Source organism: uncultured Marivirga sp. (genome assembly GCF_963974845.1).
Lineage (GTDB): Bacteria > Bacteroidota > Bacteroidia > Cytophagales > Cyclobacteriaceae > Marivirga > Marivirga harenae.
This window is the reverse complement of the sequence record NZ_CAXBEQ010000005.1, coordinates 344,433-402,103: the sequence shown is the minus strand read 5'-3', so window position 1 is coordinate 402,103 and position 57,671 is coordinate 344,433. Positions and strand designations below refer to the sequence as shown.

Sequence of the window (57,671 nt, the reverse complement as noted above, 5' to 3'; positions counted from 1 at the left end):
AATCAAAAGCATTAGATGTGATATTAATAGTCCCTCCATTTCCGCCCATAGCGGCCGAGATCGCAGAATTACTTTCATCAAATAATTGGTAATCTACACCCGTCTGTGATCCAGCAATACTGAAATTTAATGTGTTTCCATCACAAACTTCCACAGCAGTAGGAGTAACAGTGAGTGAATTGTTTGGTAGTGGATTTACTATTAACGAAACTAATGCAGCCTCACTCTCACAGCCTTGTGCAGAGGTTTCCGTTACATAAACGTTGGTAGTGCCAGATGCAGAATTATCAAAGCCAATATCTGCGGTAGTTGGGTTTGTCCCTGTTGTTAAAACATTTGTTAAACCAGCGTCAGAATACCAAGTTATTGTACCACCAGTTCCAGAGGCTGAGGGTGACGCTATTGCTTCATTCAGGCAAACCGTTTGACTTTGATTCGTTATAGTTGGGTTGGAAGGCAGTGCTTCAACAGTTAAAGCAGCAACATTGGAAGTAGCCATAGGTAAACAACTACCTACAATATTTGCTCTATAAGTATAGCCATCTGCAGTAGTAGGAGCATTATTTATTTGTAAAGTGGGAGACGTAAAATTAGTATATATTCCACCATCAGTTGATAGATTAATATCGTCAAAACCACCACCATCATTTCTTTGCCATTGATAGCTCAAACTATTACCTGTAGCGGTAACAGAAAAATTAGCATTTTCCTCTTCACAAACCGTTTCAGCAATTGGTTGACCTGTAATTGTAGGAGATTCTATGCTTGATAAATTCCCAAAAGTTGCACCACCGGCAAAATTAATAGTCCCAGCTGGAACTGAGGCAGTTCCTTCAACCATATCACTATTGCTAGAAGTATTTATGGCTCTTACCTGTAAGTTTTGCAATGTAAACTGATCTAAAAAAGAGGTACCAGTAACATCGTACTGAATTTCAACATATGAAGGTGTAATAGTAATATTGTCTATATTTAACTCGTTAGTGGTGAATGAGTAAAAGCTCGAAGAGCCTGAAACTGATTTAAATTCAAAATTTGCTGGAATAGATAGTCTGAAATAAATATTGGTTCCAGGACTAAAATCTGAGTTTGAATTCTCTGCAACTGTAATGTCACCAAGACCATAATAACCTCCATCAACACAAATATTACTGAGGTCAGCTTGGGTAATCATTACCTGGCCGTTACTCTTCTGGCTCATTAAGAATAATGAGGTAAAGGCAAGTACAATTATTTTAGTATATCTGTAAATGTGTTTCGTAACTTTTTATTTAAGTGTAACTTACAATATAATGAAATGGGTACTAGTTGACAAATTTATACTGAATAATAGAATTTTGCTAAAATTTTATCTTCATTAATCCTATGGCTGTCGAATTATTCTCAAAAGTTTTTTGAGACAGGATAACCAAAATGTTGCCTGGCTCACTTTTAATTTTCTGGATATTGTAAAATCCAGTGCTAATAAATTCAAAGTCTTCATCTTCAATAGGTGTCCCTGACTGGGAAAATTTCAAGATATAAGAACTACTGTTTAAAGTCCCCTCGTCTACAGTAGCCATAATTATGTGCTCATTTTCGTCTTCCGTTAAACTCGTTACACGATTTCCATAATCAACAAGTGTAAAAATACTTTGACCTGAATTATTGTTTGAGCCATTATATTCTTTTGCAATTAAGAAGATAGAGTCAGTTTGCAGGTAATTCCCACCAACATAATATTTTCCATTCGAATGATATAAAATATCACCATACTCTTCATCTTGATCTGAGCCAACATATATTCTTTCGCTAGCATTTGATTCCAAATCCGTAAAAATTTCCCAACTGATATTTAGAGATGTATTATCAGTTTCAGTATTTGGGTTCTCACTCATATTTTGACCTATTATTTCATATACTGAAGCCGGTGAGTTTCCAGGTGAAATTTTAATATTTAAATTGCTGCTGTTGAAATTAGAACCTAACTTTTCTCGAACTTTTTCAAAAACGGAATCATTTTTATTGTTGAAATCGACAGAGTTGAAATCATAGATTTGTGTTATTTTCCTTCTGTTGTTGTTCCCGTCTTGATGAATATTTCCAATGGCAATTAATCTCTGATTTTCGATCAAGAAGTCATTGAGGTAAATAGAAGGATTTTCATTTATCGTCAGTATTTTAAAGTCTGCAGAAATCTCTTCACTTGAGTCGTTACCTTCTGTTCCCACTGGGACTCCATCTAAATTTGATTTTACTATGAGATTTCGCTCAATTTCTGGTTCTGAAGGATCTACTCTTCTATGCGCCAAAATCAGTACTGAATTATCTTCTTGATATAGTTTTACACTGACTGCTTCGTCATAGAAAGGGGTGCTAATTCTATGGAGATTTTGTTGCATTCCATCACTACCAACATTAATGATAATAATGTCTGAATTATCTAGTGATTTTGAATTCCCTACTACTATATAACCGCTGGCATCTGGTTTACATATGAAATCAACCGCTTCTACATTTTCCGACAAAGCATACAATTTGTCAAAACTTGGAGGCTCTTGCTCAGAAAATGGATCCAGATTACAAGCAGTAACTGATAGCAACATCAATAAAGCAATATAGATAAGGTAATTCTTTTTCATTGAAAATTAAAAAATGGTATGTTAAAGGTGAAATTTAGTTGATAGACCAGATTCTTTAAGGAGTGTTCTTTCAAAGCCATACTATTTAATATAGTATCTTTATCGGAATCACTAAGTGCCTCCTCGCTTGCATGGTATCTAAAATAATTACTAACCCCAAATTTTATCTCCATATAGTTTTCACGAACTTTAATCATTGAACCTATATTGGCATTTAATGAGATATTAAATTTTGATCTATCTTGAAGGATATTGATTGGTTCATTAATAATTTCGTCATCTACTGATTTCTCATAATTATTAATATAACTTACTATACGGTAGTTCAAATTATATCTGCCGGTTGTACCTAATTCAATAAAAGGTTTCCATTGATAGAAATCTTTCATATATCTTAACATAAGGTTTAAATTCATAGCATCATTACTACTTTGATAACTAATATTAGATATGTCATTATCACCATAATCATTAGTTTCACGGTAAAAAAATCGATGGTTTTGGTATTGTATTTCAGCACCAGCTATAATATCCTTAGTGATTGGATATAGAAATTGGGCTCCCACTTGTCTAAATGTAAATTGTGATTCATAGTTTGGAGTATGAGTACCCAGTGGATTAGTATTAGGGGCCTCGTAAACTATCATGGAATTTAAATTTAGTCCTGCAGTAATACCTATAAAGTATTTTATATCGGTATCAATTTTTTGATATAAAGAATACAATTCAGACGGGTCAACATTTTTTATGACTTGATAATCGGTTTTTAGGTTTAATAACCTTATCAAAGTAGTTCTAGCTTTCTCTTGTTGATTGATGTTAATGTAGGTTAATGTTAAGAGTTCTAATGCTTCAATTCTCTCTGTCTTTGTAAACCCTTCCTCTAAACAGTCACCTAATTTTCCTGGAACTGCGTATAGATTTCCATTAGAATAATCAGCTCTAGCTTCATTCAGGTTCCTTTGGCAACTTGATTGTGCCAGTAGGAGAGGGCTTGATATTGAAAGTAAAAATAAAGTGATAATAACTATTCTCATCTGGACTGATCAATAAATTTACTCTGTTCGAAAATTGGGCTGTAATCAAGATCATCACCAATATATCGATCCCATTCTTCTGGTGTAATATCTCTATTGATCTTGTTCTTCAATGTTTCTGCTAAAATTTCACTTTTGATTGGATATAATCTAAATACTTGATCTTTACAGCCAGCAAATATATGTGCTTGATCCATCAATGCGATGGCATTTACCCATGAACCTGGCTCATTTATAATCATTGGAAATTCATCCGGATCAATTAAATTCCAGATTCTGATGGTTCCCTTAGTACTTGCAGCGATAATTTGGTTTTCCTTCATATTAAACTGGATGTCAGTCATAATTTCCCCATCACTTCCTCTTAGGGTTATGGAATTTTGAACGTTATACTTGTCATCCAGGTAGAATAAATTTACCTGACCAGAGTTATCACCAGTTGCCAAGATATTATTAGAGAATGAAAGAGAATGAATATATTTATCATTAGCTTCTCTGATTATGGCTCTACTTTTTTTAGAATTCATATCCCAAAGTTCAATTTTACCGTCAGTGTTTCCCGTAGCCAATATGTTTTCGCTTATCAATTCAATATCATAGATTCTACTCTTGGTATTGAGGTAGGGCTCTAAACTATTGTTTGTAAATTTATAGATGAAGTTGTCGGAGGCAGATAAATAAAAATCAGTAGTTCCTTCAATGAAACTTACGTCATAAGCATAACTATTGGGCAAAGAATATTTTTGTATTTCCCTAATTCTGTCGGCAACATCAATTACGTAAAAGTCATGGCTGTCCGTTAGAGCAACTAGGATTTGATTTTCCTCATCTACGTAAATTTTCTTCACAAAAACTCCTTCTTCATCAAAAATCACAATACTTCTGTTTGCAGTTTTGTTTTCAACTTCCCAAGCGTTAATTCTCCCAGAAGCACTAGTAGTGTATAAGTACTTATTTTTTACAAATTGTAATGACCTGACGTCAGTCGATTTGCTTTTAAACGCATTATAATATTCTGGGTCATAATTTTTCACTGCATAGAACAATCCATTATATATATCATTATTATTTTCGTAGCCCTCGTTGTTTATATTGAATCTAAAACCAAGGAGTGCCAAAAGTCCTTTGAGCTCATCATCTTCCTGTTGCAACGATTTAACGCTTAAAGATGAGGCAATGGCCCTCATGCTGTATTGTCTGGAATTATTCTTTTCGTCTTCTAATTGAAGGTTAGTTAATTCTAATTGTTTTGATTTTTCTTGTGCGTCCTTTCTAGCTTTTTCTTCCTCAGTTGCCTTAATAGCCAATTCCTCTCTTGCTTTCTTTTCGACATCTCGTGCCTCTTGTACTAACAAGAAACTATACTCTGCCTTTTCCCTCTCAGCATTAGCTCTAATACTGGATTTATTAGCTTCAATTTTTTGTCTTTGTGCAATTAACTCACTCTCTTTTGCTCGATCTGACTCTCTTTGGGCTTCCTGCGATTTAGATTCTGCAATTTCCCGTTGCCTCTCAGCAATCCTACTTTGATTAAAGGCGTAGACCAAGAAAATTATGGATAGCACCGCAGCGGTACCCAAAATTGTCGCAATCACTTTGGAGCGCCTAAGTCTTCTTTTTTGAAGGAGCTCTTTTGTTTCTAATTCTTTTTTATACGACTCTTCACTTTTTTCAAGGAAAAGAATAACTGCCTCAAAATTGTTTTCGTATTGAAGTGCCCATTTTAAGGTGGGCTTTGTACTATTTCTCCACTCTATTGCCAATTGTAAATCAGGTGGTCTCCATAATCCACCACTTCCTTGCTGAAATTTGTTGGCAGCTTCTGAAAGCCTCAAATATATTTGTGCAGATTGCGACTCTTCTTGTACCCAGTTTTTAAGTCTATACCAGACACGCATTAATGCTTCGTGGCTAATATCGATTACTGAATCGCTATGCAACTCATATTCCTCTCTTGGCGTTAATAAGGCTCTGCCCTCAATGCGGAATTTATCAATTATTTTGATTAGAATATGTTCTTCCTCATCAACTATTTTGGAGATTTCCTTGAGTGGAGTTGGCCTTCTAATTCCATCGTTATCGCTTCTCTTCTCGGTTATAGTCTTGAATAGCTTTTCACATATTTCTTTCTCTTCTTCATTTAACTCATAGAATGCTTCATCAGCATGACGTGATAACGCCTCATTTACTCCACCAATTGCTTCATAATGAATGAAATCTATTTGATCATCGTCTTTTTTGCTGTCTATCCAATAATCCCACGTCCGCATCAAGGCATGTTGCAAAACCGGCAATTGATCAAATCGGTCACCCATGTCATTAAGCAACCTTTGAACCAATCGATTAGATATTTTAGCATTACCTACTGCAACGGGTCCTGTAATCACAAGCTTCTTTTGCTCCCTAGTCATTTGAGGGATCAAATAGTGACTGTCATTAATTTTATTTGTGAGTTCAGGGAATTGTTCACAATCACCCAAGAAGTCGGATCTCATGGAGAGAGCTATGTAAATAGGGACTTCACTTTGTCTAATAGCCTCTAATATTAAGTTTACATATGCTAGGGATTCATTGATGTGTTTCGTTTCTCCCAATTTTCTGAACCTAAAAATTTCTTCAAATTGATCTAAGTACAGTAATAAGTTTTTACCTTTTAAGTATTTATTTAACTTAAATAGATCACTTAATCCTTTGGTGCTTTTGTGTAGTACAGCTTCAAATAAATATTCATTAATTAATTGATGCGAAAAATCAGTGGGATCATCTTGGCTTTTACTTTCTATATGTTTCTTAAAACCTAAAGCGAGGTTTTTTATTGGATTCAATCCAGGTTTAGCGGTGATAATTTCCCATTCACTGCCTGCCTTTGAAATAAATCCTCCATGTAGAGTTGGGATTACGCCTGAAAACATCAAGGACGATTTACCTGTACCCGATGATCCAAGAATATTGACAAAGCGATTTTTTTCGAGAATAGACAGCACCTCATCACTTTGACCTTCACGACCAAAATAAAGATAGCTCTCCTCTATACCAAAAGGCCTAAGCCCCGGAAATGGATTAACTTTATTTTCCCTATTACTAATGTTGTTCTCTTGCACTTAAACCGCTAATTTTTTGACTACTTCAATTATTTGACTCGGTTCATCTTTTTTAATTAATTCGAAATCACTTAGTTTCCCGTCATTAAATACAGAATTTTCATTGAATATTATGTATTTCCCTAAAATTTCTTTGTCATTTCTAAAACCAGGTGCCTTTTTTATTTCAGCAGACATAGAATTCAACCATGGTAAATTGTTTCTAAAGAACAAAATAATGAAATAATCAGCTTTTCTTAATAATTCATAATGAAGATGTCTGTAATCAGTAACATTTTCTACATTATCAATCAATTTCAATTCATAATTCTGTGAAATGGATTTATCTTTATCAAGCAAATCTAGACTTTTTTTATCTAATTTACTGTCAGATATTATATAAATGATTTGTTTAACTGATTGTAGAACAGTTTCTTCTTTTTGAATTATTTTATTTATGTTTTCTTTGATAATCTCCTTAAACTCCTCTATCGTGGTTTCCACCGCTTCAATATTTGGATAAGGTTTTAATTGAATCTTCAATTCATTATACTTTGCTTTCTTCTCTGGTTGTTGGCTTTCGGTTGGGCTAAACCAAATTAGTCGTTTTTTCTCCGGAAGCTTATCGAAAGCTTTTTTTCTTTTTTCGATTGTAAGACCAACGAACTCATCAGGAAAATGGATTGACATATCACATTTCTTCATGAAGAATTCTTCAGGATCTTCCATATAGTTTGCCTCAATTGAAAAATCCTCATCAGGGAATATTTCAGCGTTAAATGCCTTTAATTCTCTTTTGATAACATTTCTTGCGTGATAATAGCTTTTATTCTTATCGGAAATAAATATTCTACTACTAACCTCTGAATTCTTGTTTTCTAATGTAGATAAGGTGTCTAATAAAACATCTGCAAATACCTGCCAATAGCTTTCGTTTTCTTGAAATTCATTCCAACCCTCATAGGTTTCGTAATTTTGTTCGTTAATTAAACTATTGTCAAAAAAACGATAGTAAGTAGGAGTTGATAAGGAAAGAGGAAGATCTTCAATCTTCACTGGAGCTTTAAAAACTTTTTTAATTTTCGAGTTAATTAGGGGGATATCAAAATTGAATGCTTGTTCTAACTCCGTAGAATCTTGATTTATATTAGAAGAAAACACCATAGCAGGTGATAGGATATAAAAAATCAGGTTTGAATTGTCAAAATCTTCCTTTGTGATTAACTCCAGTTCATTTTTATAAATGATGTTCACTTTTTCTTTTATTCTGTAAGATAAAGCCGAGGTTAAAAATTTTGCAAAATAGTCTACCCATCCCAAGTCTTGATTTTCACTTTTGATATTGTCGTTTTCTGTAAACTTAATAATGATATTGTGATGCTTTTTCGTCATATTTTAAATCCTATTACCAGAATATCATCAGTTTGAGCGTATCCATCTTTCCAGTCTTCAATTTCCTCATGTAAAATGGTTTTTTGTTCCAGTACATTTTTTTGATGAATAGATAATAAGAGTTTTTTGAAGTTACCTACTAAATATTTAAATCCTTTTTCACCACCAAACTGGTCTTGAAAACCATCAGAGAAAAGGTAGAATGTTCTTTTCTTCCCGTCAGTTAAATCCAGTGTATGAGTACTGAAAATTCGGTCATCACCGCGCTGTTGCCCCCCAATTGCATGTTTGTCTCCTTTAATCCTAATTAATTCCCCGTCTTCAACATACATCAATGGGTTTTTCGCACCAGCAAAATATAATTGCTTACTTACCGTATTGTATGTTACGATGGTCATATCCATGCCATCATTGACCTGGGTTTCATCTTGTCTTAAATCTGAAATGATGTCTTGATTCATTTCCGTTAGTATTTGACCAGGATCATATACTTTTTTTAACTTTGTGATGTTGTTCAGTAGGTTCATACCAACTACACTAACAATAGCCCCAGGTACCCCATGTCCTGTACAGTCAACTGCTGCTAAAATCCAGAGTTCTTCTCCTTTTTCATTCTCTGCTTTATTAAACCAAAAAAAGTCTCCGCTAACAACATCTCTGGGAAGGAAATATACAAAGCTTTCATCAATAGCTTTCTTGATCTCAACCTCAGTGCTCATTAAAGCATTTTGAATCCTTTTCGCATAATTTATACTGGATGTTAGTTTACTACTTGTTTCTTCAAGTAAATCTTTCTGTTTTTTAATTTGTTGATTGGTTAGAGATAACTCATATTTCTGCGATTCAATTTGTTTATTCTTTTTCTCTAATTCACTCTTTTGAGAAGTTATGAGATCATTTAATTGCTTAAGTCTTTCAGCTTTTAGTACTTGGAGATGTGATTTTTTTTCCAAATCTTCTAATCCTTTGTGTAATTCATCTTCCAGCTCTCTTGCCCTGCTATTCTTGATACTTATCACGGTTCTATATCCTATAAAGCCTAAAAATAGAAGTGATAAGGCAGTTGAAGCATAGAACCAATTTCTCTTCCAAATCGGTGGGGTCACATAAATGTTAATTTTCTCTTCGTTTATACTTTCAACTCCACTGCTATTATAGCCTTTAATAGCGATAGCATTTAAACCATCAGATAAATCGGTTAGGATAATTTTTTCGTCTGATCCAATTATTCTTTCGCTTTGATTAATACTTAAATTTTTGTAACTAATTGAAGAGTTTGAATTGTCAAAATGGTTGATCACTTTTGGTTCAATGACAACAATTGAATTATTACTTATTTTCTGGTTATTGTCTGTGAGAAAAACAGTATCAGTAGGGTTGTTGAAATCATCTAATTGATAAGCAATTGATTTTGTAATTTCCACGCTTGGCGGGACCAAATTTGGGATTTCCTTTAGCGGATTATATAGAGAAATACCGTTCTCATTGAGGAACCAAATACGACCTGTGTTGTCACGGACAGCATCTTTAAAATATGATGAAAATATAAAATCATTTTTATCATACTTTTCTGGTTTCTGAAGGATAGTTTTATTACTTTTTTCTGCTATAGGAAATCTGAACAGAGTGTTTTTGGATGATACCCACAAATTATTTTCCATATCATCAAATACATTCATGATATAAATATTTTCAAGGTCCTCTGATTGATCAATATCAACTAAATTAGCTTGCCCGTCAGCATTCATCCAAAAAATCTTATTTGTCCCAAAATACCAATATCCATCTTTGGCTGGGACAACATTTGCTAACTTAATACTGTCTGCAAAGTCTGTTCTAAGTTCAATCTCACCGATGCTATCTAATACTGTAATTGAGTTTTGGCTTGAATAAGTATAGATTTTTTGATTAGAAAAGGTGATTTTATGAGAAGAATTAGATCCAGCTAGTTTTTTGGTAGGAATGAATTCGTCATTTACTAAGAATAAAGTTCCTGCTCTATTTTTAGCAATGTATTGTCCCTCCTTCACCTTTTTTAAAGGGGCGTACTGGCTTTGGTTTAAAATGGAAGTTAGTTTTCCTTCTTTTTTACTTAGAGAATATATTGTTTCATTAATGGTAATAATCCAGCTATCCTCATCATCAAATGCATAATATTCACTTAAAGGAGTAGATGATTTGGGTATTTTAACTGTTTGGTTTTCAGTAATGAAATTATACATAATAATCTCATCTGTTTTTAGGATTAAGTTACCATTGCTTCCAACAAAAACCTTCCTAGCGTTATCTTCCGGTATCTTTGAGAAGGGGTTTTTTTGAGTCAATTTAACAAGCTGGCTGTTACCTAAAATCCATAAATTGCCTTCTTTATCATTAAATATACTATTTCCTTTTACCGGTTTATTTTTTGCTACAAATTGTGGCTTCGATTTTATTAAATCATTCACTTTTAAAATAGATTGCTCATCTATAAACCACGTTTTGCCAAAGTCATCAATATAAAAATCTAGAATCTCAGTGTTATTTGCTAAACTTCTGACCACACGGTCACCGACAAGTTCTAGAATGGCATTTCCGCTCAAAATATGTATTGATGAGTCTCCATCAATAAATTTAGAGGGCTTTAAGTAACTGGCAAATGTCTTTACCTTTTTTCCTTTATTTAATACCGTGAGTCCTTCCGAATGACCAATTAGTGTGGTGCTATTTTTCACTTCTAAGCACGTAAATTGTTCTGAATTTTCAGCCTGATATATTTTTTTTAACTTATTATTTTCCCACACATACAATTCTCGATCAGTGATCATCCATAATTGATTGCCGATTTCATCAAACTGGTTCACATTTATGTCAGAAATAGTAGAAACCGAATCATTCTTAGGAAAATATTGGCTTAATGATTTTTTTGAAGAAATAAATAATGAATTATTAAAATAATAAATCTGGTTTATATCAACCTCATTATTTAAAGCTCTTACGCTTCTGAATTCGTGCCCGTCATAACTAAGGATTCCTGCAGAAGTGTTAAAGTAGATAAGAAGTCCGTCACTTTGAGTAGCAGATTTAAATGCTTTTTCACCTAGAAAATCATCAATTTCAAATTTTTCTATTCTTTCTAGTTGTGCATTAGTTTGCAGGTGCAAGCAAAATGCAATAAAAAAAAGGGCTATATGATATACTTTAAATTTCAAGCAGCGTTTTGATTTAATTCCTTAATATGTTTTTTTGGACTTTTATCAGGCAAGATATCAATATATTTTTGCATAATATAATCATAATCTCTAATTATATTTATAAGGATTATTTCTTCGACAATCAAAAAGCGAGTATCTTCCTCCAGATAGAAATAAACATTTTCAGAAGGACTTTCATGATCAGATACTTTTACAATATCCCTTTTACCATATTCGTAAAAATCAATACCATTTTTTGAAAAGGAAATTTTGCCAGTTTCTATTAACCAATAACCTAAGTTAAATTCTTCATTCAAGGATAGTTGATGTTCACCAGCCCTTAAAACTTTAACTCTAAAGTAACGATGAGCATTGATGATTTCGGAAATTGATAATTTATTTAAGTATGGAGTACTAATCAGAAAATTAATTTTGTCGTACAATAAAAAATTGTCTGCATTTATCTGCTTTTGATTACCGGTGTCTAGATTTGACCGGATTAAATAATCTATTTGTTTTGCTTCCGTTTCGTTTAATCTTGACAGGAATATTGTGTAAAATTCAGGCAGATTTTTATAAATGTTCAAGGCAGCAGTTTCTTTGAGTAACTGATTTTTATTTAAAAACTCGGATGCTAATTCAAACGGAATATCATCTTTAAAGGAATATTGAATGATGTTTAAAGCGCACACTCTAGTCCAACTATTTATTTGATCATATTCCTTTTTTAAGATTAACCATATCAAGTCTTCATCAAACTTAAATTTTGGTTTTAAATTTATAGATGGGAATTCTTCTTGTAATGACTCAAGCAATAATTTTTCATTAGGAGAAAACAAGACCTTTATTTTATTTCGCACGGAAATATTATTCCTAACAATTAATTCAATCAAAATATTTGAGGAAGCATGTAACGAGCAAGAATTTTTCCCATAATGTTCAAATATTTTTTCAATTGCTGATTCATTGTAATACAGTTTTGCAATGTTGATTATAAGATAAAGTGACTCTTTATTTTCGTTATATAGTGCATTTTTAAGTGATTTGAAATTTTCATTTTTTGATTCTAATTGCTGGAGTATATAACCATTACTTAGAAGTGTCAATACTAAGTCATCAAATAGTTTGGTGAAGTATTTCCTGTGATCTTCGGTCACTTTAAGGTTATAGAGTATGATTTTTTTCGCAGCAATTTTTCTCACATTGCTGTCTGGTTCGTTTAATGCTTTAAAGAGCAAGTTGTATCCTTCTTCATTTCCAAGTTTAGATATTAAATTAAAAGAGGATTCCACAAATAATAGATTTGCATTTCTTTTTGAGAACTCTATCTCTATATACTTCAAGGCTTTTTTACCTATTTTTTGAAGGGCCAATTGAGCCCAATAAGTTAGTTCAGGCTTTTCTAAATGTTCAATTAGGATAGAGATAATATTTATATCTTCATAATATCCCGCCACAATGCAGGCAGGTTTTTTCACTGATATTCTATTATCGTTTAGCAACTTTATTATAAGATTTCGATCTTCATTTTTAATTTGTTGCCGAATAACGCCTTTGATTAAAATTATGTCATTAGATTGTTCAATGAACTCGTACGGATTTTCTATTTTAGATATTTTGTCTTCAACATTTGATAGATAGTCATGTACTTCCACCAAAGTGTTGAAAATAGGATTCTTTTTATCGCAATTTTTAACTAGGGTCTCTAACTGTTCAAGTGCATCTATTGCCGAAATTCTTTTTAAAGTGAATAGGAGATATTTCTGCTCGGAGAAAGATCGGCCGAGAAAATCAAGTTCTATTTTAGAAATCAATTGGTATGGTAGCTTTTCATAAATCCCAATTATTGAATCCTTCTCAATTTCAACTTTTTGAGATTTCTTAATTGCATTGAAATATAACAGGATATCACTATGGATTTTTCTGTTAAGAACTGCATTTAGGAGGGAAAATATAAATAGTAAACCTGTAGGAACAAGCAGAAGAACGTCTACTGACTGTGGTAAATAGTCGTAAATTAATCCAAAAATTGTTATGAATATCAGGAGAAAATAGATTTCATATTTCTTATAGGACTTCAATGAAGTGTTTTCAATAATTTCAGCGATTGCTTCTTCATTAGTTTGGGTAAATATCATCCAAATATAATACGAGAAGGGTAGGCCAGCAGCAAAGATTAAAGATCCTGTGGTACCAAACTCCACATCGACAAGGCCGTTTTGATAATTAAAAATAATCAGAGTACTGTATATAACAGCAAATATTAGACTTGTAATATTAAAAAAATTGGAAAATAGACTTTGATTGATTTTGGGTCTTAAGACCCAATAAGGTTTTTGAAAGAAACTATTGTTAAAAATAGAGATTAAAACCAATACAATTATTCCGAAAAGATAGGCAAGATCAGGATTAAATATACTATACGTACCGTAAAGAAATATAGATGTAAGACACCCAAAAGTAAGGAAATTTAACACATATAGTAAAATGCTATTTGTTCTAATCCTACCTTTGTATAAGTTATTGTATATGTGTTTGTTCACATTCATAATTTAAATCTAAACTTAAATAATTGTTTGCACAACATTTCATCAATAATCGATAAAAAAGTTTAATTTATCGAATTTATCTTACATGACTATATTTTTTATGAGAAATGCGAAGGATATTGACTATAATTGCTAAATAAACAAAACTTACTTTTAATGAGTGTATTAGAAATTCCAGCAAAAGAAGCTGCCCCATACGTTCGATTCGATGAAGAAAATGGAACCTTGCAGATTAAAGGTAAATCATATGATGATGATGTAGTAATGCTTTTTAATATGTTAAGGTCGAAGCTAAAGGCCTTTGGAGGGAATAGCCCTCAAAAATTAGATGTGAATATATATTTGAAATACTTTAATACTTCCTCATCTAAATGTTTGTTTGATTTACTTTCTGATTTAAAGGATATTGAAAATAACGGCACAAAACTAAGTATAACTTGGAATTTTGTTGAAGGTGATGAAGAAATGGGTGAAGAAATTGAGGATTTTAGGGATTCGTTAGATATGGAGTTCAACATTGAACCATTGGCCGATGATGTAGCATGATTAGACTTTAAGTTTAAAGAGGCCAAAGTTAATTGACCTCTTTTTTTTATCATTTTTGTTCTTTCATTTCTCTCTCAAGATGCTTCACAAGTTTTTCACAAAGCATATTCATTTCTTCCGCCATAAACTCATCGCCAGTTGAGTTCAATACACTTTGAGCCATACCACCCAGGCAATCAATATAAAACCTTTTCATTTCATCCACTGGCATTTCTTTTGTCCATAAGTCAATTCTCATCGAGTTTTTTTGCTCATGATCCCAGAGCGATATACTAATGCTTTTGGTTTCTGTCAATTCTTCCCCAGCATCGGTGGCAGACCAATGAATCTTTTCAGGTACATTTTCTTTGTCTAAGTCAATTTCGAAGTTTATGTTCGATTTCTTCATTCTTGCTATTTCTATCTATTATTAAACTAGTTAATTTATTGAGGTAACATGTTTTTAAAGTCCTCATAAGTAGCAGGTGCCAGAGGCGTTATATCGCAACCTAACTCATCTGCTTTTGTATTAATGTCATCTACTCTATCTTCTGGGTTTGGGTGAGTGCTTAAGAATGCAGGTGTTCCATTTGCTTGTCCTTCATCCAGTAGTTTTTGAAAAAATGAATAAGCACCATTGCAAGCGTACGGTGTATTTGCCAGATATTCTACTGACTTTGCGTCAGCTTCTTCTTCAAAGGATCTCGAAAAGCTTAAACCTGCTGCTGTTCCTGCAATTTGACCAGCAATTTGTGCTAGTTGACTAGGGTCTTCACCTGTTATCAATTGAAGTATAAAATTTATTCCGTATTGCCTTTGTATATTTCTGGTAGTATGTCTTAAATCGGAATGAGCAACTTCGTGCCCTAACACACCCATTAAGTCATCTTCTTGGTCTAAATACTTGATTAATCCTGTGTAGACATATAAATATCCACCGGGTGTTGCAAAAGCGTTAAGAACTGAATCATTTTTAATAATATGAATGTCCCAAACAAATTCATCTTGATATTGAACTTCTCCAGAAGTCAAGATGTGATTTAGAAGCTCATTCAGGTAACTGTATGCATCTTCATATTCACTTTCATCCAGAATTGGGAAATCATTCGGATTGTTTTCAATTTCTTCAGCCACTTGAGCTCCTAAATCCACATCCTCTTCAATAGAAGGGAGTAAGAAGTTATCATTTTTTTCTTTGCAAGCACTGACAGTTAATATTACAGCTACAATAGAGATTCCAAGTACTTTACTAAAACCTTTCATATTTAGTCTATTTTCATTTCAGGGATTTCTCCTTCGATTAGAAGCTTGCCTGCAGTTGCTTCTTTAATTTCATCTACTGTTACGCCAGGAGCTCTTTCTAATAATTTGAAGCCTCCACCATTTTGAACCTCCAAAACGGCCAAGTTGGTAACGATCTTCTTTACACATTGCAAACCCGTAATAGGTAAACTACAGTTCTTTAATAGTTTTGACTCACCGCTTCTACTAGTGTGTTGCATCGCTACAATTATATTTTTAGCGGAAGCAACTAAATCCATAGCACCGCCCATTCCCTTCACCATTTTACCCGGAATTTTCCAGTTCGAAATATCCCCATTTTCTGAAACTTCCATGGCTCCTAATATAGTTAAATCAACATGACCACCCCTGATCATAGCAAAGCTCTCAGCTGAATCAAATAAGACAGAACCGTCACGCATTGTAATGGTTTGTTTTCCTGCATTGATGAGGTCTGCATCTACTTCTTCCTCTATTGGGAATTGTCCTATTCCCAGCAGCCCATTTTCAGATTGCAATACCACATCCAATGCATCTGGGATATAATTTGCTACTAGGGTGGGGATACCTATACCCAAATTGATATACATTCCATCTTTAACTTCTTGTGCAATTCTTTTTGCAATTCCAATTTTATCTAGTGACATACCTTAAGATCTTACGGTTCTTTGTTCAATTCTTTTTTCATAATTCTTGCCTTCAAAAATACGTTGGACGTAAATGCCAGGTGTGTGTATTTCATTAGGATCTAGTTTGCCTGCTGGAACCAATTCTTCAACTTCAGCTATGGTGATTTTTCCTGCTGCAGCCATCATAGGATTGAAATTTCTGGCAGTTCCCTTAAAAATTAAATTACCCGCTGTATCACCCTTCCAAGCTTTAACCAATGAAAAATCAGCTACTAAACCTTTTTCTAGTAGATACATTTTACCTTCAAATTCTCGAGTCTCTTTTCCTTCTGCAACTTCAGTTCCAAAGCCAGCGGGAGTATAAAAAGCAGGGATTCCTGCTCCACCAGCTCGTACTCTTTCAGCTAAAGTACCTTGTGGTATTAACTCTACATCTAATTCACCAGACAATAGTTGTCTTTCAAATTCAGCGTTTTCACCAACATAGGAAGAAATCATTTTCTTCACCTGATGAGTTTTTAGTAGTAATCCGATTCCAAAGTCATCAACACCTGCATTGTTTGAAATACAGGTCAGTCCTTTCACCTTAGTATCCAATAATGCCTGAATACTATTTTCTGGAATACCGCACAATCCAAAACCACCCAACATTAGAATTGCATTATCGGGAATGTCTTTTACAGCTTCATTTGCATTTTTAACTACTTTATTAATCATGTTTTTATGTTTAATTAACGTATTTTAGAATACTTTGATTGGTTTATTGCTTTTGAATTCTACTAGTATAATAAAATGAATTTTACATTCATTTGTTTCATGAATTCAATTGACTCCAACCCAACATCTATAATTTAACACCAAGTTAAGTATTTTAATTTTTTCAAATTTATGCATTCAATATTTGTAGCGCTTTTTCCTTATCCTTTTTCAATTGATTACTAAGCTCCTCTTTTGAATCAAATTTAATTTCTTCCCTTAATCGCTTTATGAAGCTCACTTTTATATTTTCCCCGTAAATTTCTTGATCAAAATCAAAGATATTTGCTTCAATTTTCTTGGATTTTCCATTCACAGTAGGTCTAAACCCAATATTAAGCATAGCTTTATATTCCTTACCCTTTATTTGAGTAATTACCGCATAAGCACCATCTGCTGGTACTAATTTGTAGGACTCTGGAATTTGGATATTGGCAGTAGGAAATCCGATGGTTTTGCCAATTTTGTCTCCGCCTACGACCTCTCCATTGATTTCGTAAAATCTCCCTAGAAAATCATGGGCCAACTCTACTTCCCCTACTTCAATTGCATTTCTGATCTTTGTAGAACTTATTCCTACATCATCAATCGTCTGTTTTGAGATTTCTTCAACTTGGAAGCCGTATTGATCTGAATGTTGCTTTAAATGATCGAAACCCCCTTCTCTATCTTTCCCGAATCTATGATCATATCCTATAACCAATCTCTTTGTATGTAATGCAGAAATTATGATTCTTTGAATAAACTGTTCAGATGTCCAATGAGAAAATTCTTTTGTAAAGTTTACTCTAACAATATGATCTAATCCCAATTGCTCTAAGATTTCGGCTTTCTCATCAAATGTGGTCAACAATTTTAGATCATCTTTATTTTTACCCAGTACATATCTGGGATGAGGCCAGAATGTAACTAATGCTGTCTCTCCATTTACCGACTTTGCTAAATCTATAATTCGGCTGATGATTTCCTGATGCCCAAGATGTATTCCATCAAAAGTACCAATGGTCACAACAGCGTTTTTGATACCTTCTAAATTTTCATATCCGTTATGGACGATCATTCGTATCTACTTTATTTTTTTTTACAAAATCATTTAAGTTTTCAGCATCATCAACGGAAAAGTCACCGATTTTTGTTCTTCTTAATGCTGATAAATAGGCACCAACTCCTAGTTTCTGTCCAAAATCATGGGCTAAGCTACGGATATAAGTTCCTTTGGAACAACGGACTTTAAATCTTACCTTACCATTCTCGAAACTTGTAATTTCAAATTCGTCAATAGTGACTATCCTAGAGTTTAATTTAACTTCTTTTCCCTCTCTTGCTAATGAATAAGCTCTTTTTCCATCTTTCTTTACAGCAGAAAAGATAGGAGGGGTTTGATTAATCTCTCCTACAAAATCTAAAGTTGCTGCTTCTAAATCTCCTTTTTTGAGATGCTTTGTTTCACTAATGAACTCAGGTTCAGTTTCTAAATCATAGGAGGGGGTGATATAACCTAATGTGAATTCCCCGGTATAGACTTTTTCCTGTGCTTGGTACTTTTCTATTGATTTGGTCATTTTGCCAGTGCACAGAATCAACAGTCCAGTAGCTAGTGGATCTAAAGTGCCTGCGTGTCCGATTTTTTTAACCTTTAGTGTAAATTTCAATTTCTTCACCACATCAAAAGAGGTCCAATTAAGTGGTTTGTCAATTAAAAGGACCTTCCCTTCGTTATAATTGATTACAGTTTCACTCATATCAATTGGCTTATAATGGCGATAGTTCCAACAATTGCACAGTAGACAGCAAAATAAATTAATTTCCCTTCTTTAACGATTTTGATCATAGCTTTACAAGCAAATAGACCTGCTAAAAATGCCATTAGAAATCCCATAAATAGTACAAACCCACTTGTTTGATTGGCAACAGCTGGTTGTTCAATATAATCTAATACTTTTAAGAATGAGGCTCCTAAAATGGGTACCAGTACCATCAGAAAGGAAAACCTTGCTGCTTTTTCTTTGTTTACACCTATTAATAGGGCTGTTGCTATTGTAGCCCCAGATCGTGATATACCAGGGAGAATAGCCACTGACTGTGCAATTCCAATAATTATTGCTTGCCAATATTTTATAGGGCCACCTGTTTTGTTTTTTACGGTTTGAGTAAAAGCTAACAATATGGCTGTTACTAACAACATACTACCTACCAAAAGAAGGTTTCCGGTAAACAAGCTTTCCACTTGATCTTCAAAAAATATTCCTACTATAGCAATTGGTATCATTGATATAATGATTTTTACAACAAAATCGTAAGAGTCATTCCATTTGAATTTGAAAATATCGTTGATGATGTTGGTAATATCTTTCCTGAAAACAATAATAGTAGACAGGGCAGTAGCAGCATGAACCAAGACTGAGAACAATAAGCTTTCAGATGTGTGCGCATTGAGTAAAACCGCCCCGATTTCCAGGTGACCACTACTGCTAACGGGCAAGAATTCTGATAATCCTTGAATGATTCCAAGAATAATAGCTTCAAGTATTCCCATTCTTACTGCTTAGGCTTCTTTAAAATAGCAAATAATTCTATAATGAAACCAATAAAAACAATTACTGGCCCAAGAGTTAATCCTAAGAAACCAAAGCCGTATTGTTCATTATCTAAGGTCATAATGATAAAACCGATTATTAGAGTTAAAATCCCAGCAATCATGAGGATGTAATTGCTCTTACCGAATGCTAATTTCCTTTTTTCTGACATAAAAGTTGTTTAATATAATTCATCTAAAGACATTGCCATATATTTTTGCATGGCTCTATAGGTACTAAAACTTGCAATACTAATGCTTGTGACTACTAGTCCAGCAAAAATGATTAATAACATCTGTTGATTCTGTAGTTCAGCCAAGCCTTCTAATTTTTGACTTCCGTAGGTCAATAATCCAAAAAGCAAGCTAGCTGCAATCAATGCTGATACTAATCCATGCAATATAGAACGGTAGATAAATGGTTTTCTGATAAAACCTCTTGTGGCCCCAACCAATTGCATGCTCCTAATTAAAAATCTTTGAGAAAATAGTGCTAATTTGATCGTATTGTTTATTAAGATTCCAATTACTATAAAGAGCAAAACAGAAATACTTAATAAGACAATACTGATTTTTGTGATGTTCTCATTTATACTCTGCACCATATTGTTCGTGTAAATTACCTCAAAAACTCCATTTATATTCTCGATACTTTTTTGGACCTCACTCATTTTATCTGATGAGTGAAATTCTGGAGCAATTTTGACTATAAATGCATCTTTCAAGGGATTATCGCCTAAAAACTGCATGAAATCCTCTCCAGTTTCTTCTATAAACTTTTCAGCAGCTTCCTTTTTTGAAATGAACCGTATAGCTTCAATTTTATCTTCATTTAAAATGTATTCTTTTGAAGCCAATGATTTACTTACTCGTAATTGCTGAGGTTCAGAGAGGTTTGATTTTAGATAAACCTGCATCTCTACGTTTTGCTTGATTATTTTTGTCAAGGAGGAAGTTGTAGTAATCAAGAGCGCAAATAATCCGAGAATAAATAAGGCTAAAGTCATACTGAAAATGACACTTATAAAGGGGTAATGCCCTAATTTCTTCTTTTTTCTATATTTCTTTTCCTTGCTCATAATTGAAAGTTCAAAAATAAGAATTTATTTATGCTTAGCTTATTAATTCTCTATAAAAACAAAAAAGGCTTTCCAAATATTTTGAAAAGCCTTGTGTTTATTTACAAGTGAGGATACTATTCTTCCACGATCAGCTGAATTTCCATTTTCAGCATCTCGTCCTGAAGCTCCCTTAATTCCGTGATTTCAGTGGTTTTATCTTTAATGATATACACTTCTTCGTTGTGGCTAAGGAATAATTGTTTTTTGCCTTTATCATTTAATTCAATAATTTGATATGGCATATCTTTGAAGTCACCATATAAGTAAAGCTTTGAATTAAAATATCGATAATGATAATTATCTTGATTTTCTACTGCCTTCAAAAATTCAATTTCCGTTTTATCTACTCTATTATGCGCAACTTCTCTGCTTTCAATTCGATTTAAATCGTCTTCATTTTGATTTGTAAATAGTTGATCGTCTTCATAGGAGATCAGCGCTTGAGGCTGAACAATAGCAGTTACATTACTTTCCTCTTTAATTACATCCTTAGAGTCTTTTGATTTAAGAACATTTGATCCAGAATCACCAACTTTTAATTCAAGATTCTTCGGTGCTTTAAATACTTTCTTTTCCTTCTTTACTTTAGGTAAAGTAGCTAAATACTCAGTATGAAATTCAATTTCTTGACCAGTCTTTAAGTCTATTGGCTTGATACTGTCATCAAAAGAAATTAGTGACCAATATAAAACGCTGCCAAATATTGTTACTCCCGCCACTGTGCCAGCTAGCCATTTGGCACCACCTCCAGCCAATAGGCCAATTTGTGAGGGTAAATCTATTGCCGTCAATCTTGATTTCAATTCCATTTTTCTGGAATTGGAAATCCCCTGTACAATATTTTTTTGCAAATCAAATTCAGCCTTAAGCAGAGGGTCAGATTTGACTTGAGCTTCAAGCATAGCTTTATCAGCAGGGGTAATAGTACCCTCAAAATATGCATCAATTAAGCGAAAATAGTTCGTTTCACTCATAATTTTCAGTCTAAAAAGTCGCTGGCTTGATATCTTGATCGAATTAAATCATCCAGCCTTTTTTTACATTTATATCTTTTTGTTTTAGCCGTATCGCTATTTGCAAGCCCCATTTTTTTTGCTATTTGGTCCATTGAAAGACCATCAAAATAATGATAACTTAAAATTTGCTTGCACGAGTCCCCCAATTCATTTATACATTCATGGATAATTTTAACCATTTCCTGATTTTCCAATTGGTTGTATTCGCTTTCTTCTTTATCACTTTCCTCAAATTTCTTTTTTCTTTCTAATTCCTTTCTCCATAGGTTTTGACAAACACTAAATAGGTAAGTACTGATTTTTGAGGTCAATTCGAAATTGGCATCTATTGCTTTTTGCCAAAAAACAATCAAAGCATCTTGAAAAATATCCAGAGCCTCTTGCTCTGTTCCATTATTTCTCAAAACCATTCTTAACATCATCTTATAATGTTGCTTATAGAGGTAATCTAAAGCGGACTCATCACCTAATTTGATGCGTTGAATTATTTGACTGTCTGTTAATTTCATCTGTTAATACTGCTCAAGTGGATTTGGTAACCCATTGAATTATAATAATACGTAATTTTTTATAAATATTCGAATGTAAAAACGCTTAATTTCTTACAAGTCACCTTTTTTGAAGATGTCGAAAGTTTATTTTTAGCTCCACTTTTGTACAGAATTATTCAGGACAATAAATGTTTGTGTTTCTTTCTTTGGTTTTATCTTGGCTAGTCCAGTGAATCTGCCAAAGGCGGGTAAAATAATTCTATTATCTTCAAAATGAAAGCAGGGGAGACTTAAGTATGATTTCCCTTTTCCTTTAATGCTAATCCCTGGATGAATATGTCCGCAGAAATTTAGTTCTGCATGAGGAAACGAATCAACGTTTATTGGATGGTGGCTTAATAAAAATGGATTTAATTGGTAGGGCTCTTTTTCGATTTTTAGTGCACTTAGTTTGTAATTCGTTTCGCTTAGGATATCATGATTTCCTTTTATCAAAATAAATTCGATCTTAGAATGTAGTGTTAGAAAATCATTGAAGATAGTCCATTCGTGATTCAAATCACTATGAAATAAGTCACCCAAAAAGAATATTCTTTTTGGGCGAAATTTTGAAATGATATTATCTAAACGCCCAATTTCAGCTTCTATGATAGCAGTTGGAACTGCGATACCAGATTTTCTAAAATGGGTTGTTTTTCCAAGATGGAAATCTGCAATAAAAGCAGTGTACTCTTTCGACCAATAGATAATTTTATTTTCAGAAAGCAGTAATTTTTCTCCTGCTATGTTGATTTCCAATTGATTAGTTTACTTTTTTCCAAGTTTGAGTTCTATAGAAAAAGGCTACGTATCCTCTCACCTTTAGTTCATTTCCTTCTTTCCACAATACACAATCATAGGTTTTCCCATCTTTAGGATCCATAATTTCACCTTCGTCATACTCTTTATCATCTGCATCCCATTCCATTCCTCGAATGATTTCCATCCCGATAATTTTCTTGTTTTTCCTGTCTCCAGGGCATACATCACATATAGGATCTTGCTCTTCATCTGGTCCTCTGAATAACTTGGTGATTTTCCCGTAGACCTTACCATCCTTTTCGTATATTTCTACTACACTCTTTTCCTTTCCAGTTTCGTCATCTATCGTTTTCCATTTACCAGTAACATCTGATTGTGCAATTGCGCCAAAACTGATTCCGATTAATAATAGTACTAAACTTAAATTCTTCATTTTTTTTGTTCTATAGTTGCTTTCAAATGTAAAATTAAAATTATAAACTTTCTAATTGTACCTGCATTTTTGCCACTCTTTCTTCCAATGTTTCGGTCGAAAACTTTTCTCTTAATCTATCGACCATTATTGGAAATGCAAATGGAGTGGGTTTAGTGGTTTTTTTATAAATTATTTTTTGCTTATTTATTTTCTTCATGGATTTAATCAATCTTTCCTCTTCTAATTGTTGTTCAATGACTTCTCTATGAGCTTGTAGAAGTAATAGATTATCAGGTTCATATTCTGTAAAAACATCGAATAATATAGATGAAGATGCTTGGATGTGTTTTTCCTTTATATTTTTACCAGGGAATCCTTTAAATATCATACCTGAAATGGAGGCAATATCCCTGAATTTCCTTTTGGCCATTTCCGTTTCATTAATTCCTGATAGTATATCATCATGTAAATTTTTCAATGAAAATAAATCTAATGAAAGCATTTCTTCAAAATCAAATTCTTCATCTGTTAATAATTCAAAGCCATAGTCATTCATGGCAATTGAAAAGCTAATAGGCTGTGAAATACTGATTCTATACGCGATCAATCCTGCTAATACTTCATGAATAAAGCGACCTTCAAAAGGGAAAATGAAGATATGAAAGCCCTCATTTGAAATTACTGATTCTATTAGCAATTCATCTTGTTTTGGGATGATAGAAAGTTTCTTTTGACGATCTATTATGGGTTGGATTGTTTTTAATTCGATTTCATCCAGTTGATTTAGTCTCAGTTTTTCTAATTTCTGTTTTATATGAAATGATAATTGCGAACTGAGTGGCATCCTTCCGCCCATCCACTGGGGAATAAGACCTGTTTTCTTTTTGCTCCTCTTTACCTGTACGGACATATCTTTTAATCGCACATATTCCAAGGCTTTACCAGAAAACCAAAATACGTCACCGGGTTTCAACTTGCTAATAAAGTATTCTTCAATAGTTCCTAAATGTCCGCCTTTTATATATTTTACATTTAAAACTTGGTCGCCTACAATGGTTCCAATTGACAATCGATGTCTCATGGCAATTCTTTTGTTAATTACTTTAATGATACCATCTTCAGTGATAGTTTTATGGTACTCATCATAAGCGGATAGGCTTTCTCCTCCCGTTTTCAAAAATGTTAACAGCCAATCCCATTCCATTTGATTTATTTTTTTGTAGGAATGAGTATTTTTGATTTGTCTGTAAAGTTCATCTGGTTCGAATCCATCACCTACCGCTAGCGTAACCATAAATTGAAGTAGCACATCCAATGCCATTTGAACAGGAATCCTTGCCTCAAAATCTTTTTGCTGAATAGCTGTTCTTAAAGCAGATCCTTCAATTAATTCTAGAGAATGAGTTGGAAGGAAGTAGATCTTACTGATTTCACCAGGCCTATGTCCGCTTCTACCAGCTCTTTGAGCGAATCTAGCTACTCCTTTTGGACCGCCTACTTGAATGATTGTATCAACAGGTCTAAAATCAACACCTAAATCTAAACTTGATGTACAAACAACTACTTTTACCAGTCCGCTATGTAATGCTTCTTCTACCCAAGTTCTAATATTATTATTTAAAGATCCGTGATGCATAGCAATGGCACCAGCAAGTTCGGGTGCCTTATTTAATAATTGCTGGTACCAAATTTCAGTTTGGGAACGTGTGTTGGTGAAAATTAATGTTGTCTTATTTTGATTGATAATGGGTAAAACTTTATCAATTAGCTTTATGCCTAAATGCCCAGCCCAAGGATATTTTTCAACTTCATCTGGAAGAATAGACTCAATTTTAATTTCTTTGTCAAAATTGGCGCTGATGAAGATCCCTTGCTTATCATTCCCGCCTAGTAGTACTTCTTGAGCTTCATGAAGATTTCCTATAGTAGCAGAAATGCCCCATATTTTTAAAGAATTGTTGCTAAGTTTCTTGAAGGACGATAGCGCTAATTCTACTTGAGTTCCCCTTTTGCTTCCTAATAATTCATGCCACTCGTCAACGACCACTGCTTCCAAGTTTTTGAAGTATTCAGTAGCCTTTTTTTGGCTGAGTAGTAAATGCAGACTTTCAGGGGTAGTAATTAGACAATCCGGGGGAGTTTTCTTCTGTCTTTGACGATCCTTTGTGGGAGTGTCACCCGTTCTAATTTCAATTTTCCAGTCAAAACCAAAATCATGAGCTGCTGCTTGCATGGCAGACTGGATATCTTTTGATAAAGCTCTTAAGGGGAGGACCCATAAAAACTTCAAGCCTTTTTGTGGCTTTTCATCTAACTTTGATATTAAAAAAGCAATCCAAAGGGCATAGGTCTTTCCACTGCCTGTAGGAGCATTTAATAGACCTGAACGACCTGATAAGTAATTCTCCCAAGTCTCTATTTGAAAAGGAAAGGGTCTCCATTTTTTCTTTTGAAACCAATTTACACCTGCTTTAATACGCTTATCCATACTTTTGCAGAAGTTCTTGCAGGTCTGTTAATTTGTTGGCTTCATTTATGGGTTTATCTTTTCTCCATCTTTTTATTCTAGGAAACCGAAGCGCTATTCCTGATTTATGTCGATTAGATTCTTGTATTCCTTCAAATGCAATCTCAAAAACTAGTTCAGGTTTAACAGTACGAACAGGCCCAAATTTTTCTTTTGTATTTTTCTTCACAAAGGCATCTACTTTTTTCATTTCTGCATCGGTTAATCCAGAATAAGCTTTTGCGAATGGTACCAATTCATCTTCATCCCAGACAGCAAAGGTGTAGTCAGAATATAGATCAGCTCTTCTACCGTGGCCCTTTTGAGCATAAATCATGATTCCGTCAATTGTGAGAGGGGCAATTTTCCACTTCCACCAATTACCTCTCTTTCTTCCTGATTCATAAAGAGAGTCTTTCTTTTTAAGCATTAAGCCTTCCGTTTTTAGCCTTCTAGATTTTTTTCGAATTTCAATTAGCTCGGTCCAATCAGAAAATTTGATCGATTGTGAAGGAATCAATACTGGATCCTTTGCTTCCTTAATCAAATTTTTTAAAAGTTGACTTCTGTTCTCTAACGAATTACTTCGAATATCTTTTCCGTCATATTCTATTAGGTCATAGCAAATGAATGCAACTGGAGCTTTCTTTAGAAGATTTTTAGTAATATTTTTTCTCCCTATTCTTGTTTGAAGCAATGCAAAGGAGAGGGGCTCTCCATTTTCAAAGGCAGTTATTTCACCGTCCAGAACTATCCCATTCGGCAGATGTTTTGCCATTGCCTCGAGTTCTGGAAATTTATCAGTGACGAGCTCTTCCCCTCGACTCCAAATAAAGACTTCATCATTTCTTTTTATTATTTGCCCTCTGATGCCATCCCACTTCCATTCGGCCTGCCATTCTAAAGGATTTAGATTTATTTGGATTTCAGCTGTGGTTATAGGGTGAGCCAAATAGAATGGGTAGGGGCGTGAAGCGAGATCATTATTACTTTCCTCTAGAATAAGGTCATGGAAGGTGAAATTTTCAGGGGACCATTTACCCATCAATCGATGGGCAACTATTGATTGATCTATTTCGAAAGTCTGGCTTAAAGCCTTGGTCATTAGATTTTGTGACACCCCAACTCTCCATCCCCCCGTAATGATTTTGGTGAAAACGAAGCGTTCCTGTGAGTCTAATTCCTCATAAATTAAATGTAGCCTAGCTTTCTTCTCGTTATTATTCTTGTTTTTTAATTCGATTAAAGTATCGATGTAGTGTGACAGAGGTTTATCGATTTGATGCTCAAAAGATTCTTTTAAAGCCATTAATAATGCAATGGTTTCAGCTAAATCACCAACCACATGATACGATTCTTGAAACAGCCATTCAGGGATTCCTACCCATTCGATAACCCAGTCTTTCAAAAGGCTGGTGGTTACTGCTCGTTGGGGTTTTCTATCAGTGAATAATGCTAATGTCCAGATTTTGTCTTTATCATCAGCAGATAGAAAATAGTTTTTCAAAGCATTCACCTTTTCACTGGTCTTAGTACTTTGGTCTAAAGAAGTTATGAGTTGCGCAAATTCTTTCAAGGCATAAGCTTTAAGAATTCTATAACAGCACTAAATTTATAATGTTATTACAATTTTTCTTTTCTTATAAATATGCAAGCAATTTTCTGTGCATTACCTTGTTCATCGGACACCGGCATGCAATGAGCCACAACCGGGATTTCATGACCTTGCTTATTTATTAAGGTAGCAGATTTGCTCATAGACATATTATCAGTAATACTATTCCAAGTTTTTTTCCAATCTTGGTCTTCTTCATCCAGAAAGAGTTTCTTTCTATCCATACCTGATAAATCGTCCGTATCCCACCCGGTTTGTAATTCTAATTGACTGTTTATTTCTATGATTTTACCAGATTTATCAAATTCAGCTACCATTGTTGAAATACTGACTGCTTGATTAAAAGCTCCCATTTCACGACTTTGCCTTTCCATTTCTTCTTGTGTAGCTTCTAACTCCTCAGCATTTTGACGCATCTCTTCTTCTTGGGCCTGTAGTTGTTCTGCTTTTAACTGAGACTCCTCTAACAATCTTTTAGTTTCCATGGATACTTGTAGGCCCTGAATTGTGGAAGCAATACTTTCTCCTACTTTCTCTATAAATTCTTTATGATGATCTTTATAAGACCTGAAAGAAGCTAGTTCAATAATTCCAAATACCTCTTCATTTAATTTCATAGGACTGATTAGGATATGCGTTGGTGAAGATTCACCTAATCCAGAACGAATAGAAACATAATTTTCGGGTATTTCAGATAAATAGATATGCTCTTTTTCCAAGTAGCATTGTCCCACTAAACCTTGACCAGGAGCTAATTCTTTTTCAACGAATTTTTGTCTTTGATATGCATAAGCTCCTTTCAGAATGATTTTAATGTTTTGCTCATCTTCCTTATTTACAGTGAAGAGGGAGCCTTGAATGGAATCAGTATATTCAACTAACTCTGAAATTAGCCTAGCGGAAAGGTTTTCAATATTCTCATTATTTTTTCTTAAAATATCGCCAAATTTGGCTACTCCTTCATTGAACCAAACTCTTCTCTTATCTTCGTCAGCGACATTTTGCAGCTCATTTCTCATTTCTGCAAGAGATTGTCCTAAATCACCTTGATTCTCAAAAACTGTGATATTCGTATTGAAATCACCTTTCCCTACTTCGTCTGCAAATCTTGTTATTCCTTTTAGGTTTGTAGTTAATTCATTAATAGCTCTTATAATAGAATTTAATTCATCTTCAGATTCTTCCATCTCTTTAGGCAGGTTACCCTGAGACAGTTCTCTAATATTAACCTTTACGTATTTAACTCTTAGTAATACAGAACGAATTATATAAAGTGCGATCGCAGTACTAATGATAAATGCAATAATAAATTCTATGCTAAGTAATAGTGGGATGTTACGTTCAGCCTGTTCAATACTTTGGATAGATTGTTTTTCCGACTTTGCTAATTCCTCCTTAATAGAAGTAGTAAGAAAAGTCAAATGTATAATATCATCTATAAGTTCTTCACTATTGAGCTTTTCAAAACTTAAATCATCTACAGCTTCTTTTTGCTTGCTTTTGATCTTGGGTAAATGAGCATTCAATTCTTCAGTGAAGGTTACAACATCTTGATTCCCAAATTCTCTTACTAAACTGTCTAATTCATCTACTTTGGGGTAAATATTGTTGAACCACCGGTTTTCAATATCATTTTTAAAGAGATCATCCTCTGTACTGATATACCTAAAGGAAAGGATTGTAGTCAAATCTACTAATTGTTGAACTTCGGAAGCCAGCGTACTACTGTTTTTATTTAGTGCTATTAATTCTTTTCCTTTCGTAATTTGCTTATTCCATGAGTAATTACTGCTGATTAGCATGATGATCGCAAAGGCACCCATTAATAAAAACCCAATAGTAATTCTACCTTGTAAAGTTTTAAAATCTATCCGAATATATTTTTTAATTGAGAATTTTCTCTTTTGCTTGCTGTCTTGAGAATTGTTGTCTGCCATTAGGGTTGTATTTGTAATACCGAAAAAAGTATTAGCAAAATATAAATGATTTACTATAAATACAATAAAAGATTAGTGAATTGGGAGTAGAAAATAGTTTTAAGTTAGTTATAAAAAAAAAGGTCAGTTGGAGAAACAACTAACCTTTTCTATATTTTTAAAAACTGATCTTATTTTTCAGCTTTGATTACTTCACTTTTTTCAACTACTACTTCCTTTACTTCTTTCTTAATTTCAGCAGTACTATGGTCTTTAACCGAAATATGAGGAGCAATTACTAAAGCAACAATTGACATTAATTTGATCAAAATATTCATAGATGGTCCTGAAGTATCTTTGAAAGGATCACCTACTGTGTCCCCAGTAACTGAAGCCTTATGAGGCTCAGATCCTTTATACTCCATTTTACCATTGATTTCCACACCTTTTTCAAAGGATTTTTTGGCATTATCCCATGCACCTCCGGCATTGTTCTGGAAAATACCCATCAAAACACCGGATACCGTAACCCCGGCCAATAAACCACCTAAAATTTCAGCAGAAGAAGTTTCAGCGAAAACTCCTTTTAACCCGAATCCAACTAATAAAGGAGTGATCAAAGCAATAGCTCCAGGTAAAATCATTTCTCTGATGGAAGCCTTAGTTGAAATATCCACACATTTTTCATATTCAGGTTTGGTTGTACCCTCCATAATGCCTGGCATTTCTTTGAATTGTCTTCTTACTTCCTGCACCATATCCATAGCTGCCCTACCTACCGCTGCAATTGCTAAAGAAGAGAAGATAAATGGAATCATACCACCTACAAATAATGCTGCTAATACAGGTGCTTTATAAATATCAATGGAGTCAATTCCAGAAATTCCCACGAAAGCAGCAAATAGTGCTAGCGCTGTTAAGGCAGCAGATGCGATAGCAAATCCTTTACCAGTAGCAGCAGTAGTGTTCCCTACAGCATCTAAATTATCTGTTCTGTCTCTAACCTCTTCCGGTAAGCCACTCATTTCAGCAATACCTCCTGCATTGTCAGCAATAGGTCCGAAGGCATCAATTGCTAATTGCATGGCTGTAGTTGCCATCATTCCAGCAGCAGCAATAGCCACACCATAGAGACCTGCGAAAGAATAGGAAACTACAATACCAGTTGCCAAAACTAAAATAGGTAAAACGGTAGATTGCATACCTACTGCTAAACCACCAATGATATTGGTTGCAGCACCAGTGCTGGATTGCTTTACAATCGATAATACAGGTTTCCTGCCCATAGCTGTATAATATTCAGTAATGATACTCATTAAGGCTCCAACTATTAAACCAGTAAAGATTGCCCAGAAAACATCCATGCTACTAAATTCATAGCCTCTTATCATCAAAGTTTCTGGAAGCATATAATCAACCAAGAAAAAGGAAGCAACGACAGTCAAAACAATTGAAGACCAGTTTCCCCAGTTCAATGCTTTTTGAACACTATCGTTTTCATTTTTAACTCTTACGAATAAAGTACCTATAATAGAAAATACAAGACCTAATCCTGCGATAATCATAGGAAGTAGGATAGGGGCTATGCCTCCAAATTGATCTTCAGAAATGATTTCTCTACCCAATACCATTGAGGCTAAAATGGTAGCTACATACGAACCAAATAAATCAGCGCCCATACCGGCAACATCACCAACATTATCACCAACGTTGTCAGCAATTGTAGCAGGGTTTCTCGGATCATCTTCTGGAATACCAGCTTCCACTTTACCAACTAAATCAGCTCCTACATCGGCAGCTTTTGTATAAATTCCACCACCAACACGTGCAAAAAGTGCAATGGATTCAGCTCCTAGAGAGAAACCAGCTAACACTTCCAATGCTTTCTCCATTTCTAAGCCGTTTACATCACCGCCTGTTTGGATAACGTACATATTATATAGGAAAATAAATAAAATCCCCATTCCAAATACTGCAAGACCTGCAACACCGAGTCCCATAACAGTACCGCCAGAAAAAGATACCTTCAATGCTTTTGATAAACTAGTTTTTGCAGCTTGAGTAGTTCTTACATTCGCTTTAGTTGCGATGTTCATTCCTACATACCCTGCAAATGCTGAAAATACGGCACCAATTACGAATGAAATTGCGATTACAGGGGAAGAGGTTTCAACTAGTGTTCCTGAGTATGCCAACAATATACCGGCAATAATTACAAAGTAGAACATCACTTTCCATTCAGCCCTTAAAAATGCCATAGCTCCTTTTGCTATGTAGCCAGCTAATTCCGTCATCCTTTCATCTCCAGCATCTTGCTTCGATACCCAAGCGGATTTGATAGCCATAACAATCAGTCCCACAATCCCGAGAATCGGGACAATCCAGATAATATTGCTCATAAGATTTTTTTATTTTTTAAAACCCTGCAAATATAGAGGGATGATTGGGAAATGGAAATATTTAATAAAAGAAAAAATATTGACTGGCTTATTTGACTGATTGCAATAGTTCTATTAGATTTTTCCCTGTGAGAATGGGAATGGGTATTTCGTTGAAGTTGAAAAACTAAAAGTTAGGACAGTGTATAGCTACAAATTGAGTTGTGAATTGTAAAATACCTTATAGAGAAAAAGTTACCAATTTTAATGAAACAGAAGGCTGGAAAATCCCTTTCCGTTGCAGAAAGGGATTTCTAATTTTCTAAAAAGGTTCAAATTATTGCGCCTTCCAAACAACCTCCTTATGGTCGTTTCCTGCTTGAAGTACTATCCTTGTTGGCTGAGGGGCTAAGGCTAAAGTGACTTTAGCACTTGCAAAATCATCAGCCTCAACCAATACACCATGTCCAGGAGCTACATCAATTGAATCTCCGTCCACAATGTATTCATCAGCTAAATAGGCTATTGGAAGCAGTACATCGTTATCAGGACAGAATTCATCATGAACTTCGGCTAATGCTTCTTCCAAGTACTCACCGTAATTTTCAATAAAATCGTCCTCCATATCATGAAGTTCTTCTTCAATTTTGTCATAGTCTTTATCGGCATAGGTCAATTTGCTTAACGCAATTTTTGCTTTTACCAATGCTGTCAAATCCTTGTCTAACTTTTTAATATCTATCATGCTTAAGTGCTATTATTTTCTGAGCGTAAAATTCTTTAGATTGCCAATAACTTCCAAGTAAATAGAAGACTATTTAGGAATAGTTTCATATTTATTTCAATTACTGTGTAAAAAACATAATTTTGAACTGTAAATAATTATGCAATCGATTTAAACTACTATGGAACAGGATTTTTTGCCAATAAATGGCACCGATTACATCGAATTTTATGTTGGAAATGCAAAGCAGTCCGCTATGTATTACCAAACGGCTTTTGGATTTGAGCTTAAGGCCTATGCAGGTCCGGAAACCGGCATTAAGGATAGAGCATCGTATATGTTGCAACAGGGGAAAATTCGATTGGTTTTGACTTCTTCTTTAGCCCCTGATACGGAGGTAGCTCAGCATGTGAACCTGCATGGGGATGGAGTGAAAGTATTAGCGCTGTGGGTGGACGATGCAGAATTGTCTTATAATGAAACAACCAAAAGAGGTGCAAAACCACATACTGCACCAAAAACAATAAAAGATGAACATGGCGAAGTAACGGTAGCTTCTATCCATACCTATGGAGATACTATTCATACTTTTGTAAATAGACATGATTATAATGGCGTTTTCCTGCCGGGCTTCGTAGAAAAAACAAGCGAATTACCAGTGAAGCCTATTGGTTTGAAATATGTAGACCATTGTGTAGGTAATGTTGGCTGGGGAGAGATGAATACCTGGGTTGATTTTTACAGAGATGTGATGGGATTCAATCTGTTGATTACATTTGACGATAAAGATATTGCTACCGATTATACTGCATTAATGTCGAAAGTAGTTTCCAATGGAAATGGTTTCATAAAATTCCCAATAAATGAACCGGCTGAAGGCAAAAAGAAATCTCAAATCGAGGAATATATAGATTTTTACAAAGGAGCAGGAGTTCAGCATATTGCGATCGCTACAGATGACATAATTGATACAGTGTCTGAAATGAGAAGAAGAGGAGTGGAGTTTTTAAGAGTGCCAGACACTTATTATGAAGATTTGTGGCAGAGAGTAGGTAAAATTGAAGAAGATATTGAGCCTATAAGAGAGAATAATATATTGGTAGATCGAGATGATGAAGGATACCTACTTCAGATTTTCACTAAACCAGTTCAGGATAGACCGACCGTTTTCTATGAAATCATTCAAAGGAAAGGTGCAAAATCCTTCGGTAAAGGAAACTTTAAAGCCTTGTTTGAAGCTATTGAAAGAGAGCAAGAATTGAGAGGTAATTTGTAAAACAATTAGATTAATAAATTTATCTGGTTGTGTATAGTGTTTTAAAACCATAGAATGACAATTCTATGGTTTTTTGCTTTTTAGGCACTTTTCGATTCATAAATATTTTTTACTATTTGATAATTCAGTAATTTAAGCATTCTAATCCCTTTTGATTTTTTGGATTAGGAAAATAGACTTTTGCAAATCAGATTTTAGAATTTAAAATATAGGAACCAAAAATGACAAGTCAGGAAAAAGCCCAGCAGTGGTTAGATAGTAAATCTGTAGATGAAGCCACCAAAAAAGAAATTAAAGCCCTACAAGAAAATAATAAGGAAGAATTTGAAGAGTCTTTTTATAAAGATTTAGAATTTGGGACGGGTGGCTTAAGGGGAATTATGGGGGTTGGCAGTAACCGCATGAATAAATATACCCTGGGAATGGCAACTCAAGGATTAAGTAATTATCTAAACAAAACTTTCACCGAGCAAGGAGTTTCGGTTGCTATTGCTCATGACTGTCGAAATAATGCTGAAGAATTTGCCAAAGTTGTAGCGGATGTTTTTACAGCAAATAATATTAAAGTTTTTTTCTTTGAAAGCTTACGTCCAACCCCTGAATTATCCTTTGCAATTCGTCACTTGGGTTGTAAAAGTGGGGTGGTACTGACTGCTTCTCATAATCCGAAAGAGTATAATGGCTATAAGGCGTATTGGACTGATGGTGCACAAATGGTAGCTCCGCATGACTTGAATGTAATGAATGAGGTTCAATCTATCTCATCCATCGATGATGTTTATTTTGATGGTAAGGAAGCACTCATTGAAACCATAGGTAATGATATAGATGAAGCTTACCTTGAGGAAATAAAGAAAATCTCTCTTTTCCCCAATGCCTCTGAAGAAGACAAATCTATTAATATCGTTTTTTCTTCTATTCATGGTACGGGAATTACTTTAGTGCCGAAAGCTTTAGAAATGTTTGGTTTTAAGAATGTACATCTGGTAGAGGAACAGTCGGAGCCCAATGGGAATTTTCCAACGGTAGTCTATCCGAATCCCGAGGAAAAGGAGGCTATGTCCATGGCTTTGCAAAAGGGTAAGAAAGTAGATGCTGACATTGTAATGGCTACAGATCCTGATGCTGATAGAGTCGGCACAGCGATCAAAAATGGAGAAAATGAATTTGCATTATTAAATGGAAATCAGACCGGCTCTATGCTTATTCACTATTTGTTAAGTAGATGGAATGATTTAAGCAAGTTGGATGGTAATCAATTCATTGTAAAAACAATTGTAACTACCGAGCTTTTCAAAAATATTGCAAATGCCTACAAGGTGGAATGTTTCGATACTTTAACCGGGTTTAAAAACATTGCAGCAGTCATCAGGGAATTAGAGGGCAAGAAAACTTTTATTGGTGGAGGAGAAGAAAGTTATGGATATATGATCAGCGATTATGTTCGTGATAAGGATGCTATTGCTTCAGTGGTGATGATTGCAGAAATGACTGCATATGTGAAATCTCAAGGCAAAACTCTCTATGATTACTTGATCGAAATGTACACGAAGTTTGGTTTCTATCGTGAGGATTTAGTTTCGATTACTAAAAAGGGAAAATCAGGAAGCGAGGAAATTAAGGCCATGATGACTCGATTTAGAGAGAAACCTCCTCAAAGCCTGGCTGGTACCAAAGTTGTTGAAGTGCGAGATTACCAGAAATCGACCATTTTGAATATGGAAAGTGGAAAGAAAAGCAAATTGGATTTTCCGTCTTCTAATGTTTTACAATTTTTCTTAGAGGATGGGAGTAAAATATCCGCCAGACCTTCCGGTACAGAGCCTAAGATTAAATTTTATGTGAGTGTAAAGGGGAAATTAAATAGCAAGGAAACCTACGAGGAGGATTTTGCAGAATTGGGTAATATCATTAAGGCTTATTTGGATGATTTGGATTTGTAGGATTATTGAAACTAAGTTTAAATAAGACAAGATTCCTGTCTTCACAGGACTGACGCTACGATTGTAATTCTAATGATAAAAATTACCTTAATCTACTGATTTGATTCTGTGCGTCATTCCCACGCAAGTGGGAATCTATCAAATTTAATCTTTGATTAAAATATCTTTCTGCTCATTAATTTCTTCCTATAGAATAATAACCAATAAATGAAAATAGGCTTAATATCCGATACTCATAGCTTTTGGGATGAAACTATTCCCCAATATTTCAAAGAATGCGATGAAATATGGCATGCAGGCGATATAGGTGAATCTGGACAGATCATGGAGCAACTAAATAAAATTGCTCCATCTATTGCTGTCTATGGAAATATCGATACACCTGAATTTCAAAGAACCTATCCAGAGAATTTATTTATTGAGAGGGAAGGAGTAAAAATATTTATAACCCACATTGGAGGGAAGCCGCCATCTTATAATCCACGAGTCAGGAAATTAATTCAATCGGAAAAGCCTGATGTTTTTATTTGTGGGCATTCGCACATATTGAGGGCAATGCCAGATAAGAAGCATAATAATTTACTCTATCTTAATCCGGGTGCTGCAGGAAATCAAGGCTTTCATAAAATTAGGACGATGATGAGGTTTAAAATTAATAATGGGAAAATTGAAAAGTTGGAGGTGATAGAGTTGGGAAAGAGGGGGGGTATTTAGATGAATAAGTATTGAAATAAGTCATTGCACTACTATTGCGAGTTGTAATTCTGATCGTGGTATAAAAATCAGTTAGCTCAAATAATCCAAAGGAACAAAAAAAGGGAAACCATGCGGATTCCCTTTTCAATAGCCTCTAAGCTAAAATAATCTATTCTTCTGAACTTCCGTCTTCAGTATCTTCTTGAAGTCCTTCAATTAATTCTTGATCTCCACCACCTTCTTGACCTTCAGAACTTCCTTCACCTTCTGTTGGAGGTAATAATCCTTCTTCTTGTCCAGCTCCTTCCATTCCTGGTAGTATAGTTTCGTCCTGGGCCTTTTCTATGTTAGGACTTGTAAAGCCCGTATCAACAGTCGTTGTTTTAATAACAAATGAAGAAGCCAAAGCTAATACCACTAAGCTAATTGCTAAAACCCATGTGATTTTTTCTAAAATATCACCAGTTCTCTTAACTCCAACAACTTGACTTGCTCCTGAACCTCCGAATTGACTGGATAATCCACCGCCTTTAGAATTTTGAGCCAATACTACCAATACCAACAAAATGGCCACTAAAATGATTAAAGTAATTAATAATGTTAACATGTATTTATGATTCTTTTTTTAACTCATCTATAATTTCGACAAAGTACGTCTTTTTTTGTGGAAATTTCCAAATTAATTTCTTGTAAATATCAATTGCTTTTTGCTTTCTCCCTTGTTTTATCATCAATTTCGCCAAAGTTTCCGAAACTACATCGTCCGAAAGATTGGTGCTATTAGCCGAAAGGTCTTCAGCTTCCTGTTTATTTGATTGATTATCAGGGTCTAATCTTTTGGTTAAAACGGGCTCTTTTTCAATGAAGCTATTGATAATGTCCAGTTGTTCCTTTTTATGAGCATCACTAATTTTTAATTCTTTTCTTGAGGTTATTTCCTCAATTATGTCATGCTCATCTTTCTTCGGTTTCTTTGAGGTTTTTTTAGATTTTGAAACTGGGACTTTTGTAGTAGTGGTTTTTGTCTTTGTTGTTGTCGCCTTTTTAGAACTTGGCTGTTTTTTGGCACTACTTGTTTTCTTGGTTGTGGCTGCTTTGGGCTTTTGTGTGGTTGCTTTTTTGGCAGAAGTGGGTTTAGGAGATGCAGCTTTCTTAGTTGTTGTTTTGGAGCTGGTTTTTTTTGTGGTAGCCGTTTTTGATTTTGTAGCTGTTGTCTTCTTACTTTCGAATTTTTCTAAAGTTTTTTGATATTTCTCTTTTTCCTCCTTCAGTGCTTCCATATCCTTAAATAATTCTTCGAAAAAAGAATCAGGTAAATGAGAAGAATCTGTTATTGCGGAAGACTCAATTATAGGTTTGCTAACATATTCAGTTTTTTGTTCAACTTTTTTTCTATCTACTGAAGGAGATTCAATGACTTTATTTTTCGCTATTCGCACTTCATTTTCCTGCCGATAGGTATTTTCTACCGGCTCGACTTTTTTTACAGCCTGGATATAGTCCTTGGTTAAAATTTCTTTTAGGTGTTTTCGATCCAGGGCATAAATCGCAGAAGTTTGAAGCTGTTTTTTCTCTGTTTCAGGAGAATATTTTTTAGAACCTAGTGTTATTAAGGGGGATAAGGCTTGAAAATAAGGGAACTCTTTCTTCAGATTAGCCAAATCTCTGAAGTCATTTTCTTCTAATTTTTCTGGTTGATTAATGAGGGTTGTAAGCCTTTGTTTGTCCACTTGGTTCTATTTTAAAGAATTAAAGTTACAAAATTTTACCAATTTGCTACTGATGCATTAAATATATCTAAAATAATCTGATCGGTAATGGTTTCTATCAATTGATCTTCCACAGCCGTTAAGGTGTTCGCAGTAGCATCAAAATCATCATAGAATTTAAAGGACTTATTTTCGAAATTGAATACTTCATCTTTAGTGTTGACGTAACTCACTTTCACTGTGATCTCTAATCTTTGCGCACCAGCGGCATCTTGCAATTCAGGATTTCCTGAGGCTGTTACTGCAATTGGCCGTACGGTATAACCAGTAATAGACCCTTCTAGTTGTAAATCCCCATTTGAGTCAACAAGCTCCAAGCTCGTGTTTTGTTGATAATAGTCCCTAATTTTTTCAGTAAAGGTTTGCTGTAAATTTGGAGGGCCATTTCCTGAATCATTGTAAAAATATTGGATAGATATTGTTTTAATGTCCGGTGAAATTGAAGCTCCCGTAAAACTGTAAACGCCACAGCTACTGGTGAATATTGCCAAAAATAAAAATGTAAATATACTTTTAAAGGTCATATTGCTTTATTTTTCTGTATAATGTCCTCTCTGATATGCCCAAATCCCGTGCCGCATATTTTCTTTTGTTCTGATTTTTGGAAAGTGCCCTTTCGATCATCTCTTTTTCTTTTTTTTCAAGAGATAAAGATTCTTCTTCGATTTCATGCTCTGCGTCTTGGTAATCTTGTAAATCAAAATGCTCACTGTCTTCGTCCTCCTCTTTTCTGCTATCCAGTAAAAATGGTGTTCTTATCCCCTCAGCATTTTCTTTGAACTCATTTTGCTTTACTTCAAATAGATCCTCGTTGTCTTTCAGAATCTCTTCTCCGTAGTTTTCATTTTTCAAAACGTTATGAACTAGCTTTTTTAGCTCTTCCACATCATTTCGCATGTCAAAGAGAATCTTATATAAAATGTCTCTTTCAGAAAAATTATCTTTACTGCCTCCGGTACCGTCTTGACTTTTATACAGAGCCGGCATCATATTCCCCTCTTGTGGTAAATACTTTAGGAGAATATCTTTATCTACCTCTCGCTCCATTTCTAATAGGGAAATTTGTTCAGCAATGTTTTTTAATTGTCGAATATTTCCAGGATAACGGTAAGCCATTAATGCTTGCTTAGCATCAGCCGTCAATTTTATGGCATTAACATGGTGTTTTTCAGCAAAATCTGAGGTGAATTTCCTAAAGAGTAGTTCTATATCCTCACCTCTGTCCCTCAAAGGTGGTACAAAAATCGGAACAGTATTTAATCTATAATACAAATCTTCCCTAAACTTCCCTTTTTCAACTGCTTGAATAAGGTTCACGTTGGTTGCAGCGACAACCCGAACGTCAGTCTTCATCACTTTAGATGAACCTACCCTAATGTACTCTCCATTTTCCAATACTCTTAGTAGTCGCGACTGTGTGGAAAGTGGCATTTCGCCAATTTCATCTAAAAATATGGTACCTCCATCAGTTACTTCGAAATATCCCTTTCTAGTATCATAAGCACCAGTGAAAGACCCTTTTTCGTGTCCGAAGAGCTCTGAATCAATGGTTCCTTCTGGGATAGCTCCACAGTTCACGGCTATAAACTGACCATGCTTCCGTGCGCTTAATTGATGAATAATTTTGGAGAATGATTCCTTACCAACTCCGCTTTCTCCGGTAATGAGCACGGTCATATCCGTAGGAGCTACTTGCATGGCTACTTTTATGGCAAAGTTTAAATGATCGGAGTTACCGATTATGCCGAATCTATTTTTGATAGTCTGTATATCCAAAGTAATATGTATTTAGACCGCTTTACCGATTAATGTTGCGCCAGTGCATTCGTCAACATAAACATCAACATAATCTCCTTTTTTGTAGTTTTCTTTTGGGAAGATGACTACTTTATTCTCAGAATTTCTTCCTTGCAATTGTTCATTAGATCTCTTAGAAGCTCCTTCTACCAAAACCTTGTGAATCTTGTTCAATACCAAATTATTCCTTTCTAAAGAGTGTTGCCTTTGCTTATCGATTATTTCCTGTAATCTTCTCTTTTTGGTTGCTAAAGGAATATCATCTTCGTATTTCTTTTCAGCTAAAGTTCCTGGTCTTTCAGAATAGAAGAACATATAAGAGAAATCATATTTCACATAGTCCATAAGCGTTAAGGTGTCTTGATGTTCATTTTCTGTTTCGGAACAAAAACCGGAAATCATATCAGATGAAATGCCACATTCTTCTCCCAAAATATCTCTAATCGCATCTACTCGATTGATGTACCAATCTCTGTCATAAGTTCGGTTCATCATTTTTAGAATTCTAGAATTTCCGCTTTGTGCAGGCAAGTGAATGTAATTACAGATATTGTCATACTTTTTAATAGTATGTAATACCTCATTCGTGATATCTTTCGGGTGCGAAGTAGAGAATCTTACTCTTAAATCAGGGGATACTTTTGCTACCATTTCAATCAAATTAGCAAAATTGATCACGGCTACATCCTCTTTTTTTTCAATTTTCTCTAATCTGGCCTTATTGTTCATTTCTTCAGACCATTTATATGAATCGACATTTTGACCTAAAAGCGTTACTTCTCTGTACCCTTTGTCAAATAAGTCCTGCGCTTCTTTAACGATCGAAAAAGGATCACGACTTCTTTCCCTTCCGCGAGTGAAAGGCACTACACAGAAAGAACACATGTTATCGCAACCTCTCATGATAGAGATAAAAGCAGTTACACCATTTGAATTCAATCTGACTGGACTAATGTCTGCGTAAGTCTCTTCTCTACTGAGGAAAGTATTTACTGCTTTTTCGCCATCATCTACTGTTTTGACCAAATTAGGCAAGTCACGGTAGGAATCAGGGCCAGCAACTATATCAACGATTTTCTCTTCTTCTAGGAGTTTTGTTTTCAATCGCTCTGCCATGCAACCCAATACACCAATTTGCATCTCGGGTTTGCTTGCTTTTACTTTATTAAAGTCAGTCAGTCTTTTTCTCACCGTTAGCTCAGCCTTTTCTCTAATTGAGCAAGTGTTGAGAAATATCACATCCGCATTATTGAAATCATTTGTAGTATCGAACCCATTATCTTTCATGATCGAAGTCACGATTTCACTATCGGAAAAATTCATTTGACAGCCGTAGCTTTCAATATATAGTTTTCGGTTTTTGCCTGTGTTTTCTTCTTTTGATACTTGAATACCGCAAGATTCATCCGTTTTGGCCTCTTCTGCAATGATGTCCAAATCTTTAATCAATTCACTCATATTTTGTATTTATAAAGTGCTTTGTGTAATGTTTATGCCTGACTTGCAAAGGTAGCTATTAATTATTGAAAATGACATTATGGCAGTAGAATTTCGGGCGGAAAATTTTAGAATTGTCTAATTAAATTAAACCAAGTGTTTTTTCTATGGCCATGGCTTTTAAGAGACATTCTTCGTATTCAGCTTCGGCATCAGAATCAAAGGTGATAGCACTTCCCACTTGATAATTTAATTTTTTGTTTTGTTCATCGTAATATATACTACGGATCAAAACATTAAAATCAAATTCATTTTCTCCTTTGAAATAACCAATGCTTCCAGAAAATACATTTCTTTTGATATTCTCATACTTCTCTATCAATTGCATGGCACTAATTTTTGGGGCACCAGTCATGCTCCCCATAGGGAATGCGTTTTTAATGATGTCTACGGAATGCATTTCTTTTTTCTTGATCGCTGAAATGGTGCTAATCATTTGGTGAACTTGCTGAAAGCTGTAAATCCCGAACATTTCTTCTACTTTGACAGTAGCTGTTTCGGCTGATTTTGATAAATCGTTACGAACCAGATCCACGATCATCATATTTTCAGCACGTTCCTTTTCGCTTTCTATTAGGCTTTTTTTGTTAGCAGTATCTTCTTCCTTTGTTTTTCCTCTTTTTGCTGTGCCTTTTATCGGTTGGCTAATAATTTTATCGTTTTTCAATTTAATAAAGCGCTCAGGGGATGCAGAAATAATATACTGGTTACCTATTTTTAAGAAAGAAGCAAAGGGGGCTGGGGAATTGTTACTTAAATTTTGGAATACTTGTATTGCTTCGAAATTTGTCACATTCGCAGAGAAGTTTATGCAGTAGTTGATTTCGTAAATATCGCCTTCCTCTATGTGCTGCCTTAATTGATTTACCGTATTGATATACTCAGATTTGCTGGTCCAGGGCTTTAAATTTTCAATTGTTGGCTTTGTATATAAATTTGTTTTTCCCTGTTTTATAAATCTTTGAATTTCATTTTGATAATATTCTAAATCATCACTTTCAATTGTGAGTTCATGATTTTCAATTGTTATAATGCATGTAGGCTCAAAGAAACCCATCGGCTCCCAGTCTATTATTGAATAATTACCGCTTTCTAACTTTTCTAGCTCATTTTTTAGATCATAGCCTAAATACCCATATATGGATCTTTTAGGATGTATTTTTAAATAATCTTTCAATGATTGAAAATAGGGAGCCTTTAGTTTTAATTTTTTATTTCCTACCGCTATGCGCTGTGGAAATGCGCCAAATGGATATTGCGCTATTTGTTGGGGATAAAGAATTACTGCACATTGAAATTGAATACTCCATTGCAGTAAGTTATTCCAGAAATTTCGAGTTGATGATATGTCGATTTTTGCAGATGTCAAATGGCAGAATTTTGAATACAAATTTGCATAAAAAAAGGTTGCTAAAAAATTTTAGCAACCTTCAAGGCGTTTTATTTCAAACTGGAATCACATGTTTTCAGCAGTTGCATTAATATTAAATCCTACACCTACTTTATTATAAATGAATTGATCTTTCGCTTTATCAACTGCCTTTGACTCGTCTCCATACATTAAACCCCATTTGGTTCGGTCAATACTGAAATTTGTAAAGGCTTTTACATTATTTTCAGAGATCTCTATTTTTGCTGGCACTGTTATAGCCAAAGTCTTCCCTCTCATAGTCAAGTTTCCAGTAACCTCATGAGTTGCACCTTCTAACTCAAATTCGGGTAACTCCATAATTTTTTCGTCCTCAGCTGGTTGCTCCATATCATTTTGGTAGGAATCATAATTTTCAGCAGATTTTTCAGGATTTAATGATTTTACTGAAACTAGTTCAAAGGTAACTTGGGGATAATTTTCTGCATCAAAAAAATCATCTGATTTTAAATGGCCAACGAGTTTATCATGATTTTCTTGATCATCTTTTAAATCTGTTATGGTAATTTCATTTAAGTCAAACACGAATTTCCCTCCAGTTACCTTGCCATCTTTCACTTTTATCGAACCATTGGTCAAAGCAATATTACCATAATGTCTACCTGTGGGCTTTGTTCCTACGAATTCCATATCAGCTTCATCACTTGATACAGATATTTCCATTCCTTCTGATTCTTTTACTTCTTCTGCTTCACTTACTTTTGCTTCATCACCTTTTGGATTAGATGTACAAGCAGCAGCGACAATTATAGCTACAAATAAAGCACTTAATGTTTTTAAAATTTTCATAGATTAGTGGTTTTATATTATACATGTCGATAACGGCAGTATTTTAATAATGTTTACAAAAAAATAAAGAAATACATAAGCATTATATGTAGTTACATAGATGAATAAATTTACATTAAAATGGGAATAATTAAAAAATGCGAAGGTAAAGCTCCCCAAATAGGTGAGAATACTTACATAGCTGATAATGCAGTAATTGTTGGGGATGTTGTGATTGGAAAGTCATGCAGTATTTGGTGGAGTGCTGTTGTGCGAGGGGATGTAAACAGTATTACCATTGGAGATGAGACAAATATTCAGGATGGAGCAGTTATTCACTGCACTTATCAAAAGGCATCGACTACTATTGGTAATAAGGTTTCCATTGGGCATAAGGCAATCGTCCATGGTTGTACTATTGAAGATTCTTCTTTGGTTGGAATGGGTGCAATTGTAATGGATAATGCGGTTGTTCAGTCGCATTCAATAGTAGCGGCAGGAGCTGTGGTATTAGAAAATACAGTTGTAGAATCGGGTTACATTTACGCAGGTGTCCCTGCTAAAAAAGTTAAAAAAATAGAAGGGGAACTTTCAGAAATATTTGATAGAACAGCTAAAAATTACACGCTGTATAAATCCTGGTTTGAATAATATTTTAAACAAGGACTTGCCTGCCCTTAATACTCTGCATGACTACTATTTTTGATTAGAAATCAATATTGCTCTATATTGGAGCGCATTTTAGAAATATTGGAATCCTGAAATGCAAAACGTAAAGGAAACGAATAATTACTTATGAAAAAGTCGAAAATTGTAGGTCTGGGTCATGCTGTGCCACAGACAGTTGTGACCAATAATGATATAGCCAAGTGGATTGATACTACAGATGAATGGATAACGGAGAGAACAGGGATCAAGGAAAGAAGGTTTTTTGATCCGGAAATTGAAGAGTCATTGGCCAAAATGGCAAAGACTGCCGCAGATATGGCGCTTAAAAATGCCAAAATGAAAAACGATGATATAGATTTTATCATTTTTGCCAGCATCACGCCTGATTATTTTTTTCCTGGCTCTAGTGTGCTTCTTCAACGAGAAATGGGGATGGGAACTATTGGATGTTTGGATATCAGAAATGCCTGCTCTGGGTTTGTATATAGTTTGTCGGTTGCTGATCAATTTATAAAAACAGGCATGTATAAAAATATTATGGTTGTAGGTGGTGAGATTCAATCTACCGCTATTGATATGTCCGACAGAGGTCGATCTACCGCAGTTATTTTTGGTGATGGAGTTGGAGTTGCGGTAATGAGTGCTTCAGATGAACAGGGGGTTTTGTCTACGCATTTACATGCCGAAGGAACTTATGCCGAAGAATTATATGTGAAAGACCCCGGAAGTAGTCGGCCACGTGAAGAAAGGCAGCCTGAGCAAATCTTAGATACATCTGGCTACAAAGTTTACATGAATGGAAATATGGTCTTCAAACATGCAGTAGTCCGATTTCAAGAAGTTATCAATGAAGCACTTGAAGAAAATAATTTAAAACCATCCGATATTGATATGTTGGTCCCTCATCAAGCTAATTTGCGGATTTCGAAATTTATTCAGGCTAAGATGGGATTAACCGATGATAAGGTTTTTAACAATATTCAAAAATATGGTAATACAACAGCTGCCTCTATTCCAATTGCCCTGAGCGAAGCTTGGCATGAGGGAAAAATTAAAAGCGGGGATTTGGTATGTTTAGCCGCATTTGGTAGCGGATTTACCTGGGGTTCTGCTTTAATTAGGTGGTAATTTTTTTAGTACTAATGTTATTTATCTATTAAAATCAGTAGATTTAAGAAAAACGGACAACTATGATTACAAAGCAATATAATCCCAGTCAGCTTGAAGTGGAAATGGCAAAAGCCATTAAAGAATTAGCTCGCGAAATTGAAGGTAAGTTAAGTCAATTTAAGATTGTTGACATTGAGGACAACATCAAAGCTGATAACCCCATGGTTAGGATTAAGATTACTGATACTGACAATGATCCGCATGAGATTGTGTTGAAAATTATTCAGAAACCTGATCAGGTGTAATCTACCTTTAAAAAATTGATAGGGTGGGCTAGTCGAATCTCACCCTATTTTATTTATGTCAAAATTTACCACTCAAGAATTAGATTTAGCCTCTGATCCCACCATTCTATTGATTAAATACAGGATGATGGAAAAGGTATGGGATTTTTTGGAGGAATTGCAAAAGGAAATCAAAGACCGATTACTCCCATTTCAATCAAAATTGCCTGAGCAATTGAAGCTTCATAATGGAAAAATCTCAAAAGGTGAAAATTATAAGCGATTGCCTTATATGATTCTGGATTATCCTGCGCATTTCACAAGAGAGGATATTCTTGCTTTTCGCATTATGTTTTATTGGGGTCATTTTATTTCGGCTACTTTTCATTTGCAAGGAAAGTATTTACGGGAGTTTGGTAATAAATTGATCGAAGAGTTTCAGGAAGATGAAAACGTATTTTTTTGTGTGAATTCAGAACCTTGGGATTATCATTATAGATCAAATAATTACATGCTTTTGAAAGACCTAAATCAATGTGATATTGAAGAACATGTAGCAGGAACAGATTTTATTAAGTTGAGTATTAAATTTCCAGTAGAGGAGATGCCTCAAAGGAAATCTAATTTAATTAATTTCTTGGACTTGGGATTGAAAGTAATTCAAACAAATTGAATTGGTCACTGTTTTCAAAAATAAAAGAAAAACTATGTTTGGATTATTTAAAAAGAAGACTGAAAAAGAAAAGCTTAACGAAGAATACAAAAAGCTATTGGCCGAATATCATAAATTAAGTTCTATTGATAGAAAAAAGGCAGACTTGAAAATGGCAGAGGCTGAAGAAGTAGCCAAAAAAATGGATGCGATTAAAGAATAAATGATTAATTTTAAACATGAATCTAGTACATGCACCATTTTATCAAGGTTACGTTGATTTGGTAGAGAGTGACATTAAGAATGTTCTTGAACATCAAGCGAGCGAAATTTCTGTAATGATTAATAATATCCCGGATCAAAAGTGGAATTATCGTTATGAAAAAGGAAAGTGGAGTGTGGCACAAGTGATCCAACATTGCATTGATACCGAGCGAATAATGGCATATAGGGCGCTAACATTGAGTAGAGGTGAGACAAAAGCATTAGCAGGGTTCTCTGAAAATCTTTACGCTGAAGCTTCTGAATATTGTAAACTTGATAAGTCAAAAATGGCAGAGGGCTTTTATTACTTGAGGAAAAGTCACCAATCTTTATTTTTGTCAATGCCAGATAAAATACTTAAAAAAGAAGGAGTAGCAGATGGGAATCCGATCTCGATCCTAAGCTTATGGTACATTATCGTTGGACATTGGAAACATCACCAAAAGGTGCTAAAAGACAGATACTTTTAAATACAGCCTTTTTATACAATTGCTGTTAATTTGTTTGCATTTATTTGCAAATAGGAATCATTAGACTCTCTATTCCGTAATTTAGATTCAAGATATTTAAACTTTTTAGAATGAACTTTTTAATCAAATTATTACTCTCTTCACTTTCTGTTATTGTCGCTTCGTACATACTTCCTGGTGCGCACGTGGATGGCTTTTTTGATGCATTGGTAGTCTCCTTGTTTTTAGCGCTGTTTAGTGCAACCTTAAAACCCCTTTTAGTGATCTTAACAATTCCTGTCACAGTTTTTACACTAGGATTCTTCTTATTGGTTATCAATGCTTTAATGGTAATGCTAGCTGATTATGTTGTAGATGGGTTTTATGTTGAAGGATTCTGGTGGGCATTACTGTTTGGAGTCATTTTAGCCATTGTAAACAGTATTTTTGAAGGGGTAAGCAAAAAGAGCGAATAAATTTTATTTTATTGTGATTTTTGAAAAAATATTGTAATTTATTTCCTCAATACAAACCAGCAAATTATGAGTGCTCAAAACCAAGGCTTCGATGCCGGAGAAATCGAGAAATTGAAGCAAAAAATTGCTCAGCAAAAAAACCAATTTGTCTTGGTTGATACCGATGACAATAATGATGAGTATAAGCATTTTCGCTTTACAGGAAAGTATGAAGGAAAGGATGTGATTTATGATGCCGTCATTTACACGCTTCGACTACATCATGCTAGTGAAGTATATGAATTAGCTGAACATAAAGCAGCGCAGAAGTTTCCTAATTTCAAGCCGATCAAATTCCAAGAAGACGAAAATGGTGATTTAAGGACATTGGATGATGTAGAAGAAGAAATTGGTCTGTATATAGCAGAAATGATTGATGATATCGAAGATGAAGAGTTGGTTAAAGTCCAAGAGCATGTGGATATGGACAATGGCGGAGAGTATGGTGTCGGCTTGGATGTTGGTTTGAACGTTGAAGAAGTAGATGATGAAGTCATGAACAAATTTGTTCACGATTTCAATGAAGATAATCTAAATTTAGATGATACACTCTATTCATTTGTTTCTAATGAAGAGGAGTTTGATGTGGATTAAGGTTTCTGCTTCCTACAAGTTAGTTGTTGTTTTATTATATCTTTTCAATTAATCAAATTCACTGCTGTTTGATGTTTCATATTTAGTTTTATGTAACAAAGCAAAGAGATCACTCGTTACAAAAGTTTGTAAATTCTACTAATTAATATTTTTTGACTTTAAAACTTTATTATGTTACGATGGATTTTAATATTCCTGATCATTGCATTAATTGCAGCAGTATTAGGATTTGGAGGCATAGCCGCTGGAGCCGCGGGAATAGCAAAAATAATTTTTTATGTGTTTTTGGTATTACTAGTCATTTCTGTAATCGCTCGCTTGGCTAGAGGAAGATGATTTTAAATATCAATTGATATAAATGAATGCTGACTTTGATGAGTCAGCATTTTTTTTGCGTCCTTATATTGATTTCTGAATATTTTAAACATGAATCCTCTTCCTTGGTTTATAAAAATTAAACATTGTAGATGCTCAAAATCGCTTGGAGAAAAGAATATACACACCCGCTGCCTGACAATCATCGCTTTCCGATGGAGAAATATGATCTGCTTCCAGAGCAATTAATTTACGAAGGAACTGTTAGTTCAAGTAATTTTTTTGCACCTGAATTATTATCGGAAGAGGATATATTATCAGTTCATAAAAACGAATATTGGCAGAAATTAAAAAACCTGATGCTGAGCCGAAAAGAAGAAAGAAGGACTGGGTTTCCTTTGTCTGCAGCTTTGGTTGAGCGTGAGAGAATAATTAATCAAGGCACGATTGATGCTGCTAATTTTGCTTTGAAATATGGGGCAGCCATGAATATTGCCGGTGGAACACACCACGCTTTTACGGATAGAGGTGAAGGCTTTTGTTTGTTAAATGATATTGCTATCGCTGCTAATTATCTACTTAAGAATAAAAAATCTGAAAAAGTCCTGATTGTAGATTTAGATGTACATCAAGGCAATGGAACTGCTGAGATTTTCAAAAATAATCCCAAAGTGTTTACTTTCAGTATGCATGGAAAAGGAAATTACCCAATGCATAAGGAAAACTCTGATTTAGATATCGAGCTAGAAGACAAAACGGATGATAAAACGTACCTTAAAATCCTTAGGGAAGTACTTCCAAGATTGATCCAAGAACAGGAGCCAGATTTTATTTTTTTTCAATCAGGTGTAGATGTTTTGGCTACAGATAAATTAGGCCGGCTTGGGATGAGTATTGCGGGTTGCAAAGAGCGCGATAAAATTGTTTTTGAGCATTGTTACAAGAACGAGATTCCTGTTGTTGCCAGTATGGGTGGAGGATATTCTGAAAAGATCGCACACATTATTGATGCTCATGCCAATACTTATCGGCTTGCTCAAGACATCTACTTTTAAAAACCCCTACCTTTTTTCAGGAAATTCGTATCTTTAAAGTATGTCCAAGGAAAAATCTCTTTTTCGGCAAAGTGTAGTTTTTGGTAGCTACATTATATTATTATTGTGGTTAGTCAAGGCTGCAGAATGGGGATTTGCTACCAATTTCGCGCATTTTGGCATCATGCCAAGGCATCTTTTAGGTACAATTGGTATTTTTACTTCACCATTTATCCATGGTGATTTCTTGCATTTGCTGTCCAACAGCTTTTCTCTTATGCTGTTGATAATCATATTGTTTTTCTTTTATGATAAAATTGCACTTAAAGCTCTACTTTATATTTATATCGCTACGGGAATTTTCGTATGGCTAATTGCTCGTGAAGCCTACCATATTGGTGCCAGCGGTGTAATTTATGGGATTGCCTCTTTTATTTTGTTTAGTGGATTATTGCGTAAAAATCAATCCTCTTTAGCGCTCTCTTTTGTGGTATTACTTTTATATGGCGGAATGTTCTATGGGGTTTTGCCGCAAGACGGACATATTTCATGGGAATCCCACCTTATGGGCCTCTTAAGCGGTTTACTTGTGGCTTTGTGGATGAAAAATGAATTTGCAGGTCAAGCTGAATTGAAATTGTATTTTGAAAAAGAATGGGATGAAGAGGAATTTGAGTATGATGGAGAGAACTATAATTTTACCAAACCTGAGGATAGGTTCATGTATGAATACGTTGAGAAGAAAAAGGATGAATCTGACGAAGAACAAAAATAAGTCTAAAACCAAAATCCTTAGGCTTTGCACTTTAATTTGTTTGATTAACTTTGCAGGCGTTATTAAAACCTAATTTAAAATAAAATACACGTGAAGAATTTATCCCTAGTACTGAATATCATCTTAATCGTTGCTGTAGCCTATTTGTTTATTGACAAATTTAGTGGAAGTGAAAATCCAGAAGAGACCACCTCAACGGAGCAGAAAGACGATAAGATTTATCAAAATGTATCTATTGCTTACGTTCATTCTGATTCTTTATTAGCTAATTATGATTTCATGCAAAAAATCGAGTCCGAATTGGGTGAACTTTCTCAAAAATATGAAAAGGAATACCAAAATAGGGCTCAAGGTTTGCAAAATGAAATTAATGATTTCCAAAGAACAGCTCAAAATTTGACAGTGGCGCAAGGAAAGGCATTAGAGGAGAATTTGATGAAAAAGCAACAAAACCTAAGGGTTTATCAGGAAGATTTATCTCGAAAGTTGCGTCAAAAAGAGGCCGAATTAAACAATGAATTGTACAAGACTATTAGCGATTATTTAAAAAGTTACGGTGATGACAATAACTTGCAATTAGTATTAACTTACTCCAGAGGAAGTGACGTTTTATATGCAAATGAGGGATTAGAAATCACCAATGAGGTAATTGAAGGCTTAAACAAAGCTTACCAAGCTGAAGCTGACAGTGTAGATTCAAAGTAATTTTTTACTATTACTAGTTTAGCCCGTTCCTTAGTTGGTACGGGCTTTTTAATTTAGTTAAAATGTAAAACAATACAGAAGTTTTAGGGTATTCTTAATAGTTTATTTCAATTAATTTGAATTAAGGCTGAATTCCCATTATTTTTGACAAGTTTATTAGAAATAGAAGATTTATACATATATGGCTGAAGTAATAAAAATGCCCAAAATGAGTGACACCATGGAAGAAGGTGTGATTTCCTCATGGTTGGTTAAAGAGGGCGATGAAGTATCATCTGGAGATGTATTGGCTGAGGTTGAAACCGATAAAGCTACAATGGAATTAGAGTCTTATGAAGACGGTGTGATTTTACATATTGGTGTCAAAGAGGGCGATGCAGTTCCTATTGAAGGTGTTATTGCTATCATTGGGGAAAAAGGTGAGGATATTGATGGTTTATTAAAGGAAATTGAAAACGGTGGAGAAGCAGCTAGTTCCAATAAATCTGACAATGATAAAGCAGATAAAAAAGAATCTAAAGAAACTAGTTCTGGTGGTAAAGAAGAGTCAATAGATGCTTCCGATGTTAATGCCACTTTAATCACCATGCCTAAGATGAGTGATACTATGGAAGAGGGTGTTATTGCTTCTTGGTTGAAAAAAGAAGGTGATAAAGTGGAAGCCGGTGACATTTTAGCAGAGGTAGAAACCGATAAGGCTACCATGGAGCTTGAAGCTTATGAGGATGGTACCTTATTATATATTGGTATTAAGGAAGGTGATGCAGCTCCAATTGACGGGGTTATTGCCGTAATTGGTGAAGAAGGTGCTGATTATGAAAAATTAATAAAGGCCCACGAGCAAAAATCATCTGGAACTGACGAAAATAAGAAAGAGGAGAAAACAGAAGAAAAAGATAAATCAACTTCTGACAGCAAACCGGGATCAGATAGTGCAAAACCTACTCCACCAGCAGAAACTTCAAATAAGGAAGGTCGAAAAAGCGATGGAGGAAGAATATTTGCTAGCCCACTAGCAAAAAAGATCGCTAAAGATAAAGGAATTGATTTAGCTGATGTAGAAGGTTCTGGAGGGAATGGTAGAATAATAAAATCTGATGTGGAGAACTTTACTCCAAAAGCAAAATCCTCAGAAGCTCCACAAAAAGATGCTTCAACTGGTCAAGCAATCAATATTCCACAAGTAGTGGGAGAAGAGAGCTATGAAGAAGTGAAAGTTTCTCAGATGAGAAAAACAGTAGCAAAAAGACTGTCTGAAAGTAAGTTCACTGCTCCTCATTTCTATGTCACAATGGAAATCAACATGGATAAAGCAATGGATGCAAGAAAAAGCATCAATGAGTTGTCTCCGGTGAAAATTTCCTTTAACGATATTGTGATTAAAGCGGTAGCATCAGCTTTACGCCAGCACCCAAAAGTCAATAGCTCGTGGATGGGAGATAAGATAAGAAGAAACCAACATATCCACGTGGGTATGGCGGTAGCAGTTGAGGAAGGATTGTTGGTTCCTGTAATTCGATTTGCTGATAATAAGTCACTATCTCATATTGCAGCAGAAGCTAAAGATTTTGCCCAAAAGGCTAAAAATAAAGAATTGGAACCAAAAGACTGGGAAGGCAATACTTTCACAGTTTCTAATTTAGGAATGTTTGGAGTAGAAGAATTTACAGCCATCATCAATCCGCCAGATGCTTGTATTTTAGCAGTTGGTGGAATCAAACAAACTGCTGTAGTAAAAGACGGTCAATTAGTGCCAGGAAACATAATGAAAGTAACCCTTTCATGCGATCATAGAGTAGTTGATGGAGCAGTGGGTTCTGCATTCTTGCAAACATTAAAAGGATTGTTAGAAGATCCAGTGAGAATACTGATTTAAGAAATATACTAACCTGTAGTACAAAGTCTCGTTGTTTGATAACGAGACTTTTTTATTACTAATATTTAACAGAAGAATTAAGATGTCAAAAATAAGATCAACAACTGTTTGTGCGGTTGTGCATAAAGGTCAAGTAGCTATTGGAGCTGATGGTCAAGCAACAATGGGTAACACTGTTGCAAAAAGCAATGTCAAAAAAATCAGAAAATTACAGGATGGTAAAATTGTGACCGGTTTTGCCGGATCTACGGCTGATGCTTTTAATTTACTAGAGAAGTTTGATGAAAAGCTAAATGCTTTTGGCGGCAATATGAAGCGTTCAGCAATTGAATTGGCAAAAGAGTGGCGAACAGATCGATATTTAAGGAAATTAGAGGCCATGATGATTGTTGCGGATAAAGATGAAGTATTGATTATTTCTGGAACCGGTGATGTTTTAGAGCCTGACAATCAAATTGCAACCATAGGTTCGGGGAGTATGTATGCCCAATCTGCAGCCACTGCATTGAAAAAGCATGCCGGAGATAATCTATCAGCAGAGGATATTGTTAGGGAAAGTTTACACATTGCGGCTGATATTTGTATTTATACAAACCATAATTTGGTAGTAGAAACCATCGGGTAGTTTTTTGCTATTTGTGATTTCTTTCTTTACTTTTTATTAATAAAAACGATTGATCATGAGACTATATCATAATCCCAGATGTGGAAAAAGCAGAGAAGCCTTAAAAATTCTTACGGATAAAGGTGTTAAACCAGAGATTGTGGAATATTTAAAACAAATTCCTACGCATGCTGAATTAGAGGATGTACTTCAGAAATTAGATATGAAAGCAGAAGATCTTTTACGAAAAAATGAAAAGATTTTTAAAGAAATGTATAAGGGTAAAGATCTGTCAGATTCTAAATGGATTGAAGCTATGATTGCTGAACCTAAGTTAATTGAAAGACCAATATTTATTAATGGTGATAAAGCCGTAGTCGGTCGGCCGCCTGAAAAGGTTTTAGAGATTCTTTAAGCAGTATTGATTTTATAGTGAAAAGGTGATTGATGTGGATTTCAATCGCCTTTTTTTATGACTTATCCTTTATGATCCCGGTGTTTATTACTCTGTAGGTTAAAATGTAGATTAGCTTAATTAGAAGCTACTGTTTTTTAATTGACTTGGAATTTACTAAATTATAACTAGATAAAACGTTATTGAAAAATATAGTAAATATCTATAATGTTATAAATAATATAGATAAAAAGTATTGAATTTTAATTCCTAAATTACAAGTAAAAGAAACTTAAAATTTTTCAACTATGGAACATATGAATAATCTGGGAGATGTAGGGAAATGCCCTGTCATGCATGGAGGTAATACCAAAGTAGGAGGTAACGGCTCCATGAATAAAGATTGGTGGCCAAATCAATTAAATGTTGGGATTTTGCATCAGCATTCAAAAAACTCAAATCCTTTAGGTGAGGATTTTGACTATGCAGCCGCGTTCAAGAAATTAGATTTGGCTAAGGTAAAAAAAGATATAGAGGAGGTATTAACAACTTCTCAAGACTGGTGGCCAGCAGATTATGGGCATTATGGTCCTTTTATGATCAGAATGGCTTGGCATAGTGCAGGTACCTATAGAACTGGTGATGGGCGAGGTGGAGCCGGAACCGGTAACCAAAGATTTGCACCGGTTAATAGCTGGCCAGATAATGGAAATTTGGATAAGGCTAGGAGATTATTGTGGCCTATCAAGCAAAAATATGGTAACAGCATTTCTTGGGCCGATTTATTTATTTTAACAGGAAATGTTGCTTTAGAATCTATGGGATTCAAAACTTTTGGTTTCGGTGGAGGCCGTGAAGATATTTTCCAACCAGAAGAGGATATATACTGGGGTGCCGAAGATACTTGGTTAGGGAATAATCGCTACACTGGTGAACGAGATTTGGAAAACCCTTTGGCAGCAGTGCAAATGGGATTGATTTACGTAAATCCTGAAGGTCCTGATGGAAACCCTGATCCACAAAAGTCTGCTCATGATATTAGAGAGACTTTCGCACGTATGGCCATGAATGATTATGAGACAGTAGCTTTAACAGCAGGGGGTCATACGTTCGGAAAAACGCACGGTGCCGGAGATGCCGCATTAGTGGGTCCAGAACCAGAAGCGGCTCCAATGGAACAAATGGGCTTGGGTTGGATCAGTAGTCATAAAAGTGGAAAAGGCAGAGACGCCATCACAAGTGGATTGGAAGGTGCCTGGACACCAACGCCAACGCAATGGGACATGAGTTACTTTGATGTTCTATTTGGTTACGACTGGGAACTATCTAAAAGTCCTGCAGGTGCGCATCAATGGGTACCTAAAAACATAGAAGATAAAGATAAAGCACCTGATGCGGAAGATGCTTCTATGAAAGTAGGCATTATGATGACTACAGCTGATATGGCCATGAAAGTGGATCCTGACTACAGAAAAATATCAGAACATTTTCATAAAAACCCTGAAGAGTTTGCAGATGCTTTCGCTAGAGCTTGGTTTAAATTAACGCACAGGGATATGGGGCCAAAGGTTAGGTATTTAGGCCCTGAAGTACCAGAAGAAGATTTGGATTGGCAAGACCCAATTCCGGCAGTCAATTATGAAATCATTAATGATAAGGATATAAAAGAGCTTAAATCGCAGATTTTAGAAACAGGATTATCAGTTTCTGAATTGGTTTATACGGCTTGGTCATCTGCTTCTACTTTTAGAGGATCAGATTTAAAAGGTGGTGCAAATGGTGCTAGAATTGCCTTAACTCCTCAAAAAGATTGGGAAGTAAATCAACCGGCTCAATTATCAAAAGTGTTAAATGCTTTGACTGACATTCAGAAAAAGTTCAATGAATCGCATTCTGGAAATAAAAAAGTTTCTGTAGCAGACTTAATTGTTTTGGGTGGTTGTGCTGCAATAGAAAAAGCAGCTAAAGATGCCGGACATCATGTGGAAGTACCTTTTACGCCTGGCCGTGCTGATACGACTCAGCAATTGACCGATGCGGATACTTTTGAATGGTTAAAACCAGAAGCTGATGGTTTTAGAAATTATAGAAGGGCAGCATTTACAGTTCCTGACGAGGAAATGTTAATTGACAAGGCGCAATTACTAACTTTGAGTGCACCAGAAATGACGGTGCTTATTGGAGGTATGCGTGCGTTAAATGCAAATCATAACAATTCAAAGCATGGGGTATTAACAAAGTCTCCAGGTAACTTGACTAATGATTTCTTTGTCAACATTACTGATATCGATACAGTATGGGCTCCAGCAAAAGAAGATGATATCTTTGAAGGAAAAGACAGAAAAACTGGTGAAAAGAAATGGACTGGGACTAGGGTAGATCTAGTTTTCGGCTCTAATTCTCAATTGAGAGCTATTTCGGAGGTTTATGCTCAGGCTGATGCTAAAGAGAAATTCGTTAAGGATTTCATTAAGGCGTGGGATAAAGTAATGAATTTGGATAGGTTCGATTTGAAATAAGCTTTTCAACTAAGTATATAATAAGAAAGGCATCCATTAAAATATGGATGCCTTTTTTCTGCAAAGTTAATTATGAATAGTGCTTTCTCCTTATTAAAGGGAGTGTAATTTAGTCCTTCAAAATATCTTTAAAAGTTCTAGCAACCTTATCAATTTTAGGCTTAGAAACATTTACTATATAGCGATCATTAGGGTTTTTCTTTTCGTAATCTTGATGATAGTCCTCTGCATCCCAAAATTTAGTGAACGCTGTTAGCTCTGTTACAATTTCATCATCAAATTTTGAAGCTAGCTCATTCATTTTCTTAAGCGCTAAATTCTTTTCTTTTGAATTTCTGTAGAATATAGCAGAACGATATTGTTTTCCAACATCTGGCCCTTGACGGTTCAGTTGAGTAGGATCGTGAGCTACAAAGAAAATATCCAAAAGTGTTTCATAATTGATGACGGAAGTATCATAAAGCACCATCACCGCTTCGGCATGATTAGTTCTTCCATAGCTCACTTCTTTATAGCTCGGATTTTCTTCGTCACCTCCGGAATAGCCTGAAATAGCTTCTTGAACTCCTTTTATTTGTTCAAAGGAAGCTTCCACGCACCAGAAACACCCACCAGCAAAATAGGCAGTATCAATGGCTTCTGTGTTTTGAATTGCGATAGAAGTGGATTCTGTGTTCTCTGACTTTTTGTTTTCTGCTGCACAGGCAAAAAATAATAGACTTAAAATGATGATGGCAGTATTTCTTATCATATTGTTTAGAATTTTCAAAAGGAACGACTTAAGTTGCCATTAAGTTTTAAATAAGATGATTTTTGTGGTCTTATCACGGGATTATTACTTTGCTTCAACAGCTTATTGATTAAATAACAATCTAAATTATGAGAATAACTTCGGCTTCCATCCAACACCACACGCTTGAATTCAAATTCGAAGCAGGTACATCTCGTGGTACTCTGAAAGAAAAAGACACATGGTATTTAAAGCTTTTCTCTGAAAGTAAATTAATGGGGATTGGAGAGGCTGGACCATTAAAAGCACTCAGTGTTGAACCCCTTAAGTATATGGAGACTGAATTGCAAAAAGTCTGTGAGCAACTGATTGGTTTAGAGGTTCCGGATTCAATGGATGAAGTATT

At 34.8% G+C, this 57,671-nt stretch carries 54 protein-coding genes (2 of these 54 cut by a window edge); 21 read left to right on the top strand and 33 right to left on the bottom strand.

What is annotated here, in order from left to right:
- The 7 genes from AAC601_RS13705 to AAC601_RS13675 all read right to left on the bottom strand — a co-directional run.
- The coding region annotated (locus AAC601_RS13705; RefSeq protein WP_340153573.1) for a hypothetical protein crosses the window boundary (this coding region is incomplete at its 3' end): on the bottom strand, positions 1–1,201 show 1,201 of its 1,903 nt. The annotated region extends 702 nt beyond the left edge of the window.
- Positions 1,202–1,340: 139 nt separating this feature from the next.
- Positions 1,341–2,621: a hypothetical protein gene (locus AAC601_RS13700; protein WP_340153572.1), complete on the bottom strand. Its 1,281-nt coding sequence runs from the start codon at positions 2,619–2,621 to the stop codon at positions 1,341–1,343.
- Positions 2,618–3,658 carry a hypothetical protein gene (locus AAC601_RS13695; protein WP_303269644.1) on the bottom strand — a complete coding sequence of 347 codons (1,041 nt, stop codon included), beginning with the start codon at positions 3,656–3,658 and terminating at the stop codon, positions 2,618–2,620. The genes AAC601_RS13700 and AAC601_RS13695 overlap by 4 nt, the downstream gene beginning before the upstream one ends.
- Positions 3,655–6,759 (bottom strand): High-affnity carbon uptake protein Hat/HatR, encoded by a 3,105-nt coding sequence (locus AAC601_RS13690; protein WP_340153571.1) that lies wholly within the window; start codon positions 6,757–6,759, stop codon positions 3,655–3,657. Before AAC601_RS13690 ends, AAC601_RS13695 begins: the two co-directional genes overlap by 4 nt.
- On the bottom strand, positions 6,760–8,130 hold the full coding sequence (locus AAC601_RS13685; RefSeq protein ID WP_340153570.1) for a hypothetical protein: 1,371 nt from the start codon (positions 8,128–8,130) through the stop codon (positions 6,760–6,762).
- Positions 8,127–11,321 carry a SpoIIE family protein phosphatase gene (locus AAC601_RS13680; RefSeq protein WP_340153569.1) on the bottom strand — a complete coding sequence of 1,065 codons (3,195 nt, stop codon included), beginning with the start codon at positions 11,319–11,321 and terminating at the stop codon, positions 8,127–8,129. The genes AAC601_RS13685 and AAC601_RS13680 overlap by 4 nt, the downstream gene beginning before the upstream one ends.
- Positions 11,318–13,846 carry a hypothetical protein gene (locus tag AAC601_RS13675; RefSeq protein ID WP_340153568.1) on the bottom strand — a complete coding sequence of 843 codons (2,529 nt, stop codon included), beginning with the start codon at positions 13,844–13,846 and terminating at the stop codon, positions 11,318–11,320. The genes AAC601_RS13680 and AAC601_RS13675 overlap by 4 nt, the downstream gene beginning before the upstream one ends.
- A gap of 162 nt (positions 13,847–14,008) precedes the next feature.
- On the opposite strand from AAC601_RS13675, the gene AAC601_RS13670 reads away from it, so the two are divergent.
- Positions 14,009–14,398 (top strand): DUF1987 domain-containing protein, encoded by a 390-nt coding sequence (locus AAC601_RS13670; RefSeq protein WP_303269639.1) that lies wholly within the window; start codon positions 14,009–14,011, stop codon positions 14,396–14,398.
- Between the two features lie 49 nt (positions 14,399–14,447).
- On the opposite strand, the gene gldC is transcribed toward AAC601_RS13670, so the two are convergent.
- From gldC to AAC601_RS13580, 18 genes are all read right to left on the bottom strand, one after another.
- Positions 14,448–14,786 (bottom strand): gliding motility protein GldC, encoded by a 339-nt coding sequence (gldC, locus tag AAC601_RS13665; protein WP_303269638.1) that lies wholly within the window; start codon positions 14,784–14,786, stop codon positions 14,448–14,450.
- A 35-nt stretch (positions 14,787–14,821) separates the two neighbouring features.
- Positions 14,822–15,640, bottom strand: a complete 819-nt coding sequence (locus AAC601_RS13660) for a M48 family metalloprotease (protein ID WP_340153567.1) — start codon at positions 15,638–15,640, stop codon at positions 14,822–14,824.
- Between the two features lie 2 nt (positions 15,641–15,642).
- Complete coding sequence (locus AAC601_RS13655; protein ID WP_303269635.1) at positions 15,643–16,305, bottom strand: 3-oxoacid CoA-transferase subunit B; 663 nt, start codon at positions 16,303–16,305, stop codon at positions 15,643–15,645.
- A 3-nt stretch (positions 16,306–16,308) separates the two neighbouring features.
- Positions 16,309–17,004, bottom strand: coding sequence for a CoA transferase subunit A (locus tag AAC601_RS13650; protein WP_303269633.1), 696 nt, complete (start codon positions 17,002–17,004; stop codon positions 16,309–16,311).
- Between the two features lie 169 nt (positions 17,005–17,173).
- Positions 17,174–18,103, bottom strand: coding sequence for a bifunctional riboflavin kinase/FAD synthetase (locus AAC601_RS13645; protein ID WP_340153566.1), 930 nt, complete (start codon positions 18,101–18,103; stop codon positions 17,174–17,176).
- Complete coding sequence (gene truB / locus AAC601_RS13640) at positions 18,090–18,785, bottom strand: tRNA pseudouridine(55) synthase TruB (RefSeq protein ID WP_340153565.1); 696 nt, start codon at positions 18,783–18,785, stop codon at positions 18,090–18,092. The genes AAC601_RS13645 and truB overlap by 14 nt, the downstream gene beginning before the upstream one ends.
- Positions 18,782–19,579 carry an undecaprenyl-diphosphate phosphatase gene (locus AAC601_RS13635; RefSeq protein ID WP_340153564.1) on the bottom strand — a complete coding sequence of 266 codons (798 nt, stop codon included), beginning with the start codon at positions 19,577–19,579 and terminating at the stop codon, positions 18,782–18,784. The genes truB and AAC601_RS13635 overlap by 4 nt, the downstream gene beginning before the upstream one ends.
- A 2-nt stretch (positions 19,580–19,581) precedes the next feature.
- On the bottom strand, positions 19,582–19,791 hold the full coding sequence (locus tag AAC601_RS13630; protein ID WP_303269625.1) for a DUF3098 domain-containing protein: 210 nt from the start codon (positions 19,789–19,791) through the stop codon (positions 19,582–19,584).
- 9 nt (positions 19,792–19,800) lie between these two features.
- Positions 19,801–20,697: an ABC transporter permease gene (locus tag AAC601_RS13625; RefSeq protein WP_340153563.1), complete on the bottom strand. Its 897-nt coding sequence runs from the start codon at positions 20,695–20,697 to the stop codon at positions 19,801–19,803.
- A 116-nt stretch (positions 20,698–20,813) separates the two neighbouring features.
- Complete coding sequence (locus AAC601_RS13620; RefSeq protein ID WP_303269621.1) at positions 20,814–21,713, bottom strand: hypothetical protein; 900 nt, start codon at positions 21,711–21,713, stop codon at positions 20,814–20,816.
- A gap of 5 nt (positions 21,714–21,718) precedes the next feature.
- Positions 21,719–22,264 carry a sigma-70 family RNA polymerase sigma factor gene (locus tag AAC601_RS13615; RefSeq protein ID WP_340153562.1) on the bottom strand — a complete coding sequence of 182 codons (546 nt, stop codon included), beginning with the start codon at positions 22,262–22,264 and terminating at the stop codon, positions 21,719–21,721.
- A gap of 132 nt (positions 22,265–22,396) precedes the next feature.
- Positions 22,397–23,044, bottom strand: coding sequence for a ligase-associated DNA damage response endonuclease PdeM (pdeM, locus tag AAC601_RS13610; protein ID WP_340153561.1), 648 nt, complete (start codon positions 23,042–23,044; stop codon positions 22,397–22,399).
- 4 nt (positions 23,045–23,048) lie between these two features.
- Entirely contained in the window at positions 23,049–23,480 is a 432-nt protein-coding gene (locus AAC601_RS13605) for a DUF2147 domain-containing protein (protein ID WP_340153560.1), read from the bottom strand.
- Positions 23,481–23,520: 40 nt separating this feature from the next.
- Complete coding sequence (locus AAC601_RS13600; RefSeq protein ID WP_340153559.1) at positions 23,521–25,950, bottom strand: ligase-associated DNA damage response DEXH box helicase; 2,430 nt, start codon at positions 25,948–25,950, stop codon at positions 23,521–23,523.
- A complete protein-coding gene (locus tag AAC601_RS13595; RefSeq protein ID WP_340153558.1) occupies positions 25,943–27,544 on the bottom strand; it encodes an ATP-dependent DNA ligase in 1,602 nt (533 codons plus the stop codon). Before AAC601_RS13595 ends, AAC601_RS13600 begins: the two co-directional genes overlap by 8 nt.
- A 47-nt stretch (positions 27,545–27,591) precedes the next feature.
- On the bottom strand, positions 27,592–29,520 hold the full coding sequence (locus AAC601_RS13590) for a GAF domain-containing protein (protein WP_340153557.1): 1,929 nt from the start codon (positions 29,518–29,520) through the stop codon (positions 27,592–27,594).
- A gap of 170 nt (positions 29,521–29,690) precedes the next feature.
- The gene (locus AAC601_RS13585) at positions 29,691–31,898 is read right to left on the bottom strand and encodes a sodium-translocating pyrophosphatase (RefSeq protein WP_303269608.1); all 2,208 of its coding nucleotides are present in this window, start codon (positions 31,896–31,898) and stop codon (positions 29,691–29,693) included.
- 316 nt (positions 31,899–32,214) lie between these two features.
- A complete protein-coding gene (locus tag AAC601_RS13580) occupies positions 32,215–32,622 on the bottom strand; it encodes a hypothetical protein (protein WP_303269606.1) in 408 nt (135 codons plus the stop codon).
- Positions 32,623–32,782: 160 nt separating this feature from the next.
- Here AAC601_RS13580 and hppD point away from each other — a divergent pair, with 160 nt between their 5' ends.
- The 3 genes from hppD to AAC601_RS13565 all read left to right on the top strand — a co-directional run bounded on the left by hppD (position 32,783) and on the right by AAC601_RS13565 (position 36,534).
- Positions 32,783–33,877 (top strand): 4-hydroxyphenylpyruvate dioxygenase, encoded by a 1,095-nt coding sequence (gene hppD / locus AAC601_RS13575; RefSeq protein ID WP_340153556.1) that lies wholly within the window; start codon positions 32,783–32,785, stop codon positions 33,875–33,877.
- A gap of 221 nt (positions 33,878–34,098) precedes the next feature.
- The gene (locus AAC601_RS13570; protein ID WP_340153555.1) at positions 34,099–35,820 is read left to right on the top strand and encodes a phospho-sugar mutase; all 1,722 of its coding nucleotides are present in this window, start codon (positions 34,099–34,101) and stop codon (positions 35,818–35,820) included.
- Positions 35,821–36,027: 207 nt separating this feature from the next.
- Positions 36,028–36,534 (top strand): metallophosphoesterase family protein, encoded by a 507-nt coding sequence (locus tag AAC601_RS13565; protein ID WP_340153554.1) that lies wholly within the window; start codon positions 36,028–36,030, stop codon positions 36,532–36,534.
- Positions 36,535–36,685: 151 nt separating this feature from the next.
- Here AAC601_RS13565 and secG read toward each other — a convergent pair whose 3' ends face one another.
- From secG to AAC601_RS13530, 7 genes are all read right to left on the bottom strand, one after another.
- Positions 36,686–37,123, bottom strand: a complete 438-nt coding sequence (gene secG, locus AAC601_RS13560; RefSeq protein ID WP_340153553.1) for a preprotein translocase subunit SecG — start codon at positions 37,121–37,123, stop codon at positions 36,686–36,688.
- 4 nt (positions 37,124–37,127) lie between these two features.
- Positions 37,128–38,246, bottom strand: coding sequence for a tetratricopeptide repeat protein (locus AAC601_RS13555; RefSeq protein WP_340153552.1), 1,119 nt, complete (start codon positions 38,244–38,246; stop codon positions 37,128–37,130).
- Between the two features lie 35 nt (positions 38,247–38,281).
- On the bottom strand, positions 38,282–38,809 hold the full coding sequence (locus AAC601_RS13550; RefSeq protein ID WP_340153551.1) for an LptE family protein: 528 nt from the start codon (positions 38,807–38,809) through the stop codon (positions 38,282–38,284).
- A complete protein-coding gene (locus AAC601_RS13545; protein WP_340153550.1) occupies positions 38,799–40,061 on the bottom strand; it encodes a sigma-54 dependent transcriptional regulator in 1,263 nt (420 codons plus the stop codon). The genes AAC601_RS13550 and AAC601_RS13545 overlap by 11 nt, the downstream gene beginning before the upstream one ends.
- Before the next feature lie 12 nt (positions 40,062–40,073).
- Positions 40,074–41,540 carry a tRNA (N6-isopentenyl adenosine(37)-C2)-methylthiotransferase MiaB gene (miaB, locus tag AAC601_RS13540; RefSeq protein ID WP_303269594.1) on the bottom strand — a complete coding sequence of 489 codons (1,467 nt, stop codon included), beginning with the start codon at positions 41,538–41,540 and terminating at the stop codon, positions 40,074–40,076.
- A 121-nt stretch (positions 41,541–41,661) separates the two neighbouring features.
- Positions 41,662–42,948: an anthranilate synthase component I family protein gene (locus AAC601_RS13535; RefSeq protein ID WP_340153549.1), complete on the bottom strand. Its 1,287-nt coding sequence runs from the start codon at positions 42,946–42,948 to the stop codon at positions 41,662–41,664.
- Positions 42,949–43,035: 87 nt separating this feature from the next.
- Complete coding sequence (locus AAC601_RS13530) at positions 43,036–43,797, bottom strand: YceI family protein (protein WP_340153548.1); 762 nt, start codon at positions 43,795–43,797, stop codon at positions 43,036–43,038.
- A gap of 120 nt (positions 43,798–43,917) precedes the next feature.
- Between AAC601_RS13530 and AAC601_RS13525 the strand changes: the two genes are divergently transcribed.
- The 16 genes from AAC601_RS13525 to katG all read left to right on the top strand — a co-directional run bounded on the left by AAC601_RS13525 (position 43,918) and on the right by katG (position 56,535).
- Positions 43,918–44,427, top strand: a complete 510-nt coding sequence (locus tag AAC601_RS13525; protein WP_340153547.1) for a gamma carbonic anhydrase family protein — start codon at positions 43,918–43,920, stop codon at positions 44,425–44,427.
- A 144-nt stretch (positions 44,428–44,571) separates the two neighbouring features.
- On the top strand, positions 44,572–45,573 hold the full coding sequence (locus AAC601_RS13520) for a beta-ketoacyl-ACP synthase III (RefSeq protein ID WP_340153546.1): 1,002 nt from the start codon (positions 44,572–44,574) through the stop codon (positions 45,571–45,573).
- Between the two features lie 62 nt (positions 45,574–45,635).
- Entirely contained in the window at positions 45,636–45,860 is a 225-nt protein-coding gene (locus tag AAC601_RS13515) for a hypothetical protein (RefSeq protein WP_303269586.1), read from the top strand.
- A 55-nt stretch (positions 45,861–45,915) separates the two neighbouring features.
- Entirely contained in the window at positions 45,916–46,512 is a 597-nt protein-coding gene (locus AAC601_RS13510; RefSeq protein ID WP_303269584.1) for a hypothetical protein, read from the top strand.
- 34 nt (positions 46,513–46,546) lie between these two features.
- Positions 46,547–46,714: a Lacal_2735 family protein gene (locus tag AAC601_RS13505; protein ID WP_303269583.1), complete on the top strand. Its 168-nt coding sequence runs from the start codon at positions 46,547–46,549 to the stop codon at positions 46,712–46,714.
- Positions 46,715–46,730: 16 nt separating this feature from the next.
- Positions 46,731–47,225 (top strand): DinB family protein, encoded by a 495-nt coding sequence (locus AAC601_RS13500; RefSeq protein ID WP_340153545.1) that lies wholly within the window; start codon positions 46,731–46,733, stop codon positions 47,223–47,225.
- A 110-nt stretch (positions 47,226–47,335) separates the two neighbouring features.
- Positions 47,336–47,680 (top strand): phage holin family protein, encoded by a 345-nt coding sequence (locus AAC601_RS13495; RefSeq protein WP_340153544.1) that lies wholly within the window; start codon positions 47,336–47,338, stop codon positions 47,678–47,680.
- Between the two features lie 66 nt (positions 47,681–47,746).
- Positions 47,747–48,313 (top strand): hypothetical protein, encoded by a 567-nt coding sequence (locus AAC601_RS13490; RefSeq protein WP_303269579.1) that lies wholly within the window; start codon positions 47,747–47,749, stop codon positions 48,311–48,313.
- 171 nt (positions 48,314–48,484) lie between these two features.
- Positions 48,485–48,649: a DUF1328 family protein gene (locus AAC601_RS13485; RefSeq protein ID WP_303269578.1), complete on the top strand. Its 165-nt coding sequence runs from the start codon at positions 48,485–48,487 to the stop codon at positions 48,647–48,649.
- A gap of 131 nt (positions 48,650–48,780) precedes the next feature.
- Complete coding sequence (locus tag AAC601_RS13480; protein WP_340153543.1) at positions 48,781–49,683, top strand: histone deacetylase; 903 nt, start codon at positions 48,781–48,783, stop codon at positions 49,681–49,683.
- A gap of 40 nt (positions 49,684–49,723) precedes the next feature.
- Complete coding sequence (locus tag AAC601_RS13475; protein WP_340153542.1) at positions 49,724–50,437, top strand: rhomboid family intramembrane serine protease; 714 nt, start codon at positions 49,724–49,726, stop codon at positions 50,435–50,437.
- Positions 50,438–50,527: 90 nt separating this feature from the next.
- Positions 50,528–51,142 (top strand): OmpH family outer membrane protein, encoded by a 615-nt coding sequence (locus tag AAC601_RS13470; RefSeq protein ID WP_303269575.1) that lies wholly within the window; start codon positions 50,528–50,530, stop codon positions 51,140–51,142.
- A 181-nt stretch (positions 51,143–51,323) separates the two neighbouring features.
- A complete protein-coding gene (locus tag AAC601_RS13465; RefSeq protein WP_303269574.1) occupies positions 51,324–53,018 on the top strand; it encodes a pyruvate dehydrogenase complex dihydrolipoamide acetyltransferase in 1,695 nt (564 codons plus the stop codon).
- Positions 53,019–53,100: 82 nt separating this feature from the next.
- Complete coding sequence (hslV, locus tag AAC601_RS13460; protein ID WP_303269573.1) at positions 53,101–53,643, top strand: ATP-dependent protease subunit HslV; 543 nt, start codon at positions 53,101–53,103, stop codon at positions 53,641–53,643.
- Between the two features lie 55 nt (positions 53,644–53,698).
- Positions 53,699–54,037 (top strand): arsenate reductase (glutaredoxin), encoded by a 339-nt coding sequence (gene arsC / locus AAC601_RS13455; RefSeq protein WP_340153541.1) that lies wholly within the window; start codon positions 53,699–53,701, stop codon positions 54,035–54,037.
- A gap of 287 nt (positions 54,038–54,324) precedes the next feature.
- Positions 54,325–56,535 (top strand): catalase/peroxidase HPI, encoded by a 2,211-nt coding sequence (gene katG, locus AAC601_RS13450; RefSeq protein ID WP_340153540.1) that lies wholly within the window; start codon positions 54,325–54,327, stop codon positions 56,533–56,535.
- Positions 56,536–56,644: 109 nt separating this feature from the next.
- Here the strand turns inward: katG and msrA are convergent, their stop codons facing one another.
- Positions 56,645–57,286, bottom strand: coding sequence for a peptide-methionine (S)-S-oxide reductase MsrA (gene msrA, locus AAC601_RS13445; protein ID WP_303269570.1), 642 nt, complete (start codon positions 57,284–57,286; stop codon positions 56,645–56,647).
- A gap of 128 nt (positions 57,287–57,414) precedes the next feature.
- On the opposite strand from msrA, the gene AAC601_RS13440 reads away from it, so the two are divergent.
- Positions 57,415–57,671, top strand: partial view of an o-succinylbenzoate synthase gene (locus AAC601_RS13440; RefSeq protein ID WP_340153539.1) — the 5' end (the start) only. 817 nt of this gene lie beyond the right edge of the window; only the first 257 of its 1,074 coding nucleotides appear in the window; the start codon lies at positions 57,415–57,417; its stop codon lies off the right edge, out of view.

Excerpts from the sequence above, each read along its gene's own strand:
- AAC601_RS13520 (WP_340153546.1), top strand. The coding sequence starts at position 44,572 with ATGAAAAAGTCGAAAATTGTAGGTCTGGGTCATGCTGTGCCACAGACA.
- AAC601_RS13580 (WP_303269606.1), bottom strand. The coding sequence starts at position 32,622 with ATGATAGATATTAAAAAGTTAGACAAGGATTTGACAGCATTGGTAAAA.
- AAC601_RS13685 (WP_340153570.1), bottom strand. The coding sequence starts at position 8,130 with ATGACGAAAAAGCATCACAATATCATTATTAAGTTTACAGAAAACGAC.
- AAC601_RS13700 (WP_340153572.1), bottom strand. The coding sequence starts at position 2,621 with ATGAAAAAGAATTACCTTATCTATATTGCTTTATTGATGTTGCTATCA.
- AAC601_RS13465 (WP_303269574.1), top strand. The coding sequence starts at position 51,324 with ATGGCTGAAGTAATAAAAATGCCCAAAATGAGTGACACCATGGAAGAA.
- AAC601_RS13695 (WP_303269644.1), bottom strand. The coding sequence starts at position 3,658 with ATGAGAATAGTTATTATCACTTTATTTTTACTTTCAATATCAAGCCCT.
- AAC601_RS13500 (WP_340153545.1), top strand. The coding sequence starts at position 46,731 with ATGAATCTAGTACATGCACCATTTTATCAAGGTTACGTTGATTTGGTA.
- AAC601_RS13505 (WP_303269583.1), top strand. The coding sequence starts at position 46,547 with ATGTTTGGATTATTTAAAAAGAAGACTGAAAAAGAAAAGCTTAACGAA.
- AAC601_RS13510 (WP_303269584.1), top strand. The coding sequence starts at position 45,916 with ATGTCAAAATTTACCACTCAAGAATTAGATTTAGCCTCTGATCCCACC.
- AAC601_RS13645 (WP_340153566.1), bottom strand. The coding sequence starts at position 18,103 with ATGATCGTCCATAACGGATATGAAAATTTAGAAGGTATCAAAAACGCT.
- AAC601_RS13480 (WP_340153543.1), top strand. The coding sequence starts at position 48,781 with ATGCTCAAAATCGCTTGGAGAAAAGAATATACACACCCGCTGCCTGAC.
- AAC601_RS13605 (WP_340153560.1), bottom strand. The coding sequence starts at position 23,480 with ATGAAGAATTTAAGTTTAGTACTATTATTAATCGGAATCAGTTTTGGC.
- AAC601_RS13475 (WP_340153542.1), top strand. The coding sequence starts at position 49,724 with ATGTCCAAGGAAAAATCTCTTTTTCGGCAAAGTGTAGTTTTTGGTAGC.
- AAC601_RS13585 (WP_303269608.1), bottom strand. The coding sequence starts at position 31,898 with ATGAGCAATATTATCTGGATTGTCCCGATTCTCGGGATTGTGGGACTG.
- AAC601_RS13495 (WP_340153544.1), top strand. The coding sequence starts at position 47,336 with ATGAACTTTTTAATCAAATTATTACTCTCTTCACTTTCTGTTATTGTC.
- AAC601_RS13630 (WP_303269625.1), bottom strand. The coding sequence starts at position 19,791 with ATGTCAGAAAAAAGGAAATTAGCATTCGGTAAGAGCAATTACATCCTC.
- gldC (WP_303269638.1), bottom strand. The coding sequence starts at position 14,786 with ATGAAGAAATCGAACATAAACTTCGAAATTGACTTAGACAAAGAAAAT.
- AAC601_RS13670 (WP_303269639.1), top strand. The coding sequence starts at position 14,009 with ATGAGTGTATTAGAAATTCCAGCAAAAGAAGCTGCCCCATACGTTCGA.
- AAC601_RS13570 (WP_340153555.1), top strand. The coding sequence starts at position 34,099 with ATGACAAGTCAGGAAAAAGCCCAGCAGTGGTTAGATAGTAAATCTGTA.
- truB (WP_340153565.1), bottom strand. The coding sequence starts at position 18,785 with ATGAGTGAAACTGTAATCAATTATAACGAAGGGAAGGTCCTTTTAATT.
- hslV (WP_303269573.1), top strand. The coding sequence starts at position 53,101 with ATGTCAAAAATAAGATCAACAACTGTTTGTGCGGTTGTGCATAAAGGT.
- AAC601_RS13490 (WP_303269579.1), top strand. The coding sequence starts at position 47,747 with ATGAGTGCTCAAAACCAAGGCTTCGATGCCGGAGAAATCGAGAAATTG.
- katG (WP_340153540.1), top strand. The coding sequence starts at position 54,325 with ATGGAACATATGAATAATCTGGGAGATGTAGGGAAATGCCCTGTCATG.
- AAC601_RS13550 (WP_340153551.1), bottom strand. The coding sequence starts at position 38,809 with ATGACCTTTAAAAGTATATTTACATTTTTATTTTTGGCAATATTCACC.
- AAC601_RS13635 (WP_340153564.1), bottom strand. The coding sequence starts at position 19,579 with ATGGGAATACTTGAAGCTATTATTCTTGGAATCATTCAAGGATTATCA.
- miaB (WP_303269594.1), bottom strand. The coding sequence starts at position 41,540 with ATGAGTGAATTGATTAAAGATTTGGACATCATTGCAGAAGAGGCCAAA.
- AAC601_RS13565 (WP_340153554.1), top strand. The coding sequence starts at position 36,028 with ATGAAAATAGGCTTAATATCCGATACTCATAGCTTTTGGGATGAAACT.
- AAC601_RS13620 (WP_303269621.1), bottom strand. The coding sequence starts at position 21,713 with ATGAGTGAAACGAACTATTTTCGCTTAATTGATGCATATTTTGAGGGT.
- hppD (WP_340153556.1), top strand. The coding sequence starts at position 32,783 with ATGGAACAGGATTTTTTGCCAATAAATGGCACCGATTACATCGAATTT.
- arsC (WP_340153541.1), top strand. The coding sequence starts at position 53,699 with ATGAGACTATATCATAATCCCAGATGTGGAAAAAGCAGAGAAGCCTTA.
- AAC601_RS13650 (WP_303269633.1), bottom strand. The coding sequence starts at position 17,004 with ATGATTAATAAAGTAGTTAAAAATGCAAATGAAGCTGTAAAAGACATT.
- AAC601_RS13530 (WP_340153548.1), bottom strand. The coding sequence starts at position 43,797 with ATGAAAATTTTAAAAACATTAAGTGCTTTATTTGTAGCTATAATTGTC.
- AAC601_RS13655 (WP_303269635.1), bottom strand. The coding sequence starts at position 16,305 with ATGTCACTAGATAAAATTGGAATTGCAAAAAGAATTGCACAAGAAGTT.
- AAC601_RS13590 (WP_340153557.1), bottom strand. The coding sequence starts at position 29,520 with ATGGCAGACAACAATTCTCAAGACAGCAAGCAAAAGAGAAAATTCTCA.
- AAC601_RS13625 (WP_340153563.1), bottom strand. The coding sequence starts at position 20,697 with ATGAGCAAGGAAAAGAAATATAGAAAAAAGAAGAAATTAGGGCATTAC.
- AAC601_RS13485 (WP_303269578.1), top strand. The coding sequence starts at position 48,485 with ATGTTACGATGGATTTTAATATTCCTGATCATTGCATTAATTGCAGCA.
- AAC601_RS13615 (WP_340153562.1), bottom strand. The coding sequence starts at position 22,264 with ATGAAATTAACAGACAGTCAAATAATTCAACGCATCAAATTAGGTGAT.
- AAC601_RS13515 (WP_303269586.1), top strand. The coding sequence starts at position 45,636 with ATGATTACAAAGCAATATAATCCCAGTCAGCTTGAAGTGGAAATGGCA.
- AAC601_RS13660 (WP_340153567.1), bottom strand. The coding sequence starts at position 15,640 with ATGAAAGGTTTTAGTAAAGTACTTGGAATCTCTATTGTAGCTGTAATA.
- secG (WP_340153553.1), bottom strand. The coding sequence starts at position 37,123 with ATGTTAACATTATTAATTACTTTAATCATTTTAGTGGCCATTTTGTTG.
- msrA (WP_303269570.1), bottom strand. The coding sequence starts at position 57,286 with ATGATAAGAAATACTGCCATCATCATTTTAAGTCTATTATTTTTTGCC.
- AAC601_RS13600 (WP_340153559.1), bottom strand. The coding sequence starts at position 25,950 with ATGGATAAGCGTATTAAAGCAGGTGTAAATTGGTTTCAAAAGAAAAAA.
- AAC601_RS13525 (WP_340153547.1), top strand. The coding sequence starts at position 43,918 with ATGGGAATAATTAAAAAATGCGAAGGTAAAGCTCCCCAAATAGGTGAG.